The 57,671-nt window shown below is 51.0% G+C and carries 58 protein-coding genes, 1 rRNA gene, 1 pseudogene and 2 riboswitches (1 of these 62 running past the window's edge); of the genes and pseudogenes, 57 read left to right on the forward strand and 3 right to left on the reverse strand.

Going from position 1 to position 57,671, the window contains the following annotated elements; all coding sequences use genetic code 11:
- The first annotated feature begins 189 nt into the window (after positions 1-189).
- A 5S ribosomal RNA gene (rrf, locus tag AC50Y3_RS28485) occupies positions 190-306 on the forward strand.
- Positions 307-397: 91 nt separating this feature from the next.
- On the opposite strand, the gene AC50Y3_RS28490 is transcribed toward rrf, so the two are convergent.
- Positions 398-928, reverse strand: coding sequence for a transposase (locus tag AC50Y3_RS28490; RefSeq protein WP_494822091.1), 531 nt, complete (start codon positions 926-928; stop codon positions 398-400).
- A gap of 222 nt (positions 929-1,150) precedes the next feature.
- On the opposite strand from AC50Y3_RS28490, the gene AC50Y3_RS28495 reads away from it, so the two are divergent.
- The 10 genes from AC50Y3_RS28495 to rsmI all read left to right on the forward strand — a co-directional run bounded on the left by AC50Y3_RS28495 (position 1,151) and on the right by rsmI (position 8,575).
- Positions 1,151-1,339, forward strand: coding sequence for a sigma factor G inhibitor Gin (locus tag AC50Y3_RS28495; protein ID WP_494822092.1), 189 nt, complete (start codon positions 1,151-1,153; stop codon positions 1,337-1,339).
- A 179-nt stretch (positions 1,340-1,518) separates the two neighbouring features.
- Positions 1,519-3,036, forward strand: coding sequence for an aminotransferase class I/II-fold pyridoxal phosphate-dependent enzyme (locus tag AC50Y3_RS28500; RefSeq protein WP_494822093.1), 1,518 nt, complete (start codon positions 1,519-1,521; stop codon positions 3,034-3,036).
- A gap of 62 nt (positions 3,037-3,098) precedes the next feature.
- Entirely contained in the window at positions 3,099-3,725 is a 627-nt protein-coding gene (gene tmk / locus AC50Y3_RS28505) for a dTMP kinase (RefSeq protein WP_494822094.1), read from the forward strand.
- Positions 3,726-3,798: 73 nt separating this feature from the next.
- Positions 3,799-4,128, forward strand: a complete 330-nt coding sequence (gene darA, locus AC50Y3_RS28510; RefSeq protein ID WP_090985945.1) for a cyclic di-AMP receptor DarA — start codon at positions 3,799-3,801, stop codon at positions 4,126-4,128.
- 16 nt (positions 4,129-4,144) lie between these two features.
- The gene (locus AC50Y3_RS28515) at positions 4,145-4,588 is read left to right on the forward strand and encodes a YaaR family protein (RefSeq protein ID WP_494822095.1); all 444 of its coding nucleotides are present in this window, start codon (positions 4,145-4,147) and stop codon (positions 4,586-4,588) included.
- A gap of 19 nt (positions 4,589-4,607) precedes the next feature.
- Positions 4,608-5,585, forward strand: a complete 978-nt coding sequence (gene holB, locus AC50Y3_RS28520; protein ID WP_494822096.1) for a DNA polymerase III subunit delta' — start codon at positions 4,608-4,610, stop codon at positions 5,583-5,585.
- A 4-nt stretch (positions 5,586-5,589) separates the two neighbouring features.
- Entirely contained in the window at positions 5,590-6,390 is an 801-nt protein-coding gene (locus tag AC50Y3_RS28525; RefSeq protein WP_494822097.1) for a PSP1 domain-containing protein, read from the forward strand.
- Positions 6,391-6,474: 84 nt separating this feature from the next.
- Positions 6,475-6,822 carry an initiation-control protein YabA gene (locus AC50Y3_RS28530; protein ID WP_494822154.1) on the forward strand — a complete coding sequence of 116 codons (348 nt, stop codon included), beginning with the start codon at positions 6,475-6,477 and terminating at the stop codon, positions 6,820-6,822.
- Between the two features lie 77 nt (positions 6,823-6,899).
- Positions 6,900-7,679 carry a tRNA1(Val) (adenine(37)-N6)-methyltransferase gene (locus AC50Y3_RS28535; protein WP_494822098.1) on the forward strand — a complete coding sequence of 260 codons (780 nt, stop codon included), beginning with the start codon at positions 6,900-6,902 and terminating at the stop codon, positions 7,677-7,679.
- A complete protein-coding gene (rsmI, locus tag AC50Y3_RS28540; RefSeq protein ID WP_494822099.1) occupies positions 7,676-8,575 on the forward strand; it encodes a 16S rRNA (cytidine(1402)-2'-O)-methyltransferase in 900 nt (299 codons plus the stop codon). Before AC50Y3_RS28535 ends, rsmI begins: the two co-directional genes overlap by 4 nt.
- Positions 8,576-8,702: 127 nt before the next feature.
- Here the strand turns inward: rsmI and AC50Y3_RS28545 are convergent, their stop codons facing one another.
- Positions 8,703-8,957: an AbrB/MazE/SpoVT family DNA-binding domain-containing protein gene (locus AC50Y3_RS28545; RefSeq protein WP_494822100.1), complete on the reverse strand. Its 255-nt coding sequence runs from the start codon at positions 8,955-8,957 to the stop codon at positions 8,703-8,705.
- 274 nt (positions 8,958-9,231) lie between these two features.
- Here AC50Y3_RS28545 and AC50Y3_RS28550 point away from each other — a divergent pair, with 274 nt between their 5' ends.
- The 14 genes and pseudogenes from AC50Y3_RS28550 to AC50Y3_RS28615 all read left to right on the forward strand — a co-directional run bounded on the left by AC50Y3_RS28550 (position 9,232) and on the right by AC50Y3_RS28615 (position 21,794).
- A complete protein-coding gene (locus AC50Y3_RS28550) occupies positions 9,232-10,548 on the forward strand; it encodes an HD domain-containing protein (RefSeq protein ID WP_494822101.1) in 1,317 nt (438 codons plus the stop codon).
- Between the two features lie 21 nt (positions 10,549-10,569).
- Positions 10,570-11,334 (forward strand): TatD family hydrolase, encoded by a 765-nt coding sequence (locus AC50Y3_RS28555; RefSeq protein ID WP_494822102.1) that lies wholly within the window; start codon positions 10,570-10,572, stop codon positions 11,332-11,334.
- Positions 11,335-11,521: 187 nt separating this feature from the next.
- A riboswitch (cyclic di-AMP (ydaO/yuaA leader) is annotated at positions 11,522-11,805 on the forward strand.
- A 222-nt stretch (positions 11,806-12,027) separates the two neighbouring features.
- On the forward strand, positions 12,028-13,176 hold the full coding sequence (locus tag AC50Y3_RS28560; RefSeq protein WP_494822103.1) for a resuscitation-promoting factor: 1,149 nt from the start codon (positions 12,028-12,030) through the stop codon (positions 13,174-13,176).
- A 117-nt stretch (positions 13,177-13,293) separates the two neighbouring features.
- Positions 13,294-13,857 carry a ribonuclease M5 gene (gene rnmV / locus AC50Y3_RS28565; RefSeq protein WP_494822104.1) on the forward strand — a complete coding sequence of 188 codons (564 nt, stop codon included), beginning with the start codon at positions 13,294-13,296 and terminating at the stop codon, positions 13,855-13,857.
- Positions 13,857-14,759: a 16S rRNA (adenine(1518)-N(6)/adenine(1519)-N(6))-dimethyltransferase RsmA gene (gene rsmA / locus AC50Y3_RS28570; protein ID WP_494822105.1), complete on the forward strand. Its 903-nt coding sequence runs from the start codon at positions 13,857-13,859 to the stop codon at positions 14,757-14,759. Before rnmV ends, rsmA begins: the two co-directional genes overlap by 1 nt.
- A 65-nt stretch (positions 14,760-14,824) precedes the next feature.
- Positions 14,825-15,700 carry a sporulation peptidase YabG gene (gene yabG / locus AC50Y3_RS28575; protein WP_494822106.1) on the forward strand — a complete coding sequence of 292 codons (876 nt, stop codon included), beginning with the start codon at positions 14,825-14,827 and terminating at the stop codon, positions 15,698-15,700.
- A 151-nt stretch (positions 15,701-15,851) separates the two neighbouring features.
- Entirely contained in the window at positions 15,852-16,124 is a 273-nt protein-coding gene (veg, locus tag AC50Y3_RS28580) for a biofilm formation stimulator Veg (protein ID WP_090985921.1), read from the forward strand.
- A 168-nt stretch (positions 16,125-16,292) separates the two neighbouring features.
- Positions 16,293-16,466: pseudogene (locus AC50Y3_RS28585) on the forward strand (small, acid-soluble spore protein, alpha/beta type); the annotation flags it as partial.
- A gap of 361 nt (positions 16,467-16,827) precedes the next feature.
- Positions 16,828-17,682, forward strand: coding sequence for a 4-(cytidine 5'-diphospho)-2-C-methyl-D-erythritol kinase (gene ispE / locus AC50Y3_RS28590; RefSeq protein ID WP_494822107.1), 855 nt, complete (start codon positions 16,828-16,830; stop codon positions 17,680-17,682).
- Between the two features lie 83 nt (positions 17,683-17,765).
- Positions 17,766-18,605, forward strand: a complete 840-nt coding sequence (gene purR / locus AC50Y3_RS28595; RefSeq protein WP_494822108.1) for a pur operon repressor — start codon at positions 17,766-17,768, stop codon at positions 18,603-18,605.
- Between the two features lie 27 nt (positions 18,606-18,632).
- Entirely contained in the window at positions 18,633-19,025 is a 393-nt protein-coding gene (locus tag AC50Y3_RS28600; protein ID WP_090985915.1) for a RidA family protein, read from the forward strand.
- Between the two features lie 129 nt (positions 19,026-19,154).
- A complete protein-coding gene (gene spoVG / locus AC50Y3_RS28605; RefSeq protein ID WP_090985913.1) occupies positions 19,155-19,442 on the forward strand; it encodes a septation regulator SpoVG in 288 nt (95 codons plus the stop codon).
- 217 nt (positions 19,443-19,659) lie between these two features.
- A complete protein-coding gene (gene glmU, locus AC50Y3_RS28610) occupies positions 19,660-21,060 on the forward strand; it encodes a bifunctional UDP-N-acetylglucosamine diphosphorylase/glucosamine-1-phosphate N-acetyltransferase GlmU (RefSeq protein WP_494822109.1) in 1,401 nt (466 codons plus the stop codon).
- Positions 21,061-21,143: 83 nt separating this feature from the next.
- Positions 21,144-21,794 carry a 50S ribosomal protein L25 gene (locus AC50Y3_RS28615; protein ID WP_494822110.1) on the forward strand — a complete coding sequence of 217 codons (651 nt, stop codon included), beginning with the start codon at positions 21,144-21,146 and terminating at the stop codon, positions 21,792-21,794.
- Between the two features lie 45 nt (positions 21,795-21,839).
- Here AC50Y3_RS28615 and AC50Y3_RS28620 read toward each other — a convergent pair whose 3' ends face one another.
- Positions 21,840-22,040 carry a hypothetical protein gene (locus AC50Y3_RS28620; protein ID WP_494822111.1) on the reverse strand — a complete coding sequence of 67 codons (201 nt, stop codon included), beginning with the start codon at positions 22,038-22,040 and terminating at the stop codon, positions 21,840-21,842.
- Positions 22,041-22,169: 129 nt separating this feature from the next.
- Here AC50Y3_RS28620 and pth point away from each other — a divergent pair, with 129 nt between their 5' ends.
- The 32 genes from pth to nadB form a co-directional block, all read left to right on the forward strand.
- Positions 22,170-22,730 carry an aminoacyl-tRNA hydrolase gene (gene pth / locus AC50Y3_RS28625; protein ID WP_494822112.1) on the forward strand — a complete coding sequence of 187 codons (561 nt, stop codon included), beginning with the start codon at positions 22,170-22,172 and terminating at the stop codon, positions 22,728-22,730.
- 55 nt (positions 22,731-22,785) lie between these two features.
- A complete protein-coding gene (fin, locus tag AC50Y3_RS28630; protein ID WP_494822113.1) occupies positions 22,786-23,016 on the forward strand; it encodes an anti-sigma-F factor Fin in 231 nt (76 codons plus the stop codon).
- 188 nt (positions 23,017-23,204) lie between these two features.
- On the forward strand, positions 23,205-26,732 hold the full coding sequence (gene mfd, locus AC50Y3_RS28635; protein ID WP_494822114.1) for a transcription-repair coupling factor: 3,528 nt from the start codon (positions 23,205-23,207) through the stop codon (positions 26,730-26,732).
- Positions 26,719-27,810 carry a peptidylprolyl isomerase gene (locus tag AC50Y3_RS28640; protein WP_494822115.1) on the forward strand — a complete coding sequence of 364 codons (1,092 nt, stop codon included), beginning with the start codon at positions 26,719-26,721 and terminating at the stop codon, positions 27,808-27,810. Before mfd ends, AC50Y3_RS28640 begins: the two co-directional genes overlap by 14 nt.
- An 85-nt stretch (positions 27,811-27,895) precedes the next feature.
- The gene (locus AC50Y3_RS28645; RefSeq protein WP_494822116.1) at positions 27,896-28,945 is read left to right on the forward strand and encodes a lactonase family protein; all 1,050 of its coding nucleotides are present in this window, start codon (positions 27,896-27,898) and stop codon (positions 28,943-28,945) included.
- A gap of 788 nt (positions 28,946-29,733) precedes the next feature.
- Complete coding sequence (gene urtA / locus AC50Y3_RS28650; RefSeq protein WP_494822117.1) at positions 29,734-30,978, forward strand: urea ABC transporter substrate-binding protein; 1,245 nt, start codon at positions 29,734-29,736, stop codon at positions 30,976-30,978.
- Between the two features lie 120 nt (positions 30,979-31,098).
- Positions 31,099-32,007 (forward strand): urea ABC transporter permease subunit UrtB, encoded by a 909-nt coding sequence (urtB, locus tag AC50Y3_RS28655; RefSeq protein WP_494822118.1) that lies wholly within the window; start codon positions 31,099-31,101, stop codon positions 32,005-32,007.
- Positions 32,008-32,043: 36 nt separating this feature from the next.
- Positions 32,044-33,135, forward strand: coding sequence for an urea ABC transporter permease subunit UrtC (gene urtC, locus AC50Y3_RS28660; RefSeq protein ID WP_494822155.1), 1,092 nt, complete (start codon positions 32,044-32,046; stop codon positions 33,133-33,135).
- The gene (urtD, locus tag AC50Y3_RS28665; RefSeq protein WP_494822119.1) at positions 33,095-33,883 is read left to right on the forward strand and encodes an urea ABC transporter ATP-binding protein UrtD; all 789 of its coding nucleotides are present in this window, start codon (positions 33,095-33,097) and stop codon (positions 33,881-33,883) included. The genes urtC and urtD overlap by 41 nt, the downstream gene beginning before the upstream one ends.
- On the forward strand, positions 33,861-34,556 hold the full coding sequence (gene urtE, locus AC50Y3_RS28670; RefSeq protein WP_494822120.1) for an urea ABC transporter ATP-binding subunit UrtE: 696 nt from the start codon (positions 33,861-33,863) through the stop codon (positions 34,554-34,556). Before urtD ends, urtE begins: the two co-directional genes overlap by 23 nt.
- A gap of 118 nt (positions 34,557-34,674) precedes the next feature.
- Positions 34,675-34,799, forward strand: a riboswitch (guanidine-I (ykkC/yxkD leader).
- 52 nt (positions 34,800-34,851) lie between these two features.
- Complete coding sequence (locus AC50Y3_RS28675) at positions 34,852-35,862, forward strand: ABC transporter substrate-binding protein (protein ID WP_494822121.1); 1,011 nt, start codon at positions 34,852-34,854, stop codon at positions 35,860-35,862.
- Positions 35,863-35,867: 5 nt separating this feature from the next.
- Positions 35,868-36,683 carry an ABC transporter permease gene (locus tag AC50Y3_RS28680; RefSeq protein ID WP_494822122.1) on the forward strand — a complete coding sequence of 272 codons (816 nt, stop codon included), beginning with the start codon at positions 35,868-35,870 and terminating at the stop codon, positions 36,681-36,683.
- A gap of 69 nt (positions 36,684-36,752) precedes the next feature.
- Positions 36,753-37,595 carry an ABC transporter ATP-binding protein gene (locus tag AC50Y3_RS28685; RefSeq protein ID WP_494822123.1) on the forward strand — a complete coding sequence of 281 codons (843 nt, stop codon included), beginning with the start codon at positions 36,753-36,755 and terminating at the stop codon, positions 37,593-37,595.
- Between the two features lie 34 nt (positions 37,596-37,629).
- Entirely contained in the window at positions 37,630-37,785 is a 156-nt protein-coding gene (locus AC50Y3_RS28690) for a hypothetical protein (protein WP_494822124.1), read from the forward strand.
- A gap of 242 nt (positions 37,786-38,027) precedes the next feature.
- The gene (gene spoVT / locus AC50Y3_RS28695) at positions 38,028-38,567 is read left to right on the forward strand and encodes a stage V sporulation protein T (protein WP_494822125.1); all 540 of its coding nucleotides are present in this window, start codon (positions 38,028-38,030) and stop codon (positions 38,565-38,567) included.
- A gap of 150 nt (positions 38,568-38,717) precedes the next feature.
- Complete coding sequence (locus AC50Y3_RS28700; protein ID WP_494822126.1) at positions 38,718-40,382, forward strand: oligosaccharide flippase family protein; 1,665 nt, start codon at positions 38,718-38,720, stop codon at positions 40,380-40,382.
- A 60-nt stretch (positions 40,383-40,442) separates the two neighbouring features.
- Positions 40,443-41,924 (forward strand): bifunctional methyltransferase/pyrophosphohydrolase YabN, encoded by a 1,482-nt coding sequence (yabN, locus tag AC50Y3_RS28705; RefSeq protein ID WP_494822127.1) that lies wholly within the window; start codon positions 40,443-40,445, stop codon positions 41,922-41,924.
- A gap of 179 nt (positions 41,925-42,103) precedes the next feature.
- Positions 42,104-42,376 (forward strand): HU family DNA-binding protein, encoded by a 273-nt coding sequence (locus tag AC50Y3_RS28710; protein ID WP_090985878.1) that lies wholly within the window; start codon positions 42,104-42,106, stop codon positions 42,374-42,376.
- Between the two features lie 2 nt (positions 42,377-42,378).
- Positions 42,379-42,663, forward strand: coding sequence for an RNA-binding S4 domain-containing protein (locus tag AC50Y3_RS28715; protein ID WP_090985876.1), 285 nt, complete (start codon positions 42,379-42,381; stop codon positions 42,661-42,663).
- A gap of 543 nt (positions 42,664-43,206) precedes the next feature.
- Positions 43,207-43,440 (forward strand): hypothetical protein, encoded by a 234-nt coding sequence (locus tag AC50Y3_RS28720; protein WP_494822128.1) that lies wholly within the window; start codon positions 43,207-43,209, stop codon positions 43,438-43,440.
- 84 nt (positions 43,441-43,524) lie between these two features.
- Positions 43,525-43,809: a sporulation protein YabP gene (gene yabP, locus AC50Y3_RS28725; RefSeq protein ID WP_494822129.1), complete on the forward strand. Its 285-nt coding sequence runs from the start codon at positions 43,525-43,527 to the stop codon at positions 43,807-43,809.
- The gene (gene yabQ / locus AC50Y3_RS28730) at positions 43,806-44,447 is read left to right on the forward strand and encodes a spore cortex biosynthesis protein YabQ (protein ID WP_494822130.1); all 642 of its coding nucleotides are present in this window, start codon (positions 43,806-43,808) and stop codon (positions 44,445-44,447) included. The genes yabP and yabQ overlap by 4 nt, the downstream gene beginning before the upstream one ends.
- Positions 44,448-44,470: 23 nt before the next feature.
- Complete coding sequence (locus AC50Y3_RS28735; protein ID WP_494822131.1) at positions 44,471-44,800, forward strand: FtsB family cell division protein; 330 nt, start codon at positions 44,471-44,473, stop codon at positions 44,798-44,800.
- Positions 44,801-45,130: 330 nt separating this feature from the next.
- Positions 45,131-45,718 carry a S1 domain-containing RNA-binding protein gene (locus tag AC50Y3_RS28740; RefSeq protein ID WP_494822132.1) on the forward strand — a complete coding sequence of 196 codons (588 nt, stop codon included), beginning with the start codon at positions 45,131-45,133 and terminating at the stop codon, positions 45,716-45,718.
- A 424-nt stretch (positions 45,719-46,142) separates the two neighbouring features.
- Positions 46,143-48,641, forward strand: a complete 2,499-nt coding sequence (spoIIE, locus tag AC50Y3_RS28745) for a stage II sporulation protein E (protein ID WP_494822133.1) — start codon at positions 46,143-46,145, stop codon at positions 48,639-48,641.
- Positions 48,642-49,207: 566 nt separating this feature from the next.
- Positions 49,208-49,933 carry a vWA domain-containing protein gene (locus tag AC50Y3_RS28750; protein WP_494822134.1) on the forward strand — a complete coding sequence of 242 codons (726 nt, stop codon included), beginning with the start codon at positions 49,208-49,210 and terminating at the stop codon, positions 49,931-49,933.
- A complete protein-coding gene (locus AC50Y3_RS28755) occupies positions 49,917-50,855 on the forward strand; it encodes a protein kinase domain-containing protein (protein ID WP_494822135.1) in 939 nt (312 codons plus the stop codon). The genes AC50Y3_RS28750 and AC50Y3_RS28755 overlap by 17 nt, the downstream gene beginning before the upstream one ends.
- 36 nt (positions 50,856-50,891) lie before the next feature.
- On the forward strand, positions 50,892-52,340 hold the full coding sequence (gene tilS, locus AC50Y3_RS28760; RefSeq protein WP_494822136.1) for a tRNA lysidine(34) synthetase TilS: 1,449 nt from the start codon (positions 50,892-50,894) through the stop codon (positions 52,338-52,340).
- Positions 52,341-52,392: 52 nt separating this feature from the next.
- Positions 52,393-52,932: a hypoxanthine phosphoribosyltransferase gene (gene hpt, locus AC50Y3_RS28765; protein ID WP_210664337.1), complete on the forward strand. Its 540-nt coding sequence runs from the start codon at positions 52,393-52,395 to the stop codon at positions 52,930-52,932.
- A 105-nt stretch (positions 52,933-53,037) separates the two neighbouring features.
- A complete protein-coding gene (gene ftsH, locus AC50Y3_RS28770) occupies positions 53,038-55,059 on the forward strand; it encodes an ATP-dependent zinc metalloprotease FtsH (RefSeq protein WP_494822137.1) in 2,022 nt (673 codons plus the stop codon).
- Positions 55,060-55,436: 377 nt separating this feature from the next.
- Positions 55,437-56,375 (forward strand): quinolinate synthase NadA, encoded by a 939-nt coding sequence (gene nadA, locus AC50Y3_RS28775; protein WP_091225489.1) that lies wholly within the window; start codon positions 55,437-55,439, stop codon positions 56,373-56,375.
- A gap of 41 nt (positions 56,376-56,416) precedes the next feature.
- Positions 56,417-57,671, forward strand: the 5' portion of a protein-coding gene (gene nadB, locus AC50Y3_RS28780) for an L-aspartate oxidase (RefSeq protein ID WP_494822138.1). Its footprint extends 362 nt past the window's final position; only the first 1,255 of its 1,617 coding nucleotides appear in the window; its start codon is at positions 56,417-56,419; the stop codon falls past the right edge of the window.

The raw sequence follows: 57,671 nt of genomic DNA on the forward strand, positions 1-57,671 counted from the left end.
TAGGTTCGAGGTGGAAGTGCAGCAATGCATGCAGCTGACGAATACTAATCGGTCGAGGGCTTATCCTACGAACATTCGCTCGGATGTTCAACTTCGGACAAGATCAGCTAAACAAGACCTTCGCAAAGGTTCGTATCCAGTTTTCAAGGCGCAAGCTTTGTACAGAATATCGCTAACGCGATTTCACCGTTTGGTGGCGATGGCGGAGGGGAACCACGCGTACCCATCCCGAACACGACCGTTAAGCCCTCCAGCGCCGATGGTACTTGGACCGCAGGGTCCTGGGAGAGTAGGACGTTGCCAAGCACGATGAACCGACCGTATGTATACGGTCGGTTTTTTGTTGTATTCATACAGAAAGTCAGCTGCATTTTCGTTCCGTTTCTTTCGAAACGGGTTACCGATGATAGTAGCTGACTTCCGAAATAGCGATGCGAAGCACGCCGTTTCTTTTAGCCTTGCGCAGCTTGCGCATAATGACGAGCCGAGGTGCAAGTATCCAAACATGGCACATAATTAGGCTGATCATTGTAGCTTCGTTGGCCCATGGGTAGAAGACGCCAATGGCGCATAGACCAAGCCATAGTAAGTGCCGATGCAATCTGCGATACAACGCGAGTTCAATGTGAGCTGTAGGGATATAGCCGATCCATGGCGGCATAATGCGCCAGCCCCATCTGCGATCATCCGGCTCGTCAACACGAATGAGTGTTAATCGAGTAATAATGAATTGAATGACGAAGGCACTGATGAACCCGACACCGAGTGCTTTCATACCGTCCATTTGATACATGAGCCAGAGGAAGATAGCAAGAATGGCTAGTATACTGAGATGGCTTCGCCGCAGTTCGTCTCGTACGAGCACCTTTTGGATAAGTTGATATTGATAGATTGTTGCTTTCTCTTGTTCAGCAAGTTTACCGCGCATGATGTGTCACGCCTTTCTGCCTTCTACACCATGTATCGGTAAATGGTTTGTTAATTTGTAGACTTCCCTTCGAAAGAAGTGCAAGCCCGTCGTCACCAATCTGGGCACTTCGACATAGACTGTATTACTATTTGAAATGGGCTATGAAAGTTGTATAGTTTGCTAGACTTTGTGGCATACTAGAAGCAATGACATATTTTCACTTGGATGAGGTGAAACGAAATGATGGAAGAGACTGCGGGAAACTCATGCATTATTTGCGGTCATGAGAAAGAACAAGGCATTCGAATCATTGATGAGTTTATTTGTGAAACGTGTGAGGTTGAGATGGTACGTACGGAAGTGCAGGATGCTAAATACCCTTTCTTTATACACCAACTAAAGCGGATCTGGATGCAAAATAATGCCTAAACGGACGTACAGCATCAGCGGAATGAGCAAGTAATCCCTATATCGTCTCGAGTTGTACATTTACCCGAGAATGGTTAGGGGTTATTTTGTTTATTGGACTGTGTCTACAGCAGGTTTATGTTGACGTCATAATGGATTATGATGAAAGAAAGATCAAGTTTAATCAGGAGGAAAGTTGCTTGGCACACACTCAGAACAAACAGTGGCATGCGCCGCTATTCGATGCACTTAAAGCCTTGCAGCAGTCGAATCCTGTAAGCTTTCATGTGCCTGGCCATAAGTATGGTCAGTCTGTTACTCATATGACCGGTATGAACGACGACGCATTACAGGCATTTCAAAATATAATGAAGATTGATGTAACCGAAATCTCGGGAACCGACGATCTCCATGCACCTTCAGGTATCATTCAGGAAGCACAGACATTAGCTGCAGAGGTGTTCGGCGCACAGCAGACGTTCTTCCTTGTCGGAGGCAGCACAGTTGGTAACCTTGCTATGCTGCTGGCTGTATGTGGGCCTGGAGACCTAGTCATCGTGCAGCGTAACGCGCACAAATCGGTTTTAAACGGTTTAAAGCTTGCAGGGGCAAGTGCAGTGTTTATCATGCCTCGCAAGGACGCAGGCAGCAATCTGGACGTTCTCCCGGAGATCTCGCAAATCGAAGAAGCTATGACTAAATACCCAGAGGCGAAAGCTGTATTTCTTACGAACCCCAGCTATTATGGGTTGAGCATAGATTTGGAGCCATATGCAAAGCGAATTCATGCTCATGATATGCTGCTGCTTGTGGATGAAGCGCATGGCGCCCACTATGGGCTGCATCCGGCATTTCCGCGTCCCGCTATGCAAGCAGGCGCGGATGCTGTTGTGCAATCGACACATAAAACTTTGCCGGCATTGACGATGGGCGCCATGCTGCATGTTCAGGGTCCTCGGATAAATACCATGGTGCTTGCCGATGCACTGCGAATGGTGCAGAGCTCAAGCCCATCGTATCCCATCATGGCTTCGCTTGATATGACGCGGGCAATGCTGCAAGCGTATGGAAGCGAACTTTTTGAACTAGGTGTTCGTGCCGCTAACCAGTTTAGGGATTGGCTCAAAGACAATTCAGCTTATAAGACTTTAACACTTGTTGAAGAACAAGGAGATTCCTTAACTGATGCGATTAGAGTGGATCCGATTCGTGTTGTATTGCAAGAAGCACATGGGCGATTGTCTGGGTTTGACCTGCAGCAGCGCTTAGAACAGTATGGCTGTTATGCTGAGATGGCGGATCTGCGTTATGTTGTATTGTTATTCGGACTTGCGGCATCCGATTCAGATGTAGATAGGCTTAAACAAGCGCTGACAGCAATAGCAGAAGAGATTGAGAGTGAAGGGCTGGAAGCTAAGCAACCTCTCGATATGCCAATCGATTATCATCGAACTTTGTCAGAACCGGTAGCGTTCACGAGATCAGGTGTAAAACATGCTTCGAATGGAGTAGAAACCATCCCATTGTCGAAGTCTGCGGGAAGATATACCACAGAAGCGGTAGTTCCTTATCCCCCTGGCATACCTCTCTTATATGAAGGGGAACGCATTACGGAGGAAGCAATTCTATATATTCAACAACTAATGGAGCATGGCGCGCGATGTCAGGGTGCGACAGATCCGACGATGCGGACGATAACCGTATTGCGGACAGGCTAGTCGTTTACGCCTATGATTGGCTTTGATATGATAAGGGTATTAACAGACAGAGGAGTACTGAAGTGAAAAAAGGTTTGTTTTTGACGATAGAAGGCGGCGAAGGAGCAGGTAAAACGACCCTTATTGAAGGCGTAGTCCATGCACTTCGGGCCCAAGGCAGAAATGTCATGATGACAAGAGAACCAGGAGGCATCCCGATTGCCGAGCAAATCCGGAATGTGATTCTGGATACAGCGAATACATCGATGGATGCGAGAACAGAGGCACTTCTCTACGCCGCAGCCAGACGTCAGCATCTTGTTGAGAAGGTACTGCCGGCACTTGCACAAGGCGATGTTGTCATATGCGATCGTTTTGTCGACAGCAGTCTAGCCTATCAAGGTTTCGCGCGTGGACTTGGCATTGAGGAAGTATGGTCCATCAACCAATTTGCAATAGAAGGCTTCATGCCACAGTTAACGATATGGATGGATATATCTGCGGAAGCCGGCATAGCACGAATTAATGCGACGTCCGGACGGGAGATTAACCGACTCGACTTAGAGAGTATGGCTTTCCATGAGAAGGTGCGAGAAGGCTATCGCATGCTGATGGCTGCCGATCCGGATCGAATTGTACGGGTTGATGCCGAACAAACGCAGGAGAATGTGTTGAATGATGTAATTGCTATAATAAATAGACGATTTTAAAGGATTATTTACAAGGGATGTCAAATTAATAATAATGTAACGATGTCTTTCGAAAATTTTAGGAGGGATATTGATGAAATTAGTTATTGCGATTGTACAGGATAAAGATAGCAACCGGTTGTCGAATGCACTTGTAAGAGAAGGATTCCGAGCAACGAAGCTGGCTAGTACCGGCGGGTTTCTGCGTGCAGGCAACACAACCTTCATGATCGGTATTGAGGATGAACGGGTTCATGAGGTTATGACGGTTATTCGTTCGAACTGTAAAGTCCGCGATCAGCTTGTTTCACCTGTGTCTCCTATGGGCAGTACAACCGATGCCTATATTCCGTTCCCTGTTGAAGTGCAAGTCGGCGGTGCTGCCGTATTCGTAGTGCCAGTAGAGCGGTTCGAACATTTCTGATTGGACGTGAACTTCAATGAAGATTAATCCGGGCTGGCGTCCTTTAGGGCAAGACCGCGCGCGGCCGGATCTCGGCTCCAAACCGATTGCGCCTAAGAACTTTGCAGATGTTATGAATTTTCAGGATGAACAGCGTACCATTGAACAATTGCAGGAGAAACTGCAAAATATTCATAATCAAGGCGAGCGGCTCGCAAGATCGATGACCGTTAGAGAGTTGCGACTCTATCGCCAGATGGTGAAGCAATTCCTTGAAGATACCGTTAGACGGGGTATCGGCATGAAAGAAACGCGCGGATTTGACCGTCGCGGCAGAACAAAGCGTTATAAGTTATTAGAGGAAATTGATTCTTCCCTCATCTTAATGGGCGAAGAGCTGCTTGAAAGCGAAGAAGGACGGCTTGAGCTGCTGCAAAAGGTCGGAGATATTCGCGGTATTCTAATTAATTTGTTTTTCTAGCATAGAGGGGATCTTTACCATGAGCATTGCACAGCTTGCCGGGCAACCGAAAGCGAAACGCATTTTGTATTATGCGCTGACAAGCGGCAAAGTTTCGCATGCCTATTTATTCAGCGGGCCGCCCGGAAGCGGGCGGATGAACATGGCTATGGCTTTTGCCAAAGCGCTGTTCTGTACAGGCGAAGGCGATGACGCTTGCGGCGAATGCTTGGAGTGCCGGAAGTTTGAGCATGGCAACCAGCCGGATTTGCATCTGGTAGAACCAGATGGCAATTCCATTAAAATCGACCAAATTCGCGAGCTTCAAAGAGAGCTCGCCTATCGAAATATAAGCACTTCACGCAAAATCTATATCGTACAGCGTGTTGAAACGATGACGCTTCAAGCCGCGAACAGCCTGCTTAAGTTTCTGGAAGAGCCGCAGTCACCGGTAGTTGCCATTCTTCTGACGGAGAATGGGCAAGCCGTTCTGCCAACGATTCGTTCCAGAACGCAGTGGGTTCCGTTTATGCCGCTTGCACCCAATGACATGCTGCAAACATTGGCGAATGAAGGTGTTCCTCAGCTGCCAGCCCGTGCTGCCGTCCATCTCGCATCGGGATTAGATGCGTGCAGGACGCTTATCCAGCAGAATGGGTTTGCAGAAATGAGAAACGTAGTGATACAATTAGGAAAGGACAGTCTCACGCGGTTTACTGCGGCGATGATGTCTGCGCAACAGCATATTTTTAAGACGGAGCTTGGTGAGCAGCCTCAGCTTCTGTTGTCATTACTCGTTTTATGGTATAAAGATATGATTCATTTTCAGGCAGGAAGACACGAGGCTCTTGTTTTTATAGATCAGCTTGATTGGATTGGTAAGCATGCATTCTCACGTTCGGCTGAGGGCTGGGTGAAATGTATGGAGTATACGCTTGAGGCAGGCAAACGCATGCGCGCGCATGTATCGCCGCAATTAGCGCTTGAGCAGCTGCTAATCCGTGTACAGGAGGGGTGAAACGTTGTATAACGTCGTTGGTGTCCGCTTCAAGAAGGCGGGCAAAATCTATTATTTTGACCCGGTCGATTTCCCGATTGATAAGGATCAGCATGTCATTGTTGAGACGGCAAGAGGGATTGAATACGGTAAAGTAGTGGTTGGACAGAAGCAAGTCGGAGAATCAGATGTTGTCCTGCCCCTTAAGAAAGTCATTCGGATCGCCGGTGACAACGACGCCAAAATTGTCGATGAAAACAAGGCAGCCGCACGCAATGCATTTGCGACCTGTCTTGAGAAAATAAGAGATCATCAGCTTAAAATGAAACTCGTTGATGTCGAATTTACGTTCGATCGCAACAAGATTATTTTTTACTTCACAGCTGAAGGTCGCGTCGATTTCCGCGAACTCGTTAAGGATCTGGCCAGCGTGTTCCGTACGCGAATTGAACTTAGACAAATCGGTGTGCGGGATGAAGCGAAGATGCTTGGCGGTATTGGACCTTGCGGCCGTGTATTATGTTGTTCAACTTGGCTTGGCGATTTTGAACCGGTGTCCATCAAGATGGCGAAGGATCAGAACTTATCACTTAATCCGACCAAAATTTCCGGCTTGTGCGGCCGTCTCATGTGCTGCTTGAAATATGAGCATGACAATTATGAGAGCGTTCGCGAAGAATTGCCGGCAGTAGGAAAGATTGTTGTCACTTCTTATGGTGAAGGTAAAGTTACCGGAATTAATGCGGGCTCCAAATCGGTTTATGTACAGCTGTTCGATGGTGGCAAACCGAAGGAACTACCGCTTGATGATGTTGTTGTGAAATAAGTAAGCAAATCCGAAGCTGTATAGCCTTGGGGTGGAGACTTGAAAAAAGACATATTTAGTCAAATAAGCGAATTGGAATCCCATATGGGAAGCCTACATCTGGAACTGGGAGCGATGAAGCAGAAAATCAAGTCGCTCTTGGAAGAAAACAACCGGCTTAGCATAGAAAATCAGCAGTTGCGCAAAGTATTAAAGCGGGAAACGGCCAGTCAAATCCCTAAGCCGGTACCGGCCGCAGCTGTGGAAGATGATTCTCATGCCATGCCAAACGATGAGCCTGTGCTGGCAAGTGACGCAATAGGCGTTGGGCAAGGGTATGACAATTTGGCGAGATTGTATCATGAAGGTTTTCATATTTGTAATTTGTATTATGGACATTTGCGAACGGAAGGCGATTGTTTGTTCTGCCTTTCGTTTCTCAATAAGGAATAAGAGACAAGACCCTTCCATAGGGTCTTGTTTGCATATTCAAGCGGTTCGAATTTGGCAGACGTAAGGAGCAAAGAATCATGGTTAATGAAGTAACACTGGAGCCGAACGAAAGGCTCGATGATTTACTAACGCATCAATTACATATTATTCAGAGTCGGGAAGTGTTCAGCTTCTCGATGGACGCCGTATTGCTGGCTCGTTTCGCGGCTGTGCCGCCTCGCGGTAAAATCTTGGATCTATGCACGGGAAATGGCGTCATACCGCTGCTCCTAACGACAAGGACGAAAGCACAGATTGATGCCGTTGAAATTCAACCTCGGCTGGCAGACATGGCAAGGCGAAGTGTAAAGGCGAATGGGCTCGAAGACCGTATTCGTATTTATGAAGGCGATCTTCGTGATTTTTATAAACAAAGCGGACATGGTAATTACGATGTGATTACGGTAAATCCACCCTACATGCCGGCTGGTACGGGGGATCAGAACGAGAATGAGCATTTTGCAGCGGCTAGGCATGAGCGTAATGGGACGCTGGATGACATCGTGGCAGCATGCGCTCGGCATGTACGACCAGGTGGCCGGGTTGCCATGGTGCATCGTCCTAATCGGTTGGTTGAACTATTGGAAACGTTCCGCAAATGGAAGCTGGAGCCGAAGCGGATTCGATTCGTGCATTCGCATGCAGGTGCTGAAGCCAATATGATCTTAATTGAAGCGGCTAGGGATGGCAAGCCGGATGTGAAGCTGCTGCCGCCGATGATCGTATATAATGAACAGCGACAATATAATGAAGAGTTAATGCGGATTTATTATGGCGATCAAGCGCCAGAAGCGGGAACGAGGGATTCGAGCAAATGATCGTACAACGTAGTTTTCATGCATCGGATGCCGGTAGCACGGATGGAGCCGGAACATTGTATCTGGTTGGAACACCAATCGGTAACCTAGAGGACATGACTTTTCGGGCGATTCGAATTTTAAAAGAAGTCGATATGATTGCAGCCGAGGATACGCGCCAAACACGCAAGCTATTGGCTCACTTTGAAATTGCGACTAGGCTTGTCAGCTACCATGAGCATAACAAAGAAGCCAGCGGACCAGAGCTCATTAGATTGTTGGCCAGCGGGCAATCCATTGCACTGGTAAGTGATGCAGGGCTTCCGGCCATATCCGATCCAGGTGCCGATCTTGTTGCAGCCGCCGCTGAAAGCGGCATTGCGATTGTACCGATTCCGGGAGCTAATGCAGCGTTATCTGCACTCATCATTTCCGGTCTGTCTACTGAGAAGTTTCTGTTTACGGGTTTCCCCCCACGGGAACGCAAGTCGCTTACGGCTTGGCTGCAGCAATTACAAAGGCAAGAGGCTACATTAATTTGTTACGAATCGCCGCACCGGATTGTAAAGACACTTGCAGTGATGCTTGAACAGCTGGGTGATCGGAAGATGGCGATGGTTCGAGAATTAACGAAGCGCCATGAAGAAGCTGCACGGGGAACGATATCCGAGTGTATGGCTTGGCTGGAAGAGAATCCTCCACTTGGCGAGTACTGTTTGGTTATTGCAGGTGTGAGTAAAGAAGAAGCTGCTCAGTTGCAGCTGGATGATCCGGTATGGTGGAGCGGGTTAGAGCTGGAGGAGCATGTTAGCCGGTACGAGGAACAAGGTGAGGATCGGAAAGAAGCCATCAAACGAACAGCGCTTGACCGAGGAATGCAAAAACGTGATGTATATAATGAAGTAATGAAAAAATAGAAGAATGCTATAGAAAAAAAAGACCTTCCTGACCATTATGGCTCAGGAAGGCATCAAGGAGTATAAAAAAGGTTAGAATTAACAGGTTTGATAAATGTATTATAACCTATAAATCTGAATTTGTCTCTTATTTTGTAACGGGAGCTGGCATTTCTGTTAAACAAACGTTACAAACGATTTTGCCTTTGAAATAAGCGACATTCTCAGCGTTGCCACAGAAGATACAAGCCGGCTCGTATTTCTTCAGCATGATGCGCTCGCCATCCACGTAGATTTCAAGAGCATCCTTCTCACCTATTCCAAGCGTACGGCGCAATTCAATCGGAATTACTACGCGTCCCAGCTCATCTACTTTACGAACAATACCGGTAGATTTCATCATATCTAAAATTCCCCTTCGCAATGGATTAACTCGTCATCATTCGACAAAATTCTATCATTTAATGCCTTAATAATACCAACGTTTCCCATAATAGTCAACCTGGTTTTAACGGTAATTGTGACCAGTTATAACCGATTACCGCCGTAAATAGGCACTTATTCAATATATATATAGTACTTCAAACGAAGTGCGGTTGGAAATGATATTGCGACATTATTCGACATTAGTTCGACATTTGTGTCGAATGATTGAACTTTAAGGAGCGTGATTCGACATGAGTGCTGCTCATCGAGAAGAAAAACTCGCGGAAGAGAAAGTATTTAAGGATCCCGTACATAAGTATATTTACGTTCAGGATCGACTGATTTGGGAACTAATTAATACAAGGGAATTTCAGCGGCTACGCCGTATTCGCCAGCTTGGCACATCCTATTTGACCTTTCATGGCGCAGAGCACAGCCGGTTCTCGCATTCCCTTGGCGTTTACGAGATTACCCGTAAAATCATCTCTCAGTTTGAGCGCGGCGGCTATACCGATTGGCCAAAGGAAGAAAAGCTCGTTGCCCTATGTGCAGCTTTGCTTCATGACATCGGACACGGCCCCTTCTCTCACTCCATAGAAGATGTGTTCGACAGCCATCATGAGGAGTGGACCTGCCGCATTTTGCTTGGAAATACGGAGATCAATGCAGTCTTATGGGAATTTGATCCGAGCTATCCCGAGCGTATAGCCGCTGTTATTTGCAAAACCTATCATCAACCGATTGTCGTTAGTCTGGTCTCCAGTCAAATGGATGCCGACCGCATGGATTATTTGCTTAGAGATGCGTATTTTACAGGGGTGAATTACGGTACCTTCGATCTGGAGCGAATATTGCGGGTATTGCGGCCATATCAAGGCAGAATCGTGGTGAAGGAAAGCGGCATGCATGCGGTCGAGGATTATCTCATGTCTCGCTATCAGATGTACTGGCAGGTTTATTTTCACCCGGTTACAAGAAGCTCGGAAATCATATTAAGGCAAATCTTTCGAAGGGCGAAGGAGCTCTTCGGGAGTGAATATAAATTTCATACATTAATGAAGCCAATAAAGAGGCTGCTTACGGGCACAATGGACATTGAAGCCTATTTGGATCTGGACGAAGCACTTGTTCAAACGGCTTTCGCCCAATGGGTCCATGAGCCTGATGCTGTGTTATCGGACCTATGCCGCCGGTTTCTCAATCGCAAGCTGTACAAGTATGTTACGATGGATCATCCCGATGAGAAGCTATGGCAGGAAATACGCGACCACTTGCGAGAAATCGGCCTTCATCCGGACTATCACCTGGAAATTGACTTTCCCTACGACATGCCCTACGATGTTTATCGTCCCGGTTCAACAACCGCTGCAGGCAAAGAGGAAAAACCTCCGATTCTGCTGCTGAGCCATGATGAACAATTGTCGGAAATTTCAAGCCGTTCGGATATCATTCGATCCATAACGGGTATCCATCAAGGTAAGTACCACCTTTATTACCCGGAGGAACCGCTGCGCGAATCAGCCCACAGGCTGCCTGCGAAACTCCGCGAATTATTTGCTTTAATGTAGAAAGGGGTTCCGAAAGACACCATGTTAATCGACACGCATACGCATTTAGACTCGCATAAATTCGACGAAGACCGGGCGGAAGTTATCGAAAGAGCGCAGGCTGCCGGCGTACATAAGCTCATCAATATCGGTTTCAACCGTGAAACCATTCCAACCACGATGGCACTTGCCGAGCAGTATTCCTTTATTTATGCCGCCGTCGGCTGGCATCCGGTTGACAGCATTGATATGCGGCCAGAGGATTTGGATTGGATTGCGTCGCTCTGCGATCATCCGAAGGTCGTGGCGATCGGTGAAATTGGACTGGATTATCACTGGGATACCTCGCCTAAGGATGTTCAGCAGCGTGTATTTCGCGAGCAAATCCAATTAGCTAAGCAGAAAAAGATGCCGATTGTTATCCATAACCGTGATGCCCATGAGGATGTCGTTACCTTGCTCCGAGAAGAGGGCGCCAAGGACGTTGGCGGCGTCATGCACTGCTTCTCCGGCAGCTGGGAAACGGCGAAACAATGTCTCGATATGAACTTCTATATTTCATTCGGTGGACCGCTTACATTCACCAATGCAAGGGTGCCAAAGGAAGTGCTTTCACAAGTGCCTTTGGACCGGATTTTGATCGAAACGGATGCTCCATATTTGGCACCGCATCCCCATCGAGGGAAACGAAATGAGTCTTCTTTCGTCCGTCTTGTAGCAAACACGATTTCGGAGATAACAGGTAAAAGTGTGGAGGAAGTCGGCAAAATAACCACGGAAAATGCAATGAAATGTTTTGGAATCTGATGAAAACGGCTTTGAAAGCAAGGATTTGGGACTATTCTCGTGATAAAACTGATTTTTTTTGAAGAAATTGCTTACTTTTCGCCTATTTTTCCTTGAAATTCGTTAAAATCGTCATTAATCAGTTCTTTACAATGTGGCGCGGTAGACGTTATGATTCATTTCAGAGCAACAAAACTTGTATTCCTTTTCCAATAAAACGCTTAATCTCCGATGATCGGAGAGCGGGGGAACCAATTGTTGAAACTGTTTGTAGCAAGAAGAAACAGCTTGTTCGTTTCTTCTCCTTAAAAACGTGTTCGTCGACTAAAGGGCGACACTGTTTTGTACAAAGGCAGACAGTGATAGACATGAAATTCTTCTTGGGGTGAATTTTGCGACCGGCGCAGCAATGTTAATCGTGCCATTAGCGAATAGGGCGACTCTCACGTCCGAATCCGACAGCTAACCTCGCAAGCGTCAATAAGAGAGATCAACCTCGTGAATGCAACTCCATGCTACCATTGTCTAATGGGAAGCCACGAAACAGATCCTCTGTCGTCGGGCTTCTTTTTGTTTGAAAGAAGCATAAACTGACGACAAAAGCTGTATTATGGAAGTGGTCCGGGGCGGAAATTGGAAAGAAAATCTCTATAGTCGCGTCTATGTAATCATGCGTAACAAAGGCGGCGGGGCTATGTAAGGAGGACCGAAGAAATGGGAGCACTCCAGCTTAAGGACACCCATGGGAAACGATCATCCAGCATGTCTTTCGCATTGCGATGGAAGCATGAGAACGTGCGTTTAATTGTACTAAGCGCCATGATCTCAATCGCTATGACTTTCATGTTTCTGGTGTTGTTGTACGGAACGGCTGACAAGCGCGTGTCCGTAGTAGTGAATGGACGAGAAACCATTGTCTCTACGAAGCAATGGGTCCTTCAACGCCTACTGGATGAACAAGCTATTGCAGTTGGCACTTATGATAAAGTGTCGATGCCGCTGGATGGCGGTATTAAAGACGGTGACCGAATCGTTATCGATCAAGCGGTGCCTCTTATTGTAAAAGCTGACGGCAAAGCAAGAACGTTGTACACGACAGAAAGAACCGTACAGGCGGCGATCGATCAGGCTCATATATCGATACGCAGTCAAGATAAGGTAGTACCTTCATTATCCTCGACACTTAAACCGAATATGATCATCTCGATCACTCGGATTGACACGAAGATCTCGGAGAGTACCCACCCCGTTCCTTTCTCCATTGTGAAGAAGGATAATCCCAAGCTTGCGCTAGGGAAAGAACAGCTTGTCCAAACGGGTAAACAAGGCACTGTCGTTAAGCGTTATGAAAAGACTTTCGAAGACGGCGTTCTAGTCTCACAGACACTGGTCGAGAAGTTGACCAAGTCACCATCTGTCGATCAGATCGTGTCAGTCGGGACGAAGAAGCCTGAGCCGAAGGTAACGATGCTAAGGGCGAATTCGCCGAGTGTATCTACCATGACGAAGCGGGGCGTTACATTCAGTGCAAAGAAAGTATTGAAGAACGTAACCCTTACGGCTTATTCAGCCGGCTTGGCTTCAACAGGTAAAGGAAAGAACCATCCACAGTACGGCATAACCGCATCGGGATCACGCGTTCAGGAAGGCCGTACCATTGCGGTCGATCCGAAAGTCATTCCGATCGGCTGGTGGGTGTATATCGAAGGGATCGGTTTCCGCCGTGCAGAGGATACGGGCAGCGCAGTCAAAGGCAACAAGATTGATGTTTATTTTGACAGCGAGTCGTATGCCGATAAGTTTGGTCGGAAGCGGGGCTATACCGTATATGTGCTTGGGCCGAAGAAGCCGGAAGCCGTATAGGAAGTATTTCCGCGGTATGAACATGCGTATCGTATTTCGAACGTAAATATGCCATCATAAGAAGAGGCGATGCCTCTTCTTTTTGCATGTTGTACGGAAGGGAAGGAATGGAGTCCCATGATTAAAGAAATCATTGTAGTAGAAGGAAAAGATGATACAGTTGCCATCAAGCGAGCCGTAGATGCAGAAACCATTGAGACCGGGGGTTCGGCTATAGGCGAAGCGGTTATCCGCCGCGTTATGTTAGCTCAGGAGCGAAGAGGCGTTATTATTTTTACCGACCCTGACCATGCAGGCGAGCGAATCCGCAAAATCGTAGCGCAGCGAGTACCAGGCTGCAAGCACGCCTTTCTCCCACAGGAAGAGGCGCTCTACAAAGGAGACATTGGTGTCGAGAACGCATCACCGGAAGCCATTAAGCGAGCACTCGCTAATTTGCGGACAGAAGCGACGTCTGACACTGCAGGTCTTGCCGAGGTTACGATGGATGATTTAATGCAGGCAGGTCTGCTCGTACATCCGCAAGCTTCGGATAGACGGCTGAAGATGGGCAATCTGCTCGGAATCGGCTATGCGAATGGCAAGCAGTTCTATAAACGCTGTTCGATGTTTCGCATCACGCGCGAGGAATTTATGCGGGCTCTAACCACGATGGAGCAGGCGAGCGAAGGAGATCAATAATGACAGAGGGAATTAAGGCGGGTGTCGATGTTGCTTCACCGAAGCGGACGAAAGACATTATCGCCAGATACGGTTTCACCTTTAAGAAAAGCCTCGGTCAGAACTTTCTGATCGATCAAAATATTTTACGCAACATCGTCAGTGCAGCTGAGCTGGATGAGACGAAAGGCGCGCTTGAGATCGGACCGGGTATCGGCGCATTAACACAGAAGCTGGCACACGCTGCAGGGCGCGTAGCCGCAGTTGAGATCGACAATCGGCTGATTCCGATTCTAAGGGATGTATTGGCCGATACGCCGAATGTGCACGTCGTACATGGTGATGTGCTCAAGCTTGACCTCGCCGAACTGCTGAAGGAGCAGTTTGCCGGGCTCACAGGCGTAAGCGTCGTAGCGAACCTGCCGTATTATGTGACGACACCGATCCTCATGAAGCTGCTGGAAGAGAAGCTGCCGCTTGAGCACATCGTCGTCATGATCCAGAAGGAAGTCGCGCAGCGGATGGCTGCTAAGCCCGGCGGCAAGGAGTACGGCAGCCTTAGCGTTGCTGTACAGTACTATTGCGTGCCTGAGCTTGTATGCATTGTGCCGCACACGGTATTCATTCCGCAGCCTAATGTCGATTCCGCGGTGATTAAGCTGTCGCTTAGGGAAAAGCCGGCTGTTGAAGTCGAGGACGAAGCGCATTTCTTCCAAACGGTTCAGGCCTGTTTCGCGCAGCGCCGCAAAACCATTGCGAACAATTTGACCGCTTATGTAGGCAAAGTCAATCGCGAGAAGCTCGGACCGCTGCTTGAAGACATCGGCGTTGATCCGTCCCGGCGCGGGGAGACCCTGTCGCTTGAAGAGTTTGCCGCATTAAGCCGTGCCCTGCTGGCTGCGGACTTACAAGCAACTAACTAAAAAATAAAAGTGAGCGCACCATCAGGGGCGTCTCCCCATAGGATAGACGAAGAGGTGATTTGCCCATGAAGCAAGGGGACCTGGTCGTCCGCAAATCCTATGGCGGGGACGTCCTTTTTCGTGTTGCGACAATTCTAGAACAGACAGCCATCCTGAAGGGCACCGACTATCGTCTGCTTGCAGACGCGCCAATTGTCGATTTGTCCGTTATGAGCGATCCGGAATCCTCCGGCGCGGCGAGGCAGGCACGCATTAAGGCCAATGAGTCCACGCTAAGGATGCAGGAACAACGCGAGCAGCAGATAATTGAACGTGAACTGCAGCGCGCGCAGAGCCAATCCCAGCCGTACTTTGAGGTGCCCGGAAAAGTACTTCATTTGGACGGGGACAGCAACTATATGAGAAAAAGCATGCAGCTGTATACGCAAATGCGCGTCCCTGCCCACGGGGTATACGTGCATGAATCCCAAATGGCCGACGTGGTGTACCGACTGCTTCCGCAAATCAAACCGGATATTGTCGTGATTACCGGCCATGACGGCGTGCTTAAGACGCGGAACCAGGACGATTTGCATAACCTGGCCAGCTACAAAAACTCGCAAAATTTCGTCAATGCGGTACGGATAGCGCGTCAGTATGAGAAAAGCAAAGACAGCTTAATTGTCGTAGCAGGTGCATGCCAATCCCATTATGAGGCGCTGTTGCAGAATGGATCGAACTTCGCCAGTTCTCCGGGCCGAGTGCTCATTCACGCCTTGGATCCCGTATACGTCGCGATCAAAGCAAGCTATACGTCCATTCGCGAAACGATTAATTTATCAGATGTCATTCATGGCACAATCAGCGGTATAGACGGGGTTGGGGGCATTGAAACGTTAGGGAAGTTCCGGGTGGGATTGCCTAAACCTAAAACGCTGACCGGCGTAAAGCCAACTGTATAATATGGCTGCTTCGGGCTAAAATATACGTACCGGAGAAAAAAGTAGCCTTTTTTATATTGACACCAAAGTGACTCCACTGTTATAATTATAATTTTTTGACAAACCACCTCCTTTTGGTTATAATGGACAAGGAAAGAGGTGGTAGTGCACAATGGCAAAAAATGCGCTATTGGAAATCAAACGCAGTTTGGAAACCCATGTCGGCTCCAAAATCCGTCTTCGTGCTAACGGTGGTCGTCGAAAGACGATTGAGCGGACCGGTGTGTTAGAAGAAATCTACCCTTCTGTATTTATTGTCAGGCTCGACCAAGAGCAGCATGCGTTTAAGCGCGTCTCTTACAGCTACGCCGATATATTGACGGAGTCCGTTGAAGTTACGGTGGACAGTGATGATGGTCAAGTACGCATTACCTATATACAATGAGATAAATAGGATACGAACATGTGCAGGTTTGCAGGCGCGGCGAGAAGCAGCGTAGGCAGGATCTGCACTTTTTTTTTGTACCTGTATGGCGTTACCTCTTCCTCCGTATGAGAACGATAAAAACAACCATACTAACGGTACTACCCGTTTCAAAGGAGGAGAGTGTTCATGTCACGCAGACGCAGCGGTATGATGAGTGAAGAGTTGAAGAAAGAGCTGGCGAAGGATCTGGGCTTCTATGATACCGTGCAGAAGGAAGGCTGGGGAGGCATTAAAGCAAAGGACGCCGGTAATATGGTGAAACGTGCGATTCAAATTGCCGAGCAGGCTGCAGCTAAGCAGTATGCCGCGCAGCAGGCACAGTCCCAGTCTTCTTATCAGCAGCCAACATACCAATCATCGCCATCGTATTCGCAATCGGCATATCAGTCGCCGCAGCCTGCCCGCAGTCCATACATGCAGCCTCAATCGCAGTCTAATTACGCGCCACAGCGGCAGCAGGCATCCAATATGGTACCGGCTTATATGTCCCAAGCTATGCAGGCTGCACAGCAGCAAGCGTCCCACTATCAACCACAATAAAGGGTTATTTCAAGCTAAGAAGATGGGCAGGCCCGCAGACTGCTCAATGCCTCTTAGCTTTTCTTATGACCTTTTGTTATAATATGTGAAGTTTAACGATAACGGACGGGTGAGCCTACATATGAAGATTTATGAGAAAGCGCCGGCAAAAATCAACCTGCTGCTGGATGTCATGCGTAAGCGTGAGGATGGATTCCACGAGGTTGAAATGATCATGACAATGGTGGATTTAGCAGATCGGCTTGAGATGGAAGAGCTTCCGCGGGATACCATCATTATTTCAAGTCAGGCGGGCTATATCCCGCTCGATGAGAAGAATTTAGCCTTTCAGGCGGCAAGACTGATTAAGGATCGCTACAATGTCCGCAAGGGCGTCTATATTCATCTGGATAAGAAGATACCGGTAGCAGCAGGTCTTGCCGGCGGAAGCAGCGATGCGGCCGCTACGCTGCGCGGGCTCAATCGGCTATGGCAGCTGGGCATCTCCGAAGAAGAGCTGTGTACGCTTGGCGCGGAGCTAGGCTCCGATGTACCTTTCTGTGTAACGGGCGGTACTGCAATCGCACGCGGTCGTGGAGAGAAGCTGGAGCGGATCAATAATCCGCCGCAGTGCTGGGTCATTCTGGCGAAGCCGCCGATCAACGTTTCCACGGCAGACGTGTACGGGAAGCTGCGCGCTTCCGAGCTGAAGCAGCATCCATCTACTGCGGACATGCTGTCCGCGATCTCAAGCGGCTCGTTTGGCGGCGTATGCACGTATCTGGGCAACGTCCTGGAAACGGTAACGCTTCAGCTCCACCCCGAGGTGCTGCAGCTTAAGGAAATTATGCAGCGTCTAGGCGCAGATGGCGTGTTAATGTCAGGCAGCGGACCAACGGTTTTCGGGCTTGTAAGCAAAGAAGCGAAGGTTTCACGCATCTATAACGGACTCCGCGGATTTTGCAAAGAAGTCTATGTGGTAAGAATGCTGACATGAAGCCTACGTGCGTCTTGATTAAATCCGTATGAAAATGGTATTATGTCATTATAATATTCGGATTTGGCTGGGGGGAGTACACGTTGAAGAAGTTAAAACGGAGTGCAAGGTTAGTAGAAATGACGCAGTACTTACTTACACGCCCCCATACGTTAATTTCTCTGACAGCATTCGCTGATCGCTACCAATCTGCCAAGTCATCTATAAGTGAGGATTTGGCGATTATTAAAGAGGTATTCGAAGAAGAAGGACTCGGTGAGCTGCATACGTTGGCAGGAGCTGCCGGAGGCGTGAAATATACGCCGAAGATGGGTCAGGCCGAGGCACTTGGCATTATGAACGGCATTTGCCGTCAGTTGGAGCAATCGGAGCGGGTTCTTGCCGGCGGCTACTTGTACATGACGGATATGCTTGGACAGCCAGGGCTGCTCGCAGATGTTGGACGAATGTTTGCAACCGCATTCGCAGCTTCGGATATCGATGTCATCATGACGGTCGAGACGAAAGGGATCCCACTTGCTTATGCAACGGCGGCTTGTATGAATCTGCCTGTTGTTATTGTGCGTCGCGACAATAAAGTGACGGAAGGCTCTGCTGTGAGCATCAATTACGTATCGGGCTCCAATAAGCGTATTCAAACGATGTCGCTTACACGCCGCGCGTTGAAGGAACATGCGCGTGTACTGATCATTGACGATTTCATGAAGGCCGGCGGAACGATTCAAGGCATGATGGATTTGCTGTTCGAATTTAATGCAAAGGTAGCCGGAGTTGGCGTATTCGTAGAGTCCGGTGAATTGGATACCGAGGACCGACTGCTAGAGGATTATGTGTCGTTGGCGAAGCTGACGGCTGTAGATATGAAGACCAAACAAACAACCGTTGTACCGGGCAACTATTTCACTACCCGGGCTACCGTTTAGCATACAACCGAGGAGGATTACTTGTTTATGAAAGCACAACCTCAAATCGTGGCGACTACACAAGCGCCCGCAGCCATTGGACCATACTCACAAGCCATTAAACTGGGCAACCTGCTGTTTACCTCCGGTCAAATTCCGCTGACAGCGGAAGGCGTTCTTGTTGAAGGTGGAATCGAAGAGCAGACGCATCAAGTATTCCGTAATCTGCAGGCTGTACTCGCTGAAGCAGGCGCAACTTTCGCTGACGTGGCGAAGGCGACAGTGTTCATTAAAGATATGAATCAGTTTGCAGCGCTTAATACGATCTATGCTTCCTATTTCGGTGACCATAAACCGGCTCGTTCTACGGTTGAGGTTGCGCGGCTGCCAAAGGACGTACTTGTCGAAATTGAGCTGATCGTGGCGATTGAAGTCGAATAGAAAAGATTAATATTTAGATTTAAAAAATATTTTCAAACTATACAGTTATTTTCCAGAATCATGAAGGAATTCGCATTGAAACGTGGAAGTATACACCAAGTCCTTGATAGGCAAAGGTGGTGAACACAGATGCAAATTACCGATGTTAGACTCCGCCGAGTTAATTCCGAAGGCCGGATGAAGGCAATCGCCTCAATTACCATTGACAATGAGTTTGTCGTTCACGATATTCGCGTGATTGACGGTAACAATGGAATGTTTGTGGCAATGCCAAGCAAGCGTACTCCTGATGGAGAATTCCGCGATATCGCACACCCTATTTCTTCGACGACACGGGAGAAAATCCAAGCTGCCGTCCTAGCAGAATACGAACGTGCAGCGACGGAAGAAGATGTAGCAATCGAAGAAGGCGCCTAAATCAAGGTATCAAGACGTCTAGTGAAGAGAGCCCGCTCGGGCTCTCTTTTCTTTTGCCCACAGATACGCTATATTCAGTAGAGCATTTACGCAAGGTGAATCGGCTGCGGCCGTCCGATATGGCGGCGCTGCGAGGTTCATTCCGGAGAAATATAAGCCGTGGTTAAGGGCTATATTTTGAATAACATAGGATATAGAAGCTAGGGAGGGACATTCTTTGAAAGTAATGGCAATCGTATTGGCAGCAGGACAAGGAAAACGAATGAAGTCCAAACTATATAAAGTGTTGCATCCGGTTTGTGGGAAGCCGATGGTGGCGCATGTGCTGCAGACGGTACAAGATGCGGCCTGTGAGCGCACAGTTGTTGTTCTAGGCCATGGCGCGGAAACAGTCCGCTCGTATCTCGGGGATGGCGTGGAGTTCGTGCTGCAGGAGCAGCAGCTAGGTACGGGCCATGCCGTACAGCAAGCAGAACCGCTGCTTGGTGAAGAAGCGGGTACGACGGTCATTCTATACGGAGATACCCCGCTGGTGACTTCAGAGACGATTGCAGCGCTGCTTGCGCTTCATACGAAGATAGAATCAGCAGCTACCGTACTGACGGCGATTGTGCCTAACCCGCAAGGACTTGGACGGATCATACGCGATGAGGCCGGTAATGTTCTGCGAATTGTGGAGCAGAAGGACTGTACACCTGAGCAAGCGGCGATTACGGAGATCAATACCGGGATGTATTGCTTCGACAATAAGAAGCTGTTCCAGGCGCTTAAGAAAGTGACGAACAACAATGCACAAGGGGAGTTCTACCTCACCGACGTGATGGAAATATTGAAAAATGCAGGCGAAACAGTCGGCGCTTATTGCACGCCTGACTACGCAGAGGGCATCGGCGTAAACGACCGCGTCGGCCTTGGTGAAGCGGAGGCGCTTATGCGCGCTCGGATTAACCGGAAGCATCAAATTAACGGCGTGACGATTATCGATCCTGCTGCGACCTACATTGAAGCAGATGTGGTGATCGGCTCGGACACGATTGTTTATCCGGGCACCGTGCTGCGCGGACGTACCGTAATCGGAGAGGATTGCGTAATCGGTCCTCATGCGGATATTACGGATACGGAAATCGGCAATGGGGTAACAGTGAAGCATTCTAACGCTGTGGAAGCGGTTATTGGCGACGAATGTGCAGTAGGTCCTTATGCCTATCTGCGTCCGGGTGCCAAGCTTGGTGCAGGCTGTAAAATCGGCGATTTCGTCGAGATCAAAAACGCCGAGCTCGGCGAAGGCACGAAGGTTTCCCATTTGAGCTATGTTGGGGATGCGAAGGTCGGCAAAGACGTGAATATCGGCTGCGGCGCGATTACCGTCAATTACGATGGGTACAACAAGTCACTGACTGAAATCGGCGACCGTGCATTTGTAGGCAGCAACGTCAATTTGGTTGCGCCTGTGAAGATCGGCGAAGGTGCTTATGTCGTAGCGGGTTCCACGATTACGCAGGATGTACCGGACAATGACGTAGCCATCGCGCGCGAGCGTCAGGTCAACAAACCGGGGTATGCAGAGAAGCTGCGCGGACGTGCGAAAGCAAAGAAGGATAGCAAGGCGAAAGGCTGATTGTGAGAAGTTGTTCGTTTATTTCAGGGCCGGAATGGGTATGAATATATGGAAATCACTACACTCTCAGGAGGTTTCCGACTATGGCGATACCATTTCGAGCAGAAGCACGGACGACAGCCACGCAAGGCCAATTGAGACAAATGAGACAGCAGGGCAACATACCCGGCGTCGTATACGGCACGAAGCTAAGTAAATCGATTTCGATCACGGTCAATGAGAAGGAGTTGGCACATCTGCTGCGCTCCCATCCCCACGCCTTGCTAGAACTTGATATTCCGGGAGAAGGCAAGCAGCCTGTAATGCTGACCCAAGTGCAGCGCGAGCCGCTGACACGCGAGCTGCTCCATATTGATTTCCACCAGGTGAACATGAATGAATCCATCAAAACGCCGGTTCGGCTGGAGATGGTCGGTGATTCTACCGGGGTTCGGGAAGGCGGTATTCTGCAAGCGATGCTGCATGAGCTTGAGGTGCATTGTTTGCCGGATCGTATACCGGAGGTCATTGAGGTGAATGTGTCCGCACTGGGAATCGGGGAGAATCTGCTAGTCAGTGATTTGCAGCTGCCATCCGGTGTCACAACTAAAGTGGACGCAGACCAAGTCATTGTGACGATTCTGGCTCCTCAGAAAGATCTGACGGCGGAAGAAGCAGAGGATGCGGCGGTAGAAACGAAGGAAGCGGAGCAGCGTGCACATGAAGCGGAAATGCATGCGGTGAATTTCGAATAAACGTACAATCAGGGCTGCGCGCTAGAGGCAGCCCTTTACTTTTTTTCAATAGCCGGGCCTGGAAACAAAGGTAAACTGCTTGCGGCTGTAGAAAATATTATTCAACTTGATGTACGATGGGCTGAAATATTCGACGTAGCCAATATCATGATGTTCTTTGCCCCAATAGACTTGGACTGGAACTTGATGCTCATGGTGGTCCTGGAAATGAAAATCGTCGAAGATATGCTGACCGTTTACATACATCGAAAAATACGCTCCTTTATGAACGAAGTTCGGCTTTTCTGCCGAATCTATATGTATGACAATCGAAGGCGAAGATTCGTTGCATAAAGAAAAAAGAAATTTTGTTGTAGCAGGAGTTGAGGGTTCAGCATGAAATGGATAGTCGGATTAGGCAACCCCGGCACCGCGTATCAAGGGACGCGGCATAATGTGGGCTTTATGGTCGTGGATACGCTGGCTAAGCGTTGGGGAATTAGCGTGACGCAGAGCAAATGCAAAGGGCTTATTGGCGAAGGCAATGTGGCGGGAACGAAAGTGGCACTCATTAAACCGATGACCTTTATGAATTTATCCGGTGAAACGGTAAGAGGCTTCATGGATTATTTTAAAGCCAATTTGGAAGACGCGATCATCGTTTATGATGATTTGGATACGGAAACGGGCAAAATCCGACTGCGTTATCAAGGCAGCGCCGGCGGTCACAACGGAATCAAATCCATCATCCAGCATACGGGGACCCAGACGTTCGATCGGATCCGTCTTGGTATCTCTCGTCCGCAGCCGGGGATGAGCATTTCGGACTATGTGCTTTCCAATTTCCCGAAGAGCGAGCAGGATCTGCTGAAGGTGATGGTGGAAGAGAGCTGCGATGCGGTTGAGTTCGCGCTGACGAATCCATTTGAACGCACGATGGCCAAATATAACCGTTAAATTTCAGTCGATGCGGGCATACTGAGGGTATAACGACTACTCAGGAGGCATACATATGGCTGTAAATTACATTTGCCGGCATTGCAAATCGCAGATTGGGTCGATCGACAACGCCCATATTTCAGAAGCACAGCTCGGTTTCCATTTCTTGACCCCCGAAGAGCGCAGCGATATAATAGCGTATAATCCGAACGGAGACGTAACGGTTAACGTGGTTTGCGATTATTGCCGCGAGGCGATCGACAGCAACCCAGAGCTGCTGCTTGTATCGAACCCGCTGCAGTAAGCGGGCTGCAGGAAATGAATGAAGAGCCTTGGCGTACGGCTGAGGCTTCTTTTTGTAGTGATTGCGAACGGAAAATGCAATACCCCCTTTGCTAGTGAAGAAACTTACTGCGCCATATTGCGGCAGCTGTTTCCTCTTGATAGATTAGATTGTTGTCTGGTGTGGAAAGAAACGAGGTGCCGCTAACGTTGAAAGCATTACTGGAAGCTTATGCTGCGGATACGGATTTTCAATCTATCGTATCCGGAATCAAAAAAGGGATGCAGGAGCAGCTAGTATCGGGGCTCGCCGGTTCTTCGAGGCAGGTCATGATCGCTGCACTGAAGCAGGAGTTTGACAGGCCGATGCTCGTGGTCACGCACAACATGTTCGCCGCGCAGAAAATCGCGGAGGATCTGGTGGAGTGCCTGTCCGAGAACGAAGTCCTGTTGTACCCCGCTAATGAATTGGTCGCTGCTGAAGCAGCGATATCGAGCCCGGAAACGCTGGCGCAACGGATGGATGTGCTTATCCGACTGTCGCAAGGGTTTCGCGGGATTGTTGTCGTGCCGTTCTCCGGCGTCCGGCGATTCCTGCCGATAAGCAGTGTGATGGCCGGTGCTCGTATCGAGCTGAAGGTAGGCGAGACGCTATCGTTGGAAGCGTTTTTACGTCAAATGGTAGAGCTTGGCTATGTGCGCGTCGATAAGGTAGAGGGCAAAGGCGAAATGAGTGTGAGGGGCGGTATTGTCGATCTTTTCCCGCTTACTTCTGCACACCCGTACCGGATAGAATGGTTCGATGACGAAATCGATTCGATTCGTTCCTTCGATCCGATCGACCAGCGCTCGATTGAGAAGCTGGAGACCTACACCGTACCGCCGTGTCAGGAAATTCTGGCCGATGCCAGAAGGTTCGAGAATGCGGCTCAGCATGCCGCAGAGCTGCTCGATCAGCAATTGCTGAAGATGACGGACCGTACAGCGAAGGATCGTCTGCGTTCGGAGATCGGTTCGGAGATTGAGAAGCTGCGGGAGCATGTGTATTTTCCGGAAATCTATAAATATATTTCGCTGCTCTATCCGGAGCGGCATACGTTATTTGACTATGTACCTAAGGATACGCTGCTTATTTATGACGAGCCGACAAGGCTGATTGAAACCGGCCGCCAGCTGGAGCGGGATGAATCGGAATGGGCGCTGCATCTCTTAACGAACGGCAAAGCGCTGCCTTCGCTTGCCCTTGCGCGTCCTTCTGACGACGTGCTCTTCCATCGTCCGTTCCCGACGCTGTTTCTTTCGCTCTTTTTAAGGCAAATTCCGCATACGCAGCCGCAAAATATTTTGAACGTGGTGTGCCGCTCCATGCAGAACTTCCACGGTCAGATGAACGTGCTGAAGGCAGAGATGGAACGTTGGCGCAAAACAGGCGCCACGGTAATGATGCTGGCCGGAAACGCCGAGCGGATGGACCGCATGCGCCGGGTGCTGCATGACTATGGGATTGAACCGCCTGTCATCATGGAAGGCAACCTGCAGACAGGCTTCGAGCTGCCTTCGATTCATCTGATCGTGATTACCGAAGGCGAGATGTTCTCGCAGAAGCAGCGTAAGGCACGCCGCCTCGATAAGAAGATGGACAATGCGGAGCGGATTAAGAGCTATACGGAGCTGAAGGTCGGCGATTACGTCGTCCATCAGAACCACGGTATCGGGAAGTATATGGGGATCGGTACGCTTGAAATTGCCGGTATCCATAAGGACTACATGCATATTTTGTACGCAGGCGGCGACAAGCTGTCTGTACCGATCGAACAGATTGACCTGATTCAGAAATATGTCGGCTCCGAAGAGAAAGAGCCGAAGGTGTATAAACTTGGCGGCAGTGAATGGACGCGGGTGAAGAGTAAGGCACAATCGTCGGTCAAAGACATTGCCGATGAGCTCATTAAGCTGTATGCCGAGCGTCAGGCTACGACCGGCTTCGCGTTTGGCGCAGATACCTCGTATCAACAAGATTTCGAGGCGATGTTCCCGTATGACGAAACGGTCGATCAGCTGCGAGCCATTGCCGAAATCAAGAAGGATATGCAAACCGCGCGTCCGATGGATCGCCTGCTCTGCGGCGATGTCGGCTACGGCAAAACCGAGGTAGCGGTAAGGGCAGCCTTCAAGTCCGCTATTGAGGGCAAGCAGGTCGCCATTCTGGTGCCTACAACGATTCTGGCCCAGCAGCATTATGAGACCTTCCGTGAGCGTTTCTCGGGATTCCCATTCAATGTCCAAGTGCTGAGCCGCTTCCGTTCGAAGAAGGATCAAACGGCGACGATGAAGGGGCTGAAGGCAGGTACGGTCGATGTTGTCATCGGCACGCACCGTCTGCTTTCGCAGGATATTATTTTCAAAGACCTGGGACTGCTTATCGTGGATGAGGAGCAGCGCTTCGGTGTGTCCCATAAAGAAAAGCTGAAACGTCTGAAAACAAACGTCGACGTGCTGACGCTGACGGCAACGCCGATTCCGCGCACGCTTCATATGTCGATGCTCGGCGTACGGGACTTGTCCGTTATCGAGACGCCGCCGGAGAACCGTTTCCCGGTTCAAACCTATGTGGTGGAATACAGCCCTTCGCTTGTACGGGAGTCCATCGAGCGGGAGCTTGCGCGCGGCGGCCAAGTGTACTATTTATATAATCGCGTACAGGGAATCCATCAGATGGCAGAGCAAATCCATGCGCTTGTTCCTGATGCACGGGTGGCGGTCGGCCATGGCCAAATGTCGGAGCAGGAGCTGGAGAAGACGATATTGGACTTCCTGGACGGGGAATCTGATGTGCTTGTCAGCACCAGCATCATTGAGACAGGCGTTGATATTCCGAACGTAAACACACTGATTGTCCACGACGCGGACAAGATGGGACTCTCCCAGCTGTACCAGCTTAGGGGCAGGGTTGGACGTTCAAACCGGATTGCTTATGCATACTTCACCTACCAGCGTGATAAGGTACTGACAGAAGTGGCTGAGAAGCGGCTGCAGTCCATCAAAGAATTTACGGAGCTTGGTTCCGGATTCAAGATTGCGATGCGCGACTTATCGATTCGCGGAGCGGGGAACCTACTTGGTGCGGAGCAGCATGGGTTCATTGCCTCTGTTGGTTTTGATCTGTATTCGCAAATGCTGGCCGATGAGATTAAGAAACGGAAAGCAGACATGGGCGGCGAAGTCGAAGAGCCTGTGAAAGAAGTGAGCACGATCATTGATATGAGCATCGATGCCTACTTGCCGTCTTCCTATATTTACGATAGCATACAGAAGATAGAGATTTATAAGAAAGTGGCCTCGGTTCGCACCTTTGAGGAAGTGGAAGATCTGCGCGAGGAGCTGATTGACCGGTTTGGCGATCTGCCTCAAGCGGTCGACAACCTGCTTTCTGTAGCTCGTTTGAAGGTGTACGGCGCGATCTGCGGCATTGAGCAAATCGGCGGAAAAGGCGAGGATATCGCTTTGCGTTTCGCGGAACGTGAGAAGCAGCGGTTCGACACGAAGAAGGTTGACATGTTATGCCTGCAGCTGGAAAACCGGTTCAAGCGTTCGACCGGACAAGAGCCTTATCCGCTTATGCAATTAAGGGGCAAAGGGTTGTCGGTCGAGCAGAAGCTTGAGCTGCTGGAACGTTTTTTGATGCACTATAAAGACACCATTCAATCGAAAGGGGAACTACAGAATGTTACGCACTAACTATTGGAGAAAAGCGACTCTGCTCGCACTGGCTGCTGTGCTGGTTGTTGTATTGGCAGCAGGCTGCGGCAAGAAGAAAGAGGAGGGCGCGGCTCCGGGGACGGGCGAAGGCAAGACGATCGCTACGTATACAGACGGCACGGTAACGGATAAAGAGTTTACGAAGTATTCGACATTCTTTGGCATCGTACAGCCTCAAACAGAAATGTACCTCAGCATTCCACAGCTGCAGGAACAATTTCTGCGTGAATATATCGGCTACAAAGTGTTGTACAAGCGTCTAGGCGACGTTAAGCAAGATGATGCAACGAAGAAAGAAGTCGACAATTTCTATACGCAAATGAAGCAGCAAATCGACGGCACGCCGGAAATCAAGAAGAAGGCTGATGACGCTGGTTTGACTGAAGCCGATATCAAATACTTCTACTCCATGATTTCTTCGATTATGAAGGATCAAGAGAAGAAAGTAACCGACGATCAAGTGAAGAAAGAATTCGATACGACAAAAGCCGATTATAACATGATCAGCGTTCGTCACATTCTGATCGGCACTGTAGATCCTACAACAGGCGCCGAGAAGCGCAAAGACGAAGAAGCGCTAAAAATCGCTAAAGAAGTAAAAGCGAAGTTGGATGCAGGCGGCGACTGGAAAGCACTTGCGAAGCAATACTCCGACGATACAGGCTCCAAGGATAACGGCGGTCTGTATGAAGATCAGCAAGCAAAAGGCTGGGTTGCGGAATTTAAAGACGCTGCCAACAAGCAAGAAATCGGCAAAGTCGGTGAACCGGTTAAATCCCAATTCGGTTATCATGTCATGAAGGTCGAGAAGCGCACGCCTACGGCATTCGATAAATTAACCGCAGAAGACAAAACGATGTTGAAACAAGCGGTTGCCTCGGCAAACCTGAATAAATTTATGACGGACGAGCTTCCGAAGCTCATTACGAAGATTGACCTGCCTAAAGCGGAAACGCCTGCTGCAGACGACTCCAAAACAGATGATTCCAAAGCGGATAACACTAAGACAAACAACGCAGACAAAACAACAAACGATACGACAACCGACAAGAAGTAAGTTGCATCGGTGAAGTAACACAACAAGCTCAGCCCCATGGCTGGGCTTGTTTTGAACATATCAGCGAAAAATGGGAGGCGTTTCAGTGGGACAGCAGCTATTTTTTGTGGGATCCTATTCAGCGAAAGAGCAAGAAGGCATCTCTGCCATGGTCTTACATACGGAGGACGGCACGATTACTCGGCTTTCAGGTCAAGCAGGCATTCTTAATCCTTCCTTTCTAAGAAGCAATGAAGCAGGCACAAGGCTATATGTGGTCAGTGAGACCGGGGCAGAGCCGGGAAGCGTTCACAGCTTCGCAATCCATGCCGACAATGGCGAGCTGAAGGCTATCAATGAAGTTACAACGCAAGGCGGGTCTCCTTGCCATATTGAATTCGATGCTACGGGGAAGCTGCTTGTGGTGACGAACTATACGGGAGGCAATTTCGCTGTATACGGGATAGAAAGCGAAGACGGCGCCCTCGTGCAGGCGGATTTCGCTGCTCATGAAGGAAGCGGGCCGCAGAAGGATCGCCAAGAAGCGCCGCATCCGCATTCCTCCATTATTGATCCGGCCAACCGTTACGTGCTGATTGCGGACCTCGGGATTGATCAAATCGTACATTATGAAATCGATCATGCGGCGCAGAAGCTGGTTAGAAAAAATGAGACGGCGATGCCAGCCGGTGCGGGGCCGCGTCACATGGCGTTCCATCCGCAGTCGCCTGTACTATATGTTATCAATGAGCTGGACAGCACGGTGGGCGTATACAGCTATGAGGCAGAACAGTCTCAGTTAACATTGAAGCAAATCATATCCACGCTGCCGAGAGGATACGACGGAGCGACGACATGTGCCGACATTCATGTGACGGCTGATGGCCGTTTCCTGTACGCCTCGAACAGAGGGCATGATAGCATTGCAGTTTACCGCGTTGTCGACGAAGGGAAATTAGAGCTTGTCGAAATTACGTCAAGCGGCGGCAGAACACCGCGCAACTTTGCGATCTCGCCGGACGGACAATACCTGCTCGCGGCTAACCAGGATTCGGATAACATCGTGACCTTCCGAATCGATGAAGCGACAGGCGGGCTCGCACCTACGGGCAACGTCATTGCGATGAGCAAGCCGGTTTGTATTTCTTTTGCATAAATAGGCGTGGCGTAGAGTCGGATGGGCACATGGTGCCTGTCCGGCTTTTTTTGTTGTTTACGGAGGACTCGTAAACGTGCAGGCTGATCGATGAGGAAGTTGACGGCTCAGCACGCAGGATGCGGGTTGTGACTTGCGGGATGCGAAATGCGGATTAAGGATTCCGAAATATTCTAACGAACCGTACAGGGCTTTTTTGCGCAAAAACAGCACCAAAAAAATGCTAACGAACCGTGGAGGCGCTATTTGACGGATTAGGGGGATTTGAGAGCTGATTTCTCCCCAATAAGGCCCGTACGGTTCGTTAGAATTTCTAAGAAGAGCATTTCGGCCGAATAAGGCCTCTACGGTTTGTTAGAGTTTCGCAGTAGGTGGCAAACGTGTCGTTGAGGCGAAATTGGCATGGGGATTCGCATTATGCAGCATATGAGCTGAAGAAGCGGGATCAGTGTGCAAGTTCGCAGCACGTGATTTGAGTTTGAAGGGATGGAGAGGTGCGCGAAATCGTGGCAAGACGGACAAGTCTACGCCTTTTGTGTTATGTAAATGTTATATATGTGAAAGGTAATGTGAATAATAATGCATATTGCAATCATTAAAGTGAGTAAATATAACATAAAAATGATCTATTTCAGAGTGTATACGTTGCCATATAAATATTTCCATCATTTATGTAATCTTTGTTGACATCAAACTTGGGCTGATCTTATAATGAAACCACGAACGATGGAAACTTAATCCAGTGAGACGTTCGGATTAGAGATAAAAAAAGGATAGGGAGTGGGAGAATGAGGAAGAACGTATGGAAAAGTGGGGTTTTCATCCTGTTTGCCTGTTGCTTGGTGCTGGCAGGCTGCAGTAAGAACGACAATAAGGCGGCATCGACGAATGCAGCCGGTTCTGGCAGTGACAGCGAAATCAAAGTCGGCATTCTTCATTCTCTCAGCGGCACCATGGCAATCAGCGAAGTATCGGTTAAAGATTCGGAAATGATGGCGATTGACGAAATCAACGCTAAGGGCGGTGTATTAGGGAAGAAAATCGTTCCTGTCGTCGAGGACGGCGCATCCGATTGGCCGACATTTGCGGAGAAAGCGCGGAAGCTGATTTCAGAGGATCAGGTTGCGACTGTATTTGGCGGATGGACGTCATCCAGCCGTAAAGCGATGCTTCCGGTGTTCGAGGAGCTTAAAGGCCTTCTCTGGTACCCGGTTCAATATGAAGGCTTAGAGCAATCCCCGAATATCATGTACACCGGTGCAACCACCAACCAACAAATCGTTCCGGCTGTCACTTGGCTGCTTGAAAACCACGGCAAGAAATTCTTCCTCCTCGGCTCTGACTACGTTTTCCCGCGCACCGCTAATAAAATCATCAAAGAACAGCTGAAGGTTGAAGGCGGCGAGCTCGTTGGTGAAGAGTACACACCTCTTGGCCATACCGACTATGCAACCGTAATTGCGAAAATCAAAGAAGCGAAGCCGGATGTGGTGTTCAACACACTTAACGGCGACAGTAACGTAGCGTTCTTCAAACAACTGAAGGATGCAGGCATCTCCTCGAAAGACCTGACGACCTTATCCGTATCCGTAGCTGAAGAAGAAATTCGCGGTATTGGCGTCGATGTACTGGCTGGTACATATGCCGCTTGGAACTACTACCAAACAACGGACACCCCGGCGAACAAAACCTTCGTTGAAAACTATAAGAAAAAATACGGCGAAGACCGTGTTACGGCTGACCCAATTGAAGCAGGCTATGACGCTGTTTACCTCTGGGCGGCAGCAGTTGAGAAAGCCGGCTCCACAGACGTAGAGAAAGTAAAAGATGCCGCTAAAGAGCTGGAGTGGGATGCGCCGGAAGGCAAAGTGAAAATTGACGGCGAAACACAGCATCTGTACAAAACGGTTCGTATCGGCGAGGTTCAAACGGACGGACAGTTCAAGGAAGTGTGGAACTCCGGTGATCCGGTTAAGCCTGACCCTTACCTTAAAGGCTATACCTGGGCAGCCAGCTTGAGCGAAAGTAAATAACAAACAAATAGTCCGGTACTAACGCGAACTGCGCCGCCGCCAAATGCAACAATCCCCGCAATCGGGCTGAGCTTGTTGGGTTCTGGACGGCGCAGTTTGCATAAGGGGTGAACGCAATCGATGGATGTTATCGTGCTGCAGTTGTTTAACGGAATCAGCGTAAGCTCGATTCTGCTTCTGATCGCGCTGGGCCTTGCGATTACCTTCGGCCTGATGAAGGTCATTAATATGGCGCATGGCGAGCTCATTATGATCGGCGCCTACACCGCATACGTCGTACAAAATCTCTTCACCTCCTACATGCCGGAGTCGGCATTCGGCTGGTACTTCGCGCTTGCCATACCGGTAAGCTTCTGTGTTGCTTTCGTATTCGGCATGGTGCTCGAAATGACCCTCATCCGATTTCTTTATGGACGCCCGCTCGACAGCTTGCTTGCCACTTGGGGCGTCGGACTCATGCTGCAGCAGATCGCCCGGAGCATCTTCGGTGCGCCGAATGTCGGCGTAACAAGCCCCGAATGGCTCAATGGCGGTGTCACTGCGCTTGGCGGCGTGGTATTTCCGTACAAACGACTGTTCATTATCGGTCTGGTGCTGGTTTGTCTGTTTGCCATGTATCTGTACATCTATAGAAGTCACTCCGGACGCAGAATGAGAGCGGTTATGCAAAATCGTGAAATGGCCGCTTGCCTGGGCATTTCAACTCGCCGAGTAGATGCGATGACTTTCGCGATTGGCTCCGGTATTGCGGGTGTTGCAGGCTGTGCCCTTACGCTTATTGGACCTATTGGTCCTTCTATCGGTACGTACTACATCGTGGATGCGTTCATGGTTGTTGTACTCGGTGGTGTAGGGAAGCTGGTCGGTACGGTGTTCGGTGCGCTCGGCATCGGATTGTCCAATACGATCTTCGAATATTATACGACGGCTTCACTGGGCAAAGTGCTGGTGTTCCTATGTATTGTAGCTTTCCTTCAGTGGAAGCCGATGGGGCTTGTGGCGATGCGCTCGCGTACGCTTGATAACTAGATGGGAAAAAAGTCGCCCTTGAAAGGTGGAGTCATGATGCAGCTTCGAACGATGACGCCTGAGCGAATTTGGCTATTGGCGGGATATGCGGTTGCCGCTGCTGCGTTATTCTGTGCACCGCTTGTATTGAGTGATTTTCGGCTAAATTTGCTGGCGAAGTTTCTGGCCTATGCTATTGTAGCGCTGGGACTTGATCTGATATGGGGCTATACCGGCATTCTCAGCCTGGGTCACGGTGTGTTCTTCGGCTTAGGCGGCTATGCGATGGCGATGTACCTGAAGCTTGATGCAAATGGCGGGAAGCTTCCCGATTTCATGGATTGGAGCGGCCTTACGGCGCTTCCTTGGTTCTGGAAACCATTCGGGTCGCTGGCCTTTGCCGTGCTGGCGGGGATATTGATACCGGCACTGCTGGCCTTGATACTCGGTTACTTTACGTTCCGCAACCGAATTCGCGGCGTCTATTTCACAATACTGACGCAGGCGCTCGTCATCATTACCGTCACGTTGTTCATTGGGCAGCAGGCGTATACGGGCGGCACGAATGGCGTGACCGGCTATAGTAAGCTGTTTGGCTATGCGCTTGCCTCGCCGGACACGAAACGATTCCTGTACTGGATAACGGTTGTTCTGCTGATCGGCGCTTATCTGCTCTGTCGTTTCCTGGTGAAGAGCCGATTCGGCAAGGTGCTGCGAGCGATAAGAGATGGCGAGAACCGGGTTCGCTTCATCGGTTATAACCCTGCTGTCTATCAAATGATTGCCTTCAGCATCTCGGCGGGGCTTGCCGGACTTGCGGGTATGCTGTTCGTGCTCCATGTCGGCATCATATCTCCCTCTATGATGGGGATTGTGCCCTCCATTGAGATGGTGTTATGGGTTGCAATCGGAGGCCGAGGAACACTGGTTGGTGCGGTGCTGGGGGCGATTTTGCTCAATTCCGCCAAGAGTGCTTTCAGTGAATCCTACCCGGATATATGGATTCTGTTCATGGGCGCTTTGTTCGTAGTTGTCGTGGTCTTCTTACCGAAGGGAGCGGCGGGCCTGTTTGGACAATTCAAGTGGTTTAGAAGGAGGAAAACTGCTGATGAAGGAGCAAAAGGAGTCCCCAATCGTTCTGCAGTGTGACGAGGTAACCGTCGACTTTGATGGATTTAAGGCGGTACAAGGGATGAACTTCTCGCTTGTCCGCGGGGAATTGCGATTTCTGATCGGTCCTAACGGAGCGGGTAAAACAACCATGCTGGATGTCATATGCGGTAAAGTGAAGCCGGCAGACGGAAAGGTGCTGTTCAGCGGAACTGTCGATATTACGCGGAAGAAAGAGCATCAGATCGCGGAGCTTGGCATCGGCCGCAAATTTCAAACGCCGTCCATCTTCCCGTCGCTCACGGTGATGGAGAACTTTGAAATTGCAATGAAGCAGAAGCGCAGCGTATTTGCGGCGATGCGAGCGAAGATACGGGCTGAAGATCGGGAGCGGATCCATGCTCAGCTGGAGCTGGTAGGACTGTCCGGCAAAGCGGATTGGCGTGCAGGCGGTCTCTCGCACGGTGAGAAGCAATGGCTTGAAATCGGGATGATGCTGCTGCAGGAACCGGAGATTTTGCTGCTGGATGAGCCTGTAGCAGGGATGACCGATGGCGAGACAGAGAAAACCGGTGAGCTATTGCAGCATATCCGCAAGACGCAGTCGATTGTCGTCGTGGAGCATGATATGGAGTTTGTGCGCAGCTTCGCGAGCAAGGTGACGGTTATGCACGAGGGTAAGCTGCTCAAAGAAGGCTCCATGGAGGAAGTGCAGCGCGACGACCGCGTAGCGGAAGTGTATCTGGGGAAAAGGCGGGATGTCGATGCTAGCCGTTCAACAGCTTGAAGCGGGTTATGGAGAGAGCGTTATTTTGCGGCAGGTTACGCTTCAGGTGCGGCCGGGGCAGGTCGTTTGTTTGCTTGGGCGCAACGGGGTCGGCAAAACGACGCTGATGAAGAGCATTATGGGGGTGCTGAAGGCACGCAAAGGTACGGTAACCTACAAAGGAACCGATCTGACGAAGCGGGCACCGGGCGAGCGTGCGAAGAAGGGGATCGGATACGTGCCGCAAGGGCGCGAAATCTTCCCTCAGCTTACCGTATTCGAGAATGTGCTGCTCGGGTTGGAGGCGTGCAAAGAGAAAAAACGCGCCATTCCGGAGTCGGCCATTGCTAAATTTCCCGTATTGCCTTCGATGTATGGCCGCAGGGGCGGAGACTTGAGCGGCGGACAGCAGCAGCAGCTGGCTTTTGCCAGAGCGCTTGCCTCCGAGCCGGAGCTGCTGCTGCTCGATGAACCGTGCGAAGGCATTCAGCCGTCCATTGTCGATGATATCCGAGATGTCATTCGGTCAATCAAGGCAGGAGGCGAGACGGCTATTCTGCTTGCGGAGCAAAGTCTGGAGTTTGTGAAGAGCGTCGGAGACTACTTCTACATCCTCGAGAAAGGCTCGATCGCATGGGAGGGCGGCTTGTCCGATTTGAACGACGAAGTCATCCGCCATTATCTAACCGTTTAGCATTCATGTAATAAAACCTAACACAGACATTGACACACAGGCTATTTCCCTCTTACAATACAAATAAATGTAAGGTTGTTTAACAATTGAATATCAGTTCTCGGCATTTCACGGGAACGACAAAGCTGTCTAGGGTTCCGTGGTGTGAAAACCAGCTGGTCCGAGAGGCGGCGTATGGAGAATGGCTCACATCACTTGGGCTTGGATCTCCGTATAACACGGAAGGACAAAAGCCTGGGAGATCTCTCCTGAGGCTTTTTCTATTCTTATAGAGAATTGATGGGAGTGGGGAGAAATGAAGAGAACGAAACGGACGATTACCCTGTTACTGCTTGCTGCAATGCTGATGGCGCTGACCGGCTGCGGTGGATCCAAGGAAGCTTCATCAAGCGCGGACGATTCACCGATTACGATTGCACTTAGTCCGTGGCCGGGCTGGTTCTTCTGGTACCTCGTCGACGAAAAGGGCTTCTTCGAGAAACATGACGTCAAAGTCGATCTGAAATGGTTCCCGGTTTACAGTGATTCTCTTCAAGCGCTCGCTACGGGCAAAGTGGACGCAAACAGCCAAACGCTCAGCGATACGCTCGCTCCCGCATCCAAAGGCATTGGCCTGAAAGCCGTTCTTGTTAATGACAACTCCTACGGCGGCGATGCGATTGTCAGTAAGTCAAATATCGGCTCCATTGCCGAACTGAAAGGCAAAACCGTTGCAACCGAGCTCGGTACGGTCGATCACCTGCTGCTGCTGACCGCGCTGGATCAGAACGGAATGTCCGAGACGGATGTCAATTACGTCAACATGACGGTCAACGATGCAGGTCCTGCCTTTATATCCGGCAAAACAGATGCATCCGTGCTATGGGAGCCGTTCCAAACGAAAGCCGTTAAAGAAGGCAAGGGCAAGGTGCTCTTCTCTTCCAAAGATACGCCGGGCCTCATTCCCGATCTGCTCGTCTTCCGCGATGATGTCGTGAAGAACCGTCCGGATGATATTCAGAAGATCGTAGACGCTTGGTTTGATGCACTGAACTATTTTAAATCCCACCAGGATGAAGCAATCGCGCTTATGGCGGAGAAAGCGGAAACGACGCCCGAGGACTTCAAGCTTGGTCTCGACAGCATTAAACTGTTCACGCCATCGGATAACGTCAAAGCGTTCGGTAAACGCGATGATTACACGTCATTGCCTTATACAGCTCAGAAGACAGCGGACTTCTTGAAGAAGCTGGATATGGTGGATGAAATCAAAGACTTCGACGTCCTCTTCGATTCACGGTTTGTAGAAAAAGCAGCTAAGGAGTGATAGCGATGAAGGCAAACGAACGTAAGCCCGGGCATAAGAGCCGGCCGAATCGGTTTCAAATCTTCAAGGATATCGGAGGGAGGCCGTTTGCCTTCACCGCGGGATTCTCTTTCGCGCTCTTGTTTATCGTTTGGTCGGCGCTGAGCTACACGAAATCCGTAAATCCGGTATTCTTGCCAACGCCGGATAAAGTGTTTGTCGAGATGTTCAAGATGCTTGCTACCGGCGAGTACTGGCATCATATCGGAATCAGCGTGTTCCGCGTATCGGCAGGATTCCTGCTTGCCTGCATTGTCGGTATTCCGCTTGGCATCTTCGCAGGTACATTTAAATACGGCGAAGCTTTCGTGGAACCGCCAATGGAGTTCATCCGCTACATGCCGGCAGTTGCATTCATTCCGCTCATTATGGTGTGGGCCGGTATCGGAGAATGGGCGAAAATTCTGCTCATCTTCCTCGGCTGCTTCTTCCAGCTTGTCTTAATGGTGGCGGACAATACGCGCCGCGTCTCCCATGATCTGCTTCAAGCGTCCTTTACGCTTGGGGCAGGCCGCTGGAAGGCGATCGAGACGGTGCTCATTCCGGCCATTCAGCCGCAATTGATGAACACGCTTCGCCTCATTCTAGGGTGGGCCTGGACGTACCTCGTTGTTGCCGAGCTCGTGGCGGTCAACAGCGGCCTCGGTTACGCCATCATGAAGGCGCAGCGGTTCTTGAACACGGATCAAATTTTTGTCGGTATTATCGTCATCGGTCTTCTTGGCCTCATTAGCGACCGGATTTTCGCTTTCTTGAACCGTAGGTTATTCCCTTGGGCTTAACGAAATAGGCTCGCGGGGAGGCCAACAGGCAGGCAGGTGCAATGAAATCAGTACAGGGAGTTGATCGCGATGGAAGCCGTTAAACGTGAAGCCAGCTATGAAGAGCAATCGGCAAACGCGAAAGGAAATAATCGTGCCAAGGACTTGGCGGTAGTGCCGCGCGGGGAGATCGTGATTCGCGACCTGCAGAAAGTATACGAAACGAAGAAAAGCCAATTCGAAGCACTCAAAAATATCGATATGAGCATCGGCACCAACGAGTTTGTCACCATCGTCGGCCCTTCCGGCTGCGGTAAATCGACGCTGCTTCGTATCGTTGCGGGACTTGATGAGCTGACGGACGGATCCGTTACGCTGGATGGCGAAGAAGTGATCGGACCCGGCGCGGAGCGGGGCATGGTCTTCCAAGGCTACACCTTATTCCCGTGGCTTACCGTGCGTGAGAATATCGAATACGGTCCGAAGCTGAAAGGGATTTCGACGCTGGAGCGCCGGGCGATCAGCAATCATTTTCTGAGAGTCATCAAGCTTGAAGCATTTGCGAGCGCCTATCCGAAGCAGCTCTCCGGCGGAATGAAGCAGCGGGTGGCGATTGCGAGGGCGCTTGCGAATCGTCCGAAGGTGCTGCTCATGGATGAACCGTTCGGCGCGCTGGATGCGCAAACCAAGCTGGAGATGCAGGAGATGCTGCTCGAGGTATGGGAGAAGGAGAAGACGACCGTTCTCTTCATCACGCATGATATCGACGAGGCGATCTTCCTATCGCAGCGCATTGTTGTGATGGGTGCCGGCCCGGGACGCATCCTGAAAACATTCGATGTCGGGCTTCCGGATAAACGGACACCTGAAGTACGCGAGCTGCCGGAGTTTCTGGCACTCAAGCGGGAGCTTGGGCAGTTGTTAAAGCACTAGAAGCAAGGCAATCATGGGCGAGGAGTGATCCGGCATGGTGACGCGTGATTCGAAAGAACCTTCCGCAGAAAGCGGTAAGGTGGAAGGTGCAAACGGTGCTGGCGCGAAGCGCTTCAATAGAAGGCTGCTCGCCGCACTTGGCTTTATCGTCAGAATGATGTTCTTCCGGCATCCCGAAGCTCTTCGTTAGAGCTGCGGGGTGCTTTTTTTCTGTCGCGGGGGGGCTTAGTGGAAGATACCTCCAACAGCGGTGATTCAAGGCTTTTGTCCCTTTTCCACGTGAATAAGAAAATGGGAGGGGATGAATACTATGGTCAGATCGATAATCACCTTATTCAAGGATCCTCTCCTCTTGAACGATAGAAAATTTGTATTTTGCAGTTTGCGTCCAGTCCAATTCAAAACCTTCAAGGAAAGTGGGGCAACTAGAACATGAAAGCAACTGGAATTGTCCGTCGTATCGATGATCTCGGCCGGGTCGTCATCCCTAAGGAAATCCGCCGAACACTGCGCATACGCGAGGGCGACCCGCTGGAAATATTCGTTGATCGCGACGGCGAAGTTATTTTGAAGAAGTATTCCCCTATTGGTGAGCTTGGCGATTTTGCCAAGGAATATGCGGAGTCTTTATCCGAAAGTACGGGCCATATCGCGTTGATCACGGATCGGGATAATATTATTGCGGTCGCGGGAGCATCCAAGAAAGATTATTTGGAGAAGCAGATCGGCGCCATGCTGGAGAGCTGTATGGAGAACCGCAAAGCGATCATCGAATCCGGCGGCTCTTACGAGATCGTCAAAGATATCGGAGAGACCTTCAGTGCTTTCGTGGCCGCTCCAATCGTGGCCGGCGGCGATCCAATCGGTACCGTTGTGCTGCTCAGTAAAGACGAGAATGCCAAAATGGCGCAAATGGAAACCAAAATGGCCGAAACCGCAGCTGGGTTTCTCGCCAAGCAAATGGAGCAATAGCAGCATAGAAGCTTCCTTGAAGAGCATGTCTTCATGGGAGCTTTTTTCTGTAGAGGCCCATTCAGGGGCAGTGGTTTGGGGTATAATGGGAGCAGGAGAAGAGAGTAGGCAGGTGTACAAGTTTTGAAAATAGGGCAAGAGGAGCATGCTGTGACTACGGAAGTTGAGGGGCAGCATGTGGAGATAGGGCATCAAAGCTTAGGGAAAAGCCCCTTGCTGCTTCGCGGTGCGGCGCTCATGGGCGTTGCCATGCTTATTAGCAAGACGCTTGGCACGATGCAGAAAATTCCGCTGCAGAATATAGCCGGGGATCGTGTATTCGGGATTTATAACGCGGTCTATCCCTTGTATCAGCTGCTGCTTGTGATGGTTACGGCGGGATTTCCCGTCGCGGTTTCCCTGCTCGTAGCCGAGCGCGAAGCACGCGGGGATTCAGGCGGCGCTAAGCGTGTACTTACCGCAAGCGCTTGGTTGTTGTTTATGAGCGGCGCGGCGGGATTTGTGTTGCTGTGGCTGGGCGCCGATCGGATCGCCGTCTGGATGGGCGATGAAGCAACGGCTTCCGCGGTGCGAACCGCTTCGTTAGCCCTATGGTTCGCACCGGTCATGGCGGCGCTTCGCGGCTATTATCAAGGGCGGGGGCAGATGCTGCCCTCGGCCGTGTCTCAGCTGTCGGAACAGACGGTCCGCGTGGCGGGGATGCTGCTGCTGCTCGCGATCGGTTGGCACTATAACTGGTCAGATGCTAAGCTTGCCGCTGGCGCAACTGCCGGTTCAGCCATTGGCGGCGTGGCCGGCCTCGCGGTAATCACGGCATTCTGGCTGCGAGAACGAGGCGGGGCGGGGACGCTTCGCCCTGCGTTGGAGGGCGAAAGAGAGAGCCTCGCAGCGCTTATGCGGAATCTGGCGCTGCTCGCGGTTCCCGTCACGCTTGGGGCGCTTGCTGTGCCGGCGCTCGGTGTTGTGGATGCCTTCACCGTTCCGCGGCTGCTTCGCGGAACAGGCGTGTCGCAGGCCGATGCGATGTCGCTCTTCGGCCTGTACAGCCGGGGCCAGCCGCTTGTGCAGCTGGTCGTCATGGTTGCCGGCGCGATGGGTGCCGCGCTTGTGCCCGCGCTGGCGGCCGCACGCGTGCGCGGTGACGAGGCCGCCGTGCGTCAGCAGGCGGCGCTCGTGCTGCGGGCTGCGTGGGGCATCGGCGCAGCTGCGGCTTTAGGGCTCGCGCTGCTGGCCGAGCCCGTCAATGTCATGCTGTACGCGGACGATGCCGGCTCGCGTACGTTTGCCCTTGTCGGGTGCACGGCGCTCGCGGGCACCGTTAGCGCTATCGCGGCTGCCGCGCTGCAGGGGCTGGGGGCCGTTCGTGCCCCTGCGCTGTTCATGCTGGCCGCGGCCGCGCTGAAGGCGGCGTTCAACGCCGCCCTTGTGCCGGCGTACGGCACGGCCGGCGCAGCCTGCGCCGGCATCGCTGCGCTCACGGCGGCCGCCCTGCTCGGCACGGGCGCCGTCCGCCGCGCCGCCGGCGCGGCCATGCCCGCGCGGCAAGCCGCGGGCATCGGACTCGCACTCGCGGTCATGGCCGCGGTGCTCGTCCTGGTCGAGCGCGGCGGTGCCCCGCTGCTCGACCTGGCGCTGCCGCCGAGGGCGGCAGCTTGCGCGCTCGCGCTCGGGGGAACCGCCCTCGGCGGAGCGCTCTTCGCCGCCGCTGTGCTGCGCTTCGGCGGCGTGACCGCGCGCGAGCTGCGCGCGCTTCCGGGCGGCGATGTGCTTGCCGCCCGATTGCAGCGTTGGCGCTTACTGCCCCGCGCCAACTAATCGCTGCCTCGGCGGAATACCTCGCCGACGTTTGCATTCCAAAAGGAGGAACATACATACATGGAACAACCAACAATAACCGTGGTCGGACTGGGCTCCGGCGACGAAGACCAGCTTACACTGGGCGTATGGCGCAGACTGCAGGAGGCGTCCAATCGCTATGTCCGTACGGACAAGCATCCCATGATGAAGCTGTTCAGCGATCATCAGTTAGCTTATGAGTCCTTCGACTTTCTATACGAACAAATGGACTCATTCCCGGACGTATACGAAGCGATCGCGGAGCAGTTAATCGCGAATGCCCGCACGAAAGGCAGTTTAATATTCGCCGTTCCCGGTCATCCGATGGTGGCGGAGCGGACGGTTCAGCTGCTGCGCGAGCACTGCCCGGAGCATGGCATCGAGCTGCGCATTCTTGGCGGCGAGAGCTTCCTCGATCAAGCTTTTACACGGCTGGGATTCGACCCGATCGAAGGGTTCCAGCTGCTTGATGCAGCGGAATTGAAGCCGTCTTTGATCCGCACGGAGCTGCATACCGTAATCGGTCAAGTCTATGACGAATTTACGGCTTCGGATGTGAAGCTGACGCTTATGGAGCTGCTGCCCGATGATTACCCGATCACGATCGGCCATGCGCTTGGCGTTCCCGGCGAGGAGCAAATCATCACCGTTCCGCTCTATGAGCTGGACAGGACGCCGGGCTACGGCAATCTCTCGCTGATTTGGCTGCCGCGTTCCACGGACGATATGCTGCGCAACCGCTCTTTCGAGCGTCTGCACGAAATCGTGGCAATTCTGCGAAGCCCTGAAGGCTGCCCGTGGGATCGGGAACAAACGCATCAATCGATTCGTAAGAACTTCATCGAGGAAACCTATGAAGCAATTGAAGCATTAGATAACGATGATCCGGATGGTATGCGCGAAGAATTCGGCGATGTGATTTTGCAAGTGATGCTGCATAGTCAGATGGAAGAAGAGGTCGGCACGTTCTCCGTCTATGATGTGATCCAATCTCTTAATGAGAAGCTGCTGTTCCGCCATCCGCATGTGTTTGGCGATACGAGTGCCGGTAATTCCGAAGAGGCGCTGCGCAATTGGGAGCAGATGAAAGCCGAGGAGAAGCGCCGTAAAGGCATCGATCCTGCCACAGCCTCGCAGCTGGACGGCATTCCGCCCGATCTGCCGGCACTGATGAAAGCTTACAAGATTCAGAAGAAAGCCGCCAAAGTCGGCTTCGACTGGGATCATATCGGCCCGGCGCTCGATAAGGTTGGCGAGGAGCTTAATGAGCTGCGCGAAGCGATCCAATCGAAGGATGCGGAGGAGCAGGCGGACGAGCTTGGCGATTTGTTGTTCGCGGCGGTTAACGTATCGCGCTTCATCCATGCCGACCCGGAAGAGGCGCTTTCTCGCACCAATTCGAAATTTAAGAAACGATTTTCATATATTGAGGAGCAGCTTCGTATAAGCGGCCGAACCTTTGACCAAACTGATTTAACAGAGATGGATCGTTACTGGGAGGATGCGAAGAAGCTTCCCTAGTAAAAAGGATTGTAGATTCGTCAAAATTCGGCTTATTTCCTCACAAAACGAGAAAATAATTTTCCAATCAGCAGGATTTATTTGCTAATAGGCAGAAGTAGTAGCTGAGGAAACTAAGCTATGCGGCAGTCTAAACACTGCCTACAAGTATATTTGAACTTTTAGGAGGCCATTGAACAATGAACAAAACAGACTTGATCAACAACATCTCGGCAAAAAGCGGTTTGACTAAGCGCGATGTAGAATCCGTATTGAACGGCTTTCTGGGCGAAGTAACAGACGCTCTGGCAGGCGGAGACAAAGTACAATTGATCGGCTTCGGTACATTCGAAACGCGCAAGCGTTCCGGCCGTACAGGTCGCAACCCGCAAACGGGCAACCCGATCACGATTGCAGAATCCAAAGTTCCAGCGTTTAAAGCCGGCAATAAATTGAAAGACGCGATCAAGTAATAATGCGTCTGGATAAATTCCTCAAAGTATCGCGTTTAATCAAGCGGCGTACTGTCGCAAAGGACGTGTCCGAGCAAGGCCGCGTCTGGATTAACGATCGTGAAGCCAAAGCGAGCAGCACCGTCAAAGCCGGCGACGAGCTCAAAATTCAATACGGCCAGAAGATCGTCACCGTCCGCGTCGAGCGGATCTTGGAGACGACCAAGAAGGACGAGGCTAGCGGTATGTATACTTTGTTGAAAGAAGAAGCGCGCCAGCAAGAGAACAAGCTCGACTGGCAAGCATAAGCAGTTTAATAGACAGCCTCTACCGGAGTAATACCCGGCGGAGGCTGTATTTCTTGTGAGTGGAAATCTATTGGCCTCGTAGATGTTAGCTCTAACGAATCGTAGAGGGCTTATTTCAGTAAAATGACCCGCTTTGAAACGATAACAAATCCTACAGCCGCTATTTCTTACTAAACAGTCCATATCCGCTCCATTTTCAAGGAATAAGGCCCTCACGATTCGTTAGATCCGATAAGCAGCTCATTTCCTGCAAATAAGGCTCACACGATTCGTTAGCGCATGCAACCGTGGCAGCAAGCTGTGTCCCGGACGTAGTAATGCCGCCGTATTCCCGCCCCGTCTTGTTCCTTCCTGCCGCGCCCCGCCCCGCACTTCGCGTCTCGACCAGTTCTTCCCGTCGCGCCCGTACTTCCCATCCCTCCTGCTCATTCCTTGTATCACCTACAGCCGTTTCTCCCAATAAATACTGTATCCATATTTTCCCTAAAAGTGCTATAATCTCACAAGCGGTGTTTCTAATGCAGTAGTGAGGTGAACAGAACGATGGCGGCTCATAAAAACTACTTATTCGGTATTCTAGCCGGGCTTGCGCTGCTTTGCATGAATGACCGGATAATCGGTTCCGTCTTTTTAACATTGGCAGAGTCTTCGGGCGTCTACCTGTTCATCCGAGCGGCTATGCGAATCATCAGCGCCATTGGCGGGATTTGCGTGTTGTTTTTCGCTCTCGCTTTACTCGTTCAAGTCATCAAATCTATGATCCTGCAAAAATCGTAACCCCTTATTCTCGCAGTTCTAAAACCTGTCCCTTCCCCATAGGCTAGTCTCAGTGATAGATGTGCTGAAGGAGGGGGACGAGCAATGATCGAGCAAGGAAAGGGTCAGAAGCGCCAGGAAATCAAAATGCTTAACCGCAAGATCCTTGAGATTACCGGCGTTATGAATGTGGAGAGCTTCGACAGTGAAGAGTTTCTGCTGGAGACTGAGCTGGGCTTTCTGGCAATCCGCGGGCAGAACCTGCATATGAAGCATCTCAGTCTGGAGCAGGGACTGGTCGCCATTGAAGGGCTGGTTCATTCGCTCACTTACCTGGATGGCAATACGGGCAGCAAGTCGAAGGGCTTGTTCGGGAAGATATTCAAGTGAGTTTGACCGTTCAGTGGTGGACAATGATAACGATGCTGCTCTCTGGGATCGGGATGGGCGTCGTTTTCGATGGGTATCGTGTCGTATCGGACGAGCTGCGGATCAGCCGGTTATGGATTCCGATTTTCGACTTGCTCTACTGGATTGCGGCTACATTAGTCGTCTTTCAAGTGCTCTCTGCGAGCAATGAAGGCGAAGTGCGGGCATATGTTTTCATCGGGCTGCTGTTCGGCATCGGCTGTTACTACTGGCTCTTTAGCAAAATCACGATGCAGCTGGTGCATATCCTGATCCGCACCGTCCGCGCGGTGACAAGATTCATCATTCGTGCTTTTGATCTATTGATTATTCGTCCTCTGCTGCTGCTCTATCGAATAGGAAAGCTGCTCTTTGCGTTTTTGAGAGCATTTGCTATTTTCCTTTTCAAAATTGTGGTACAATTGGTACGTCCATTTTGGCTTCTGGCTGCATGGATGACCAAACCGATTTGGAGGCCGCTGCTTCGTTCTTGGAAACGTTGGGTAAGTCCAATTATAGCCAAGTGGCGAATCCCGGAACGAGTCCACGCATTTCGTACCGGATTAAACAAGCTATGGCAGCGCTGGAAGAATCGGAAGCAAGAGAAGAAAGACGATTAATCTTACGTCAGGAGGTCCGTGATATGGCGACAACTACAACAAGCTCTCATTCATCCGCTGCGGCGCAGTATGCAGGAACCAAGCGCCGGTTGAAGATCTGGTTTGTATTTATCGCTCTCTTCATGGGCTGGGCGCTATATACGCTGTTCTCTCAGCTTGATCGTCAAGGTCAAGCTGAGATTAAGCTGGCCAATGCCTCCCAGAAAATCGACGAGGCTGCCAAGCAGGTCGAAGAGCTGAAGCTTGAAGTCGCGCGATTGAGCGATAAGGAGTATATCGGACAGCTGGCAACGAAGGAACAAGGCATGGTTCGCAAAGGCGAGAAGCGGATTGAGGTCATTACTCAGCCCTAGATAATTGGTTTGAAGCGACCTATGGTCGATTCAGCATTTATCTAAGAGTGATTGGTTTGGAGAGACCTCCGGTCGAACCAGCATTCATCAAAGATGAGTGGTTTGAAGCAACCTATGGTTGATTCAGGCCGCCTCAACCACCTAAGATGGGCGTAACAACGGGTATCCGTCCTGTTGCCTTGCTTCTCCCATTGGAGTATAATCAGCTTAGTAACCATATTTTTAACGGCTTACCGTAGTCATATCATTATTTTTTTGCTCGCAGCCTCAGGCTGAGAGAACTCGAAGCTAATGGCTTCGCATAACGGTTAGGGAGGAACATTTTTACCTATGGCAATTGAAGTGGGCGCCAAGTTAGAGGGCAAGGTGACAGGCATTACGCATTTCGGAGCATTCGTCGATTTGTCGGGAGGTGTCACAGGGCTAGTTCACATCTCAGAGATTGCCGATAACTACGTCAAAGATGTTAAAGACCATTTGAAACTGGAAGATGTCGTTTCAGTGAAGGTCATTAATGTAGATAAAGACGGGAAAATCGGGCTTTCCATTAAGCAAGCAATCGACCGACCAGAAGGCTCAGCACCTCCTCAGCGTGAACGCAGTGGAGATCGTGGACCAGGCGGCGGCAGCTTCAACCGGACAGGTGCCGGCGGCGGCGGCGGTGGCTTCAATCGTACAGGCGGGCCAGGTGGCGGTGGAGATCGCGGACCAAGCGGTGGCGGCGGTGGTTTTAATCGTCAAGGCGGCGGTGGTGGCGGACGTCCATTCAATAAAGCTGGCGGCGGTAAACCTGCTTACGGCAAACCGTCCTTCGAGGATAAAATGTCACGCTTCCTGAAGGATAGCGAAGAGCGTATGTCTTCGCTGAAGAAGAACACGGAATCCAAACGCGGTGGCCGTGGTGCTAAGCGCGATTAATAGCATTAATAGCATAGTATGAGAATCAGGCAGTGCCCCTTGAGGCACTGCCTTTTTTGCTGTCTTTTTCGGTATAAAGGGGTTGTCAACGGTTTATTATGCAGGGCGAGTACGATTTATACCCGCCCATCTCAAAAACTTTTCTCTTGTTCTCACGCAATCCCGACAGGTTCGGACGGCGATTCGCCACGCGCCGGCTTGGCGGAAGGAACATTTTTTGTTGAAACGGTGGGTGACGGGATGGCGCATAAGTAGGTCGACGCCTTGATAGCGCTAGGATGCCGCAATCCCGACAGAGGGCCGCCCACGACGCGTGAAAATGTCGGAAAAAACTTTTACCATGACAACGCTTTCTGACAAACATTTCTAAAATCGTGATCCTATAATGGGGATACAAATTTTGAATAAGGCGGTGTCATCAAGCATGGTGGACAAACCTAAAGTTGTCATGTTCCCAGGTGTACAGAAAACAAGCTTCGTCCAATCAACCCTTAGGAGAGGAATGGAACGAACCGGCTTGCTTCGCTTGGCAGGGTTGCTGACTTCGCGGAAATGGACGTTTGCGCTGATGGCTGTCGGGTTTCTGCTCGGACGAGCTGTCATCTTGGAGTCGCTGACTCCGTTTGCAGTGGCTTACTTTACAGTCATTTTCTTTCTGCGCCGAGATCTGCTGCTTCCGGTTGCGGCTTCAATAGTTGCAGGCAGCTGGCTCGCGATCGCACCGGAACCGATGTGGATTGCTATGGAGCTGGCCGTCGTTTACTTATTGCTGAGGGGACTTGAAGCATATGAACGAGCGGAACTATCGTATGCGCCTCTGCTCGTATTCCTAGCTACCATGCTGGTCCGATTGTTCGGTGTTGTGACGACGGACACGCTGAGCTGGTATGAGCTGATGATGGTTGGCGTAGAGGCATCACTTGCCTTCGTCCTGACGCTGGTATTCGTCCAAGCGATACCGGTGCTGACGCTGACGAAGAAATCCTCGGCGCTGAAAAACGAGGAGATCATTTGTCTAATGATTATGCTTGCATCCATTATGACTGGGGCTGTTGGCTGGACGATATACGGCATGTCCGTTGAACACATCATGTCGAGGTTTATGCTGCTGCTCTTTGCGCTTGTAGGCGGCGCACCCCTTGGCGCTTCCGTGGGTGTCGTCGCCGGTCTCATTCTCAGTTTGGCCGATACCAATGCGATTGTGCAGATGAGCTTGCTGGCTTTTGCCGGCTTGCTTGCCGGGCTGCTTCGTGAAGGCGGCAAAATGGCCGTAGCCTTCGGCATGCTGCTTGGCGCTTCGATTCTATCCATTTATGTCGGTAATCAGGCAGATGTGATGGCCTCGACGTGGGAGTCGGTCGTTGCAGCCACTATGCTCATGCTTACCCCAAAATCGATTATTCGTATCATCTCTAAATATGTGCCCGGCACGCAGGAACATGTGAAATCGCAGCATGAATATGCAAGGCGCGTCCGAGATGTCACGGCGCAGCGCGTAACCCAGTTCTCCGAAGTGTTTCGCCAGCTTTCCCGCAGTTTTGGGCAGCTTGGCCATGAGGCCACGGAGAAGGAGAGGAGAGAAGAAGCTGCGGGCCATTTCATGAATGCGGCCGCAGAGCGAACATGCAATGCCTGCCACAAGCGGGAGCTTTGCTGGGAGGGGCGATTCTATGATACGTACAAGATGATGACAAGTATGATGACAACCGTAGAAGAAGGGCGCCGTTTGGGGCCGAAGGAGGTGCCGAGGGAGTGGAGCATGCATTGCGTGAAGCCGCATCAAGTGCTTAGCGTTATGCAGCAGCAGCATGAGTTGTATCAGCATGATCGGCATTGGCGAAAGCAGCTGAACGATTCTCGGCAGCTTGTCGCAGAACAGCTGTCCGGCGTTTCTCAAGTCATGGATGACTTGGCGCGCGAAATTCAGCGGGAAGGGCAGCAGCTGCATTTACAGGAAGAACAAATCCGGGAGGCGCTGGAAGGACTCGGTTTATCGATACAAGGCATTGAAATTATTAATTTGGAGGAGGGAAACGTTGAAATTGAGGTGTACCATACGTTTGGCCGCGGCTACGATGAATGCCGCAAAATCATCGCGCCGCTGTTATCCGATATTCTAGGCGAGCCGATTGCCGTTATGTCGGAGACTTACCCGGAGAAGAAGGGAAGTGCTGCGCAGGTTGTTTTCGGGACGGCCAAAGCGTTTGAGATTGAAACGGGTGTCGCCGGACTCGCCAAGGGAGGCGATCTGCTGTCGGGAGACAGCTTTAGTACGGTGGAGCTTGGCAATGGCAAATTTGCCGTCGCGATCAGCGATGGAATGGGAAATGGGGAGCGCGCAAAGCAGGAGAGCAGCACTGCTTTGACGATTTTACAGCAGCTTCTGCAATCCGGGATGGATGAGAAGCTTGCCATCAAGTCGGTTAACTCCATTCTGCTGCTGCGTTCTTCGGATGAGATATTTGCAACCGTCGATGTCGCACTCATCGACATGTACTCCGCGAAGACGACTTTTATGAAAATCGGATCAACGCCCAGCTTCATTAAGCGCGGGAACGAAGTGATTCCGATCACGGCCAACAATTTGCCGGTAGGGATTTTGCAGGACATTGACATAGATCTTATTCGCGTGCAGCTGCAGCCCGGAGATACGCTCATTATGATGACCGACGGCATCTATGACGCGCCGGGGCATGCCGTAAATAAGGAAATGTGGATGAAGCGGGTCATTCAAGAGATTCGATCCGACGATCCGCAGGAAATTGCCGATGGACTGCTGGAAACAGTCGTGCGGTACCACAAAGGCGACATTGTGGATGATATGACGGTTGTCGTCGCGAGAGTAGACAAGCATCAGCCCGAGTGGGCTACATTCCGCTGGCCTGGCGTGACCAAGGTCGAGCGACCAAGGACGGTGAGCTAACCATGTACATGAGATGGATCCAGCAACTACTCCAAAGGCGCAAGCAGCGGAAACGCATACGGCACCCTTCTTTAATGAAGCGTGCACCGGCAATTATTAATGATCAATAAGCGGTCGGAATAGATAGATGGATTGTCATCACTAGAATAACAGACATCAGCCTGTGCGGGCTGCACTCCGCCAATCTGGTAGAGCCAGGTTGAGCAATATAGGGACGGTGAGCCGATTTGATGAACAACATACGAAACGGACAATTTAACCGAGGGCGGCAACAGCAGGAGCGAGTACGGGCATTGAGGCAGCATAAGCGTGGAACGGCGATTATTAAAGATCCATAGCTATTTAAATAGAAGATGGAAGAAGCCTGTCCGGCCGGCAGGCTTCTTTTTGCGTTTAAACCGAGGACTGGAATGTCCCTCTGGGCCTAGCGACTCAATAAAACAGGGTTATCCCCTCTCAAATATGGCAATGCTGATAGAGCTGGTACTAGGGATGAAGCCTGTTTGGACGATAGGTACAGGTTGGTTGCATCCGGCAGTAGATTCCAAGGTTTTGGGGGAATGACGATGAGGCAGATTCTATTAGTAACGGATGGCTGTTCCAATGTTGGCGTAAGCCCGGTTATTGCGGCTGCGCAGGCGCACGCAGTGGGGATCACAGTGAATGTTGTCGGCGTTGTGGATCAAGGCGATCTCGCCGAATTTGGCACGAACGAAATTGAAGAGATTGCCCGGGCGGGCGGTGGTCTGAGCCGATTATCGCATACACGGCAGCTCTCGCAGACGGTTCAAATGCTGACGCGCAAGACCGTCGTACAGACGATTCAGCAGGCCGTTCAACGGGAGCTGAAGCAGGTGCTTGGCACGTCTTCTATCGAGGAGCTTCCGCCGGAGAAGCGGGGAGAAGTCGTACGCGTCATCGACGAGCTGAGTGAAACGAGCAAGCTGCGCGTTGCGCTGTTAATTGACGCCAGCGCCAGCATGAAACCGAAGCTGCACGCGGTTGAAGAGGCGATTCGCGATCTGGCTATCAGCTTACAATCGAGACAGGGGGGCAGCGAGATTGCCGTGTTTCATTTTCCCGGCTCCGCCTATGGTGAGGACTGCAAGCTTGATCTGGATTGGACGAGCAATATAAACGGCGTTCATTCTTTATTCCCGCGGCTGCAGATGAGAGGGACGACACCAACAGGTCCCGCGATCGTGCATGTCATTGATTTTTATCAAAAAGCCGATTATGGTAGTAGGAAGAATGATGAAACGGACGGGATGATGAGTGACTACGTCGTTTGAATGGACACTTCCGCGCGGCACAATCATTCGCGGCAAGTGGAAGCAGGGCAGTTATCGCGTGGAACGGCTGCTCGGTGAAGGAGCCAATGGCAAAGTATTTCTGGTCGAGCGGCAGCGTGAGCTGTTCGCGCTTAAGATCGGTTCGGATACGGTAGATTTGCAATCGGAAGTCAATGTCTTGCAAACGATCGCGAAGCAGAAACAAAAGCGCGGCGCTAAGGGAGGTCTCTTCCTTGTCGATGTGGATGATTTCCGCGGAGCCGATGGCAAGGAACATCCTTTCTATGTCATGCGATATATTAAAGGGATGACGCTTGCCGATTATTTGGGTAAACAAGGGAAGGAATGGTTTCCTGTTGTTGCCTTCAATCTGCTTGGCCGAATCGCAGAGCTGAATGAAGCGGGCTGGACGTTCGGGGACTTGAAGGTGGAGAACGTCCTTGTCGGCGATTATGGTCGGCCGGAGCTCGTGGACTACGGCGGCGCTACTGCTTATGGCAAAGGCGTACGGCAGTTTACGGAGATTTACGACCGGGGTTACTGGAATGCGGGGACGCGTACGGCAGATGCAAAGTATGATTTGTTCTCGTTTGCGGTGCTTTGCATTCAGCTGCATGAAAGCCGCCGGCTTGCGCAGCTATCTGCCGGCCTGCTGCCGCAAACGCGAACGCCGGACGAGCTGGCGAAGCTCGCTGCGACCAGCGCCGTGTTGAAGCCGCTCAGCAGTTGGCTGCGCAAGGCGCTCTACGGGGAATTTGCCAGCGCCCGCGAAGCGGCTGCAGCATGGCAGCAGTGGATGCATCGCTCAGGGGCAGCCAATTCGGTGTCCGCGCTGGCGCCTCGCTGGATGAAAGGGCTGTTCGCCGCTTCGGCCGCTGTGCTGGCAACTACGATTTATTGGCTGCTGCGCGGCGCATCATAAGAATCACAATCGAGCAACATGGGGAGGATGAGGGAAGTGGAGGATTGGCTGAGCGAGCTGTCCGGACTGGCCCGGGAAGAGCAGCTGTGGCTGCCGGGGGAGACGGTCGTCGTCGCGGTATCCGGCGGACCGGATTCCATGGCTTTACTCCATGCGCTTCACCGACTGTCCGAACAAGAGCGGCTTACTTTGGTTGCCGCTCACGTGGACCATGGCTTTCGCGGCGAGGAATCGGCGCGGGAAGCAGAATCCGTGAGACAATACGCAGCGCTGCTCGGCATTCCTTGCGAAACGGCGCTTTTTAATTTGCCTGTTTATATAGAAGAAACAAGAATGAATGCGCAGGCGGCGGCCCGCGAGAAGCGGTACGCATTCTTGCATCAAGTCGCTCATACATACGGCGCCGCGCGCATTGCGCTCGCCCACCATGCGGATGATCAAGCCGAAACGGTGCTGATGCGAGTGGTTCGCGGAACCGGGCCCGGTGGGCTCGCAGGAATTGCAATTCGGCGAAAAGAAAAAAACGTGGAACTTATTCGGCCGCTTTTGCGTACATACAAGGCAGACATCCTGCGTTACTGTGAACAGTGGGCGATCCCGTTCAGTCAAGATAGCAGCAATGGGCAGAAGTATTATTTTCGCAACGTGGTCCGCTTGGACGTTCTGCCTTACTTGGCGTCGTTTAACCCGCAGTTTTCCCAGTCGCTTGTCCGATTGGCGGAGCTTGCATCGGCTGAAGACGATTGGCTGGAGCAAGAAACTAAGGCAATTTTTGAGCGCCATATCGCGCCTCACAGCGAAGGATGCCAATTGACCCGCAAAGCGCTGCTTGGCCTGCATGTCGCTTTACAAAGGAGATTGATTAAACTAATATTGAGTTATATTGGCTTGGAAACGGAAACCACTTCATTTGAAAGCATAGAAACGATAAGGATTGCGGCCTCTGATGGCGCAGCCACAACGTGGAGCTTCGATGTTGGCAGCGGTGTTCGATTTCTGCGTGAGTACGACAATTTAGTGTTCACCTATGCGAATAAGGGGAGAATGGCTCCCGAGCGCAGCGGATATGCTTATGTTGTAACCCAAGATACGGTACGCCTGGCTTTGCCGATGGCGGAAGCGGAATTGTCGCTTGAGGAATGGGCCGAGGTTGATGCGCCCAGACCCCATAATCGACATGAAGCGCTGTTTGATGCCGACGCCTTGGAATTCCCGCTCACGGTTCGAAATCGCCGTCCAGGTGACCGAATGCAAGTGCTTGGTTTAAATGGTACCAAAAAGGTACAAGATATGTTCGTTGATGAACGCGTCGCACCCTCACGTCGTGAGGTGATGCCGATCGTTGTCGACGCTAACGGAACCGTGCTTTGGATCCCGGGCATTCGAAGATCAAGACATGCTCAGGTGATGGAAACGACAAGCCGTGTTATCAGAATGATGATGCGGGTAAACCTTGATGCTTCCGCACTGAACCAACTTGAATAAGATGCACTGATCCATTCATAGTATAGGCAAGAACCATTTAGGAGGGCCCGTGTTGCTGAACGACATTCAAGAAGTACTTTACGACGCAGACCAAATTCAGCAGAAAGTAAAAGAGCTGGGCGATACCATTAGCCGCGAATTCGAGGGGCGTAATCCACTCGTCATCTGCGTACTTAAAGGCGCTTTTATTTTTATGGCTGACTTGGTTAAGACCATCACGATCCCGGTTGAGCTTGATTTTATGGCGGTTTCCAGCTATGGACAATCGACCAAAACAAGCGGTGTAGTGAAAATTATCAAGGACCTTGACACGTCGGTGCAAGGCCGAGACGTACTCATTGTTGAAGATATTATCGACAGTGGGCTAACGCTCAGCTATCTCATCGATGTGCTGGAGCGCCGCAACGCCAAGTCCATCACGCTTGTTACGCTGTTTGATAAGCCGACAGGCCGCAAGGTGGAATTGGAAGCGGACTATAAAGGATTTGTACTGCCGGATGCATTTGTGGTCGGGTACGGGCTTGATTATGCGGAGAAGTACCGCAACTTGCCGATTATCGGCATTTTGAAGCCTGAGGTTTACGAGAAGTAAGGGTTAAGACAGTCCATGCATTCAGCCATGTATCGAAAGCTCCCGCACACGGGGGCTTATCGTGCAAGGTCATCTTATTTTTTGCGTCTTGAGAGGAGGTAGGGGATGAATCGGATCATCCGCAATACTGGCTTTTATTTGATTATTTTTTTGGTGACCGTCGGGATCTTCCAATTTATCAGCAGCCAAAATGACTCCACCACTGAAATCCGTTACGATCAATTTAGGCAGGAGCTGGGCAGTGACAACGTGAAGCAAGTTGAGCTTCAGTTCGACGGCTACTCTTACCTAATTACCGGTGAGTACAAGAACAAACCGGAAAGTTCGGATTCAGCCCAATTCTACACTCATGCCAGCGTTGAGGAATTTGTCGTTAAAGAAATTACCGACGCGCAGCTAAAAAACAAATTCGCAATGGAAGTAAAGCCGATGGAAGGACAGAGCATCTGGCTCACCTTCTTGACCTCCATCATTCCATTCGTGATCATCTTTATTTTGTTCTTCTTCCTGATCAATCAGGCGCAAGGCGGCGGCGGCAAAGTGATGAACTTTGGCAAGAGCCGTGCCAGATTGTACAACGAAGAGAAGAAACGCGTAACGTTCGAGGACGTGGCAGGCGCCGACGAGGAGAAGCAAGAGCTCGTCGAGGTTGTCGAGTTCTTGAAGGATCCGCGTAAATTCGCAGCCGTAGGCGCTCGTATTCCGAAAGGGGTACTGCTAGTGGGCCCTCCGGGTACTGGTAAAACGTTGCTTGCTCGTGCCGTTGCAGGCGAAGCAGGCGTACCGTTCTTCAGTATCTCCGGTTCGGACTTCGTTGAAATGTTCGTCGGTGTCGGTGCTTCCCGTGTTCGTGACTTGTTCGAGAACGCGAAGAAGAACGCGCCTTGTATCATCTTTATCGATGAAATCGATGCCGTTGGACGTCAGCGCGGCGCCGGTCTCGGCGGTGGACATGATGAGCGCGAACAAACGCTCAATCAGCTCCTCGTTGAAATGGACGGTTTCGGCGCTAACGAAGGTATTATTATCGTGGCGGCAACCAACCGTCCGGATATTCTCGACCCTGCCCTTCTTCGTCCAGGTCGTTTCGACCGTCAAATTACGGTTGACCGTCCGGATGTGAAAGGCCGCGAAGCTGTACTGAAAGTGCATGCACGCAATAAGCCGCTTAACAAAGACGTTAAACTCGATGTTATCGCGAAGCGGACAACAGGCTTTACCGGTGCGGATCTGGAGAACCTGCTTAACGAAGCAGCCCTTCTTGCCGCTCGCCGCAACAAGAAAGAAATCGCAATGAACGAAGTGGACGAAGCGATTGACCGCGTTATCGTCGGTACAGAGAAACGCAGCCGCGTGATCAGCGACCGCGAGAAACGGATCGTTGCGTATCATGAAGCGGGCCATACGATTGCCGGCTACTTCCTCGAGCATGCGGATCAGGTTCACAAAGTAACGATTATCCCGCGCGGACGCGCAGGCGGCTACGTCATCATGCTTCCTAAAGATGGCGACCGCATGCTGACGACGAAGCAGGAATTGCTCGATAAAGTAACAGGATTGCTCGCCGGCCGCGTAGCGGAAGAGATCTATATCGGCGAAATCGGCACTGGCGCTTACAGCGACTTCAAATCAGCGACGAGCATTGTTCGTGCGATGATTATGGAGTACGGGATGAGCGACAAGCTTGGACCGATGCAGTTCGGCAGCAGCTCGCAAGGCCAAGTTTTCTTGGGCCGTGACATTGGACATGAGCAGAACTACTCCGATGCCATCGCTTATGAAATTGACCAAGAGATGCAGAGCTTCATTCAAGACTGCTATGCTCGTGCGAAACAGCTTCTTACGGAGAAGAGCAAAGAAATGCATCTTATTGCACAAACGCTCCTTACCGAAGAAACGTTGGAGATTGAGCAAATCAAACGTCTGATCGAGGGCGGAGCTACAGAAGGCGGCGCGAGCGAAGGCGGTTCAAACATCGTTTCCGCTGAGCCTAAAGCAGAGCCGATTATCGATACGATTGGCGGCGTGAAGGTTCGTATCGGTTCGAAGGAGCCAGGCGAATTGACACCTCCAATTGACCCGGACAACAGAGAAAACGACGACGACGACGGTACACCGAAGTCCTAAAGAATAGAAGTTGATAGTCCTCAAAGGCTGTCCGATCGCAGGCGACTGCGCGGGCAGCCTTTTTTGCGGGCAGACGCTTTAACGCTATAGTGGGAGGACGGGTAAGCTAGTGGGCTTAGTAACTTCCTTACATGCGAAAACCTTCCTTAGATCGGCTAAAACGGCCTCTTTTGTCTGTTGACAGCGTACACTACCTTGTGTAAATTTAAGGTTAATCCCTTGTAAAGGCTCTTGCGAATCAAGCGGCTTGCGACATGGGCATGATAAGGATTATGAATCACACAGCGGAATAACAGCATTTTCGATAAATAAGGGTGAACGAATAGCCAAGTTTGTGCATCAGTTCACAAAGTTAGTGAAAAGAGGGGAATTTAGCTATGGAAGCATTGGCTCTCGAAAGGAAAGCGGAACAAAACCGCGAATTACGGGAACGATTGTTGCAATTGAAGAAGGAACGTAACGCCATTATACTTGCGCATTATTATCAGCGTGATGAAATTCAAGAGGTGGCGGATTTCCGCGGAGACTCCTTCCTGCTTGCGCAGAAGGCAGCGGAAACGGATGCAGATGTAATCGTATTCTGCGGGGTTCATTTCATGGGCGAAAGCGCTAAGATTCTGGCACCGAACAAAACGGTTATCATCCCCGACGAGCGTGCCGGCTGTCCGATGGCCGACATGGTCAACGTTGATGGCTTGCGGAAGCTGAAAGCTCAGCATCCGAATGCGAAAGTAGTCACTTACATTAACTCCTCCGCGGAAATCAAAGCGGAAACCGATATTTGCTGTACGTCCGCTAATGCCGTGCGTGTCGTGAATTCGGTCGATTCCGACGAAATTATTTGGGTACCGGATAAGAATCTGGGACATTACGTGCAGCAAAAGACTGACAAAAAAATGATTATCTGGGAAGGCTACTGCAACACGCATGACATGCTGACCGTCAAAGATGTAGAAGAAATGAAAGCGAAATATCCGAATGCTCAGTTCGTGGTTCACCCGGAATGCCGCCCTGAGGTGGTAGCATTAGGCGATTTCGTGGGCAGTACAACGGCTATTATAAAATATTGTAAAGAATCAGATTGCCAAGAGTTTATCGTCGGCACAGAAGATGGAACCGGGTATCAGCTTCGTCTGGACAGCCCGAACAAGACCTTCCACTTTGCAACGAAATACTTGGTTTGTCCGAACATGAAAGTAAACAACCTGAAGAAGCTTGTTAAATGTCTGGAAACGATGCAGCCGCAAATTTACGTTCCGGAGCAGGTTGCCAATCAAGCCCGTCTATCCCTGGAGCGCATGTTACAAGTGAAGTAGCATGCGCTACTCTCTTTCCATGAGAAAGGAAAGTTGCACTTATGATCCCACGTTATCTCGTAGATGTTGAACTCGAAGGGCTTCCAGTCATTCATAAAGATGTCATTGTGATCGGGGCCGGCATTGCCGGTCTTTTTACCGCGATTAAAGCCAGTGAAACGAATGATGTGCTCATGATTACGAAGAAGTCGCTTATGGACAGCAATACGCGTTACGCCCAAGGCGGCATTGCAGCAGTTATATCCGAGGACGACTCCCCGGCTTATCATCGTCAGGATACGCTTGTTGCCGGCGCCGGGCTTTGTTCGCACGAAGCCGTCGATGTCCTCGTACATGAAGGGACAAAGGGCGTAGAGGACCTGGTCCGCATGGGTACGCAGTTTGACCAAGAGAACGGCGAGTTTGCACTCACCAAGGAGGGTGCGCACAGTCAGCGTCGTATTTTGCATGCAAACGGAGATGCGACCGGTTTCGAAATCGTTCGTGCGTTGTCGGAGAAAGCGATTGCGAATCCGCGAATTGAGGTTTGGGATGATCATTTCGTCATCGATCTGATTACAGATGACGGTGTTTGCGTGGGTGCGCTGGTGCAGAAGCCGGATGGACAGCGATTGTTCGTACGCGGCAAAGCAACAATTCTTTGCTCCGGCGGAGCAGGGCAGCTGTACCGCTACACGACGAATCCTGAAGTGGCTACCGGAGACGGAATCGCAATGGCCTACCGTGCGGGAGCTTACATACAAGATGTGGAGTTTATTCAATTTCATCCAACCTCGCTTTGTTACCCGGGCGCGCCTCGTTTCCTGATCTCGGAAGCGGTGCGTGGTGAAGGCGCGGTGCTCCGCAATATTCGCGGTGAGCGGTTTATGCACAAATACCACGAGCAGCTTGAGCTCGCTCCGCGCGATGTCGTTGCGCGGGCAATTGTGAGCGAGATGGAAGCGACCAAATCGACTTTTGTTTATATTGATGTGACCCATGAATCCGCCGATATGGTGAGACACCGGTTTCCGAACATTTATGAGTTCTGTTTGAATTTCGGACTCGATTTGACGACGGATTGGATTCCCGTAGCTCCTGCGGCGCATTATATGATGGGCGGAGTTAAAACCGACTTGCACGGCGAAACCAACTTGCGGCGGTTATTTGCTTGCGGCGAATGCTCGTCGACCGGCGTGCATGGCGCGAATCGGTTAGCCAGCAACTCGTTATCCGAGGCTATTGTATTCGGACGTCGGATTGTGGAACGCATCAATGCGCTGCCTCCGCTTGAAGGTCATATAGAAGTTCACATGG

The organism is Paenibacillus sp. J22R98 (assembly GCF_059383835.1).

Excerpts from the sequence above, each read along its gene's own strand:
- fin (WP_494822113.1), top strand. The coding sequence starts at position 22,786 with ATGGCTGTAAATTACATTTGCCGGCATTGCAAATCGCAGATTGGGTCG.
- darA (WP_090985945.1), top strand. The coding sequence starts at position 3,799 with ATGAAATTAGTTATTGCGATTGTACAGGATAAAGATAGCAACCGGTTG.
- AC50Y3_RS28560 (WP_494822103.1), top strand. The coding sequence starts at position 12,028 with ATGGGAGCACTCCAGCTTAAGGACACCCATGGGAAACGATCATCCAGC.
- AC50Y3_RS28550 (WP_494822101.1), top strand. The coding sequence starts at position 9,232 with ATGAGTGCTGCTCATCGAGAAGAAAAACTCGCGGAAGAGAAAGTATTT.
- urtC (WP_494822155.1), top strand. The coding sequence starts at position 32,044 with ATGCAGCTTCGAACGATGACGCCTGAGCGAATTTGGCTATTGGCGGGA.
- AC50Y3_RS28690 (WP_494822124.1), top strand. The coding sequence starts at position 37,630 with ATGGTGACGCGTGATTCGAAAGAACCTTCCGCAGAAAGCGGTAAGGTG.
- urtA (WP_494822117.1), top strand. The coding sequence starts at position 29,734 with ATGAGGAAGAACGTATGGAAAAGTGGGGTTTTCATCCTGTTTGCCTGT.
- AC50Y3_RS28620 (WP_494822111.1), bottom strand. The coding sequence starts at position 22,040 with ATGTATGTAAACGGTCAGCATATCTTCGACGATTTTCATTTCCAGGAC.
- pth (WP_494822112.1), top strand. The coding sequence starts at position 22,170 with ATGAAATGGATAGTCGGATTAGGCAACCCCGGCACCGCGTATCAAGGG.
- AC50Y3_RS28490 (WP_494822091.1), bottom strand. The coding sequence starts at position 928 with ATGCGCGGTAAACTTGCTGAACAAGAGAAAGCAACAATCTATCAATAT.
- spoVG (WP_090985913.1), top strand. The coding sequence starts at position 19,155 with ATGCAAATTACCGATGTTAGACTCCGCCGAGTTAATTCCGAAGGCCGG.
- AC50Y3_RS28715 (WP_090985876.1), top strand. The coding sequence starts at position 42,379 with ATGCGTCTGGATAAATTCCTCAAAGTATCGCGTTTAATCAAGCGGCGT.
- AC50Y3_RS28600 (WP_090985915.1), top strand. The coding sequence starts at position 18,633 with ATGAAAGCACAACCTCAAATCGTGGCGACTACACAAGCGCCCGCAGCC.
- nadA (WP_091225489.1), top strand. The coding sequence starts at position 55,437 with ATGGAAGCATTGGCTCTCGAAAGGAAAGCGGAACAAAACCGCGAATTA.
- urtB (WP_494822118.1), top strand. The coding sequence starts at position 31,099 with ATGGATGTTATCGTGCTGCAGTTGTTTAACGGAATCAGCGTAAGCTCG.
- AC50Y3_RS28750 (WP_494822134.1), top strand. The coding sequence starts at position 49,208 with ATGAGGCAGATTCTATTAGTAACGGATGGCTGTTCCAATGTTGGCGTA.
- AC50Y3_RS28515 (WP_494822095.1), top strand. The coding sequence starts at position 4,145 with ATGAAGATTAATCCGGGCTGGCGTCCTTTAGGGCAAGACCGCGCGCGG.
- AC50Y3_RS28735 (WP_494822131.1), top strand. The coding sequence starts at position 44,471 with ATGGCGACAACTACAACAAGCTCTCATTCATCCGCTGCGGCGCAGTAT.
- AC50Y3_RS28720 (WP_494822128.1), top strand. The coding sequence starts at position 43,207 with ATGGCGGCTCATAAAAACTACTTATTCGGTATTCTAGCCGGGCTTGCG.
- veg (WP_090985921.1), top strand. The coding sequence starts at position 15,852 with ATGGCAAAAAATGCGCTATTGGAAATCAAACGCAGTTTGGAAACCCAT.
- spoVT (WP_494822125.1), top strand. The coding sequence starts at position 38,028 with ATGAAAGCAACTGGAATTGTCCGTCGTATCGATGATCTCGGCCGGGTC.
- urtD (WP_494822119.1), top strand. The coding sequence starts at position 33,095 with ATGAAGGAGCAAAAGGAGTCCCCAATCGTTCTGCAGTGTGACGAGGTA.
- AC50Y3_RS28675 (WP_494822121.1), top strand. The coding sequence starts at position 34,852 with ATGAAGAGAACGAAACGGACGATTACCCTGTTACTGCTTGCTGCAATG.
- rsmI (WP_494822099.1), top strand. The coding sequence starts at position 7,676 with ATGATCGTACAACGTAGTTTTCATGCATCGGATGCCGGTAGCACGGAT.
- rsmA (WP_494822105.1), top strand. The coding sequence starts at position 13,857 with ATGACAGAGGGAATTAAGGCGGGTGTCGATGTTGCTTCACCGAAGCGG.
- AC50Y3_RS28640 (WP_494822115.1), top strand. The coding sequence starts at position 26,719 with ATGTTACGCACTAACTATTGGAGAAAAGCGACTCTGCTCGCACTGGCT.
- yabG (WP_494822106.1), top strand. The coding sequence starts at position 14,825 with ATGAAGCAAGGGGACCTGGTCGTCCGCAAATCCTATGGCGGGGACGTC.
- AC50Y3_RS28685 (WP_494822123.1), top strand. The coding sequence starts at position 36,753 with ATGGAAGCCGTTAAACGTGAAGCCAGCTATGAAGAGCAATCGGCAAAC.
- ftsH (WP_494822137.1), top strand. The coding sequence starts at position 53,038 with ATGAATCGGATCATCCGCAATACTGGCTTTTATTTGATTATTTTTTTG.
- yabN (WP_494822127.1), top strand. The coding sequence starts at position 40,443 with ATGGAACAACCAACAATAACCGTGGTCGGACTGGGCTCCGGCGACGAA.
- AC50Y3_RS28740 (WP_494822132.1), top strand. The coding sequence starts at position 45,131 with ATGGCAATTGAAGTGGGCGCCAAGTTAGAGGGCAAGGTGACAGGCATT.
- rnmV (WP_494822104.1), top strand. The coding sequence starts at position 13,294 with ATGATTAAAGAAATCATTGTAGTAGAAGGAAAAGATGATACAGTTGCC.
- urtE (WP_494822120.1), top strand. The coding sequence starts at position 33,861 with ATGCTAGCCGTTCAACAGCTTGAAGCGGGTTATGGAGAGAGCGTTATT.
- holB (WP_494822096.1), top strand. The coding sequence starts at position 4,608 with ATGAGCATTGCACAGCTTGCCGGGCAACCGAAAGCGAAACGCATTTTG.
- AC50Y3_RS28680 (WP_494822122.1), top strand. The coding sequence starts at position 35,868 with ATGAAGGCAAACGAACGTAAGCCCGGGCATAAGAGCCGGCCGAATCGG.
- yabP (WP_494822129.1), top strand. The coding sequence starts at position 43,525 with ATGATCGAGCAAGGAAAGGGTCAGAAGCGCCAGGAAATCAAAATGCTT.
- AC50Y3_RS28615 (WP_494822110.1), top strand. The coding sequence starts at position 21,144 with ATGGCGATACCATTTCGAGCAGAAGCACGGACGACAGCCACGCAAGGC.
- ispE (WP_494822107.1), top strand. The coding sequence starts at position 16,828 with ATGAAGATTTATGAGAAAGCGCCGGCAAAAATCAACCTGCTGCTGGAT.
- AC50Y3_RS28555 (WP_494822102.1), top strand. The coding sequence starts at position 10,570 with ATGTTAATCGACACGCATACGCATTTAGACTCGCATAAATTCGACGAA.
- AC50Y3_RS28535 (WP_494822098.1), top strand. The coding sequence starts at position 6,900 with ATGGTTAATGAAGTAACACTGGAGCCGAACGAAAGGCTCGATGATTTA.
- spoIIE (WP_494822133.1), top strand. The coding sequence starts at position 46,143 with ATGGTGGACAAACCTAAAGTTGTCATGTTCCCAGGTGTACAGAAAACA.
- AC50Y3_RS28530 (WP_494822154.1), top strand. The coding sequence starts at position 6,475 with ATGGGAAGCCTACATCTGGAACTGGGAGCGATGAAGCAGAAAATCAAG.
- AC50Y3_RS28710 (WP_090985878.1), top strand. The coding sequence starts at position 42,104 with ATGAACAAAACAGACTTGATCAACAACATCTCGGCAAAAAGCGGTTTG.
- AC50Y3_RS28495 (WP_494822092.1), top strand. The coding sequence starts at position 1,151 with ATGATGGAAGAGACTGCGGGAAACTCATGCATTATTTGCGGTCATGAG.
- AC50Y3_RS28545 (WP_494822100.1), bottom strand. The coding sequence starts at position 8,957 with ATGATGAAATCTACCGGTATTGTTCGTAAAGTAGATGAGCTGGGACGC.